The following is a 57,671-nucleotide window of genomic DNA, read 5'->3' as shown; positions in this document are numbered from 1 at the left end:
GATCGAGATAGGTGTTGCGCACGGCGATGAATACCAGGGTTTCCGGATGATGTTCGAGCAACTCCCCCTGCCCGGTCAGCCGCAATACCGCCACGCCGGCCTGGCGCAGCCGCTCGCGCAGCTGGCTGCCCAGCACCTGCAGATCGGCCTCCACCAGGCGCTGGTCATAGAGCCGCGCCAGTTCGGCTTCGGCCTTGGCCAGCACCATCTCCAGCATGTCGATGCGGGTCTGGAAGAACGGCCAGCCTTCGCGCATCTCGCGCAGCAACGGCGATTCGCCACGGCGTTCGGCCTCGTCCAGCGCCTTCTCCCAGCCGAGCCAGGCGGGCAGCATCAGCCGGGTCTGGGTCCAGGCGAAGATCCAGGGGATGGCCCTGAGGCTTTCCACGCCGCCTTCCCGGCGCTTGGCCGGTCGACTGCCCAGCGGCAGCCGGCCCAGCTCCTGCTCCGGAGTGGCCTGGCGGAAATAGCTGACGAAATGCGGATCCTCGCGTACCACGCCGCGATAGGCCTGCAGGCTGTCGCGGGCCAGGCGATCCATCTGCTCGCGCCAGGCCGGTTCCGGCGCCGGCGGCGGCAACAGGGTGGCCTCCAGCACGGCGCCCAGGTACAGCGCCAGATTCTGCTCGGCGATGGCCGGCTGGCCGAACTTGAAGCGGATCATCTCGCCCTGTTCGGTGGTACGGAAGCGCCCGGCCACCGAGCCAGGCGGTTGCGAGAGGATGGCCGCATGGGCTGGACCGCCGCCACGCCCCACGGTGCCACCGCGGCCATGGAACAGCAGCAACTCCACGCCACGGCTGGCGCAGATGTCCACCAGGGCTTCCTGGGCACGGTACTGGGCCCAGGCCGCCGTCAGGGTGCCGGCATCCTTGGCCGAATCGGAATAGCCGATCATGACCTCCTGGGGACCGGCCAGACGCGCCCGGTAGTCGGGCAAATCGAGCAGACTGGCGATGGCGCTACCAGCCTGATCCAAGTCGTCGAGGGTCTCGAACAGCGGCACCACGCGCATCGGCTGGCGCACCCCGCATTCGCGCAGCAGCAGCTGCACGGCGAGGACGTCGGATGCGGCACCGGCCATGGAGATGACATAGGAGCCCAGGGCATCGGCCGGCGAGGCGGCGATGACGCGGCAGGTGGCGAGCACCTCCTGGGTGTCGGCCTCCAGCTCGGCGTCCAGCGGCAGCAAGGGACGCCGGCTGCCGAGTTCGCCACGCAGAAATTCCAGACGCTGCGCCTCGCTCCAGGCGGCATAGTCGCCCAGGTCCAGGTAGCGGCAGATGTCGGCCAGGGCCGCGGCATGGCGGGCGGCGTCCTGGCGGATGTCCAGACGGACCAGATAGAGGCCGAAGGTACGGGCCCGGCGCAGGGTGTCGAGCAAGGAGCCGTCGGCGATGACGCCCAGACCGCAGTGCTGCAGGGAGTCGTAACACAGCTGCAGCGGGGCGATCAGCTCGGCGTTGTCGCTGAGAATATGCCGGGCGCCGGCGTGGGGATCGGTGATGGCATGGGCCGCCCAGCTGCGGGTGATCTGCAGCCGCTCGCGCAGCACCTTGAGCACCTTGCGATAGGGTTCGGGATGATCGCCGGCCTGCTCGCGCAGGGCCGGACTCGCCGCCTGCATGGACAGCTCCGCGGCCAGCCGGTCGACGTCGCGCAGGTAGAGATCGGCGGCCATCCAGCGGGCCAGCAGCAGCACCTCGCGGCTGATGGCGGCGGTGACATTGGGGTTGCCGTCGCGGTCGCCGCCCATCCAGGACGAGAAGCGTACCGGCGCCGCCGTCAGCGGCAAGCGCTGGCCGGTACGCTCCTGCAGGCCGGCATCCAGCTTGCGCAGCAGGCTGGGGATCGCCTGCCAGAGCGAATTCTCGATCACCGCGAAGCCCCACTTGGCTTCGTCCACCGGCGTCGGGCGCTGGCGGCGGATCTCCTCGGTATGCCAGGCCTCGGCGATCAGCCGGCGCAGCCGGGCCTCGATGGCAGCCACCTCGGCGGAAGTCAGGTCGCGATGATCGAGGGCCGCCAATTGCGCGCTGATCTCGTCGTATTTCTGGATCAGGGTGCGCCGCGAAACCTCGGTGGGGTGGGCGGTCAGCACCAGATCGATGTCCAGCGCCGCGACCCGCTCGGCCAGCTCCTGGCCGGAGTGACCGGCCGCGGCCAGGCGCTCCAGCAACTCCGGCAGCACCTGCTGCTCGAAGGGTGGCGGCTCGTCTTCGGTGCGCCGTCTGACCCGGTGATATTCCTCGGCGATATTGGCCAGGTTGAGGAAATGGCTGAAGGCTCGCGCCACCGGCAGCAGTTCGTCTTCGGCCAGGGTATCCAGGGTGTCGCCCAGCTGGCGGGCACCCTCCGCGGAGCCGCCACGGGCGGCCTTGGCGCCCTTGCGGATCCGCTCGATCTTGTCGAGAAAGGCCGCGCCATGCTGGTCGGCAATGGTCTGCCCCAGGAGCTCACCCAGCAACCGCACCTGCTCGCGCAGGCGAATATCGATTTCCACCATCTCGTGCTCCTCGAAAGTACCGATTCGGACCTCACGGCAACCGCTGCGGTCTAGCGCAGAGGACAGCACCCTAGTGACGCGGTTGCAAGCTCCGGTCGTTGCAGGGTGCCCAGCCGCGTCCGACCTGAATATCCGACCTTTGCCTAAGCCACGGGAGATACCCATGAAGATTCGCGAACTCGCTCACCAATGGGAGCAGCAGGCCACCACCTCCGGCACCACCCGCAGCTACCGCCTCGACTTGGAAGTCGAGACCGCGGCCCGTCTCGAGGCCCTTTGCGAACTCTATCCCCAGCGTACGCCCGAAGCCTTGCTCAGCGAGTTGCTGGCGGCCGCCTTCGAAGAACTGGAAGCCAGCTTTCCCTATGTGCAGGGCGAGGAAGTGGTGGCCACCGATGAACTCGGCGACCCCCTCTACGCCGATGCCGGCACGACGCCGCGCTTCCTGGAACTGGCGCGCAAGCACCTGCATCGACTGCAGTCCGACACGGCGGATTAGCCGCCGACCTGCAGCTTTACCTACGCCGCTACCGCTCTGCCAAGCACCTCCACGCCACGGCAAAATTCGATAGCCAGTGAACATTTTTGTCGGATGAGCGGTCACAGAGTCAGACCGCAGCGCTGGACGAGGGCTGGTTGTCAGCACCCGCCACGGACCTCTCGGGGTCGTGCCGGGCTTGTTTCCACATGCGGCTTTCCATGACCAGGCGCCCGCCCTGCCCGTGCCGGCGGCGCGCTTTTCGGATCAACAACGGAGCTTGAATCCATGAAGAGTGCCACTGCCCAAAAGTCCCTTTCCAAAGCCTGCACCCTGAAACTGGCAGCCCTTGCCCTGGGCAGCTCGCTGTTGCTGGCCGGTTGCGCCGGCAATCCGCCGACCGCGCAGATGGCCGTGACCCAGTCCGCCGTCAACGAGGCCGTGAGCTCCGGTGGCAACCAGTTCGCGCCCATCGAGACCAAGTCGGCCCAGGACAAGTGGACCCAGGCCCAGACCGCCCTCTCCAACGAGAAGTACGAAGAAGCCAAGCAACTGGCCGAGCAGGCCGAGTGGGATGCCCGTCTGGCCACCCGCAAGACCCAGGCCGCCAAGGCCGACGCCGCGCTCAAGGATGCCCAGAACAGCATCCAGCAGATCCGTGAGGAAGGTCAGATCAACCTGCAGCTCCAGCAGAACCTGCAGAAGAAGGTCCAGCAGTAAGCGACCGCCCCTTTCCTCCCTTCACGAACTCAAAGGACGACCATCATGCGTAAACACATTCTGATCCCTGCCGTGTCGCTGCTCAGCCTGGCCCTGGCCGCCTGCTCCACGCCGCCCAACCCGAATCTGGAACAGGCCAAATCCGACTATTCCGCACTGGAGTCCCAGCCCCAGGCTGCCCAGCTGGCCGCCCTGGAGACCAAGGATGCCGGTGCCTGGCTGCAGAAGGCCGAAAAGGCCTACAAGGACGGTGAAAACGAGAAGACCGTCGACCAGTTGGCCTACCTGACCAACCAGCGCATCCAGACGGCCATGCAGACCATCAAGCTGCGCATGACCGAAGCCCAGATGCAGAACGTCGACGCCGAGCGCACCCAGGCCCGCCTGGACGCCCGTACCGCCCAGCTCAAGCAACTGCAGGATGCTCTGCAGGCCAAGCAGACCGAGCGTGGCACCGTGGTGACCTTTGGCAACGTGCTGTTCGACTTCAACAAGGCCGAGCTCAAGCCCCAGGGCTATGCCAATGCCCAGAAGCTGGCCGATTACCTGAAGCAGAATCCCGAGCGCAAGGTGATCGTCGAGGGTTACACCGACAGCGTCGGCAGCGACTCCTACAACCAGCAGCTGTCCGAGCGTCGCGCCCAGGCCATCCAGACCGCCCTGGTCAGTGCCGGTGTCGAGCCGAGCCGCATCCAGACCCGTGGCTATGGCAAGGCCTTCCCGGTGGCCAGCAACAGCAATGCCTCCGATCGCGCGCTGAACCGTCGCGTGGAAGTGACCATCTCCAACGACGCCAATCCCGTCGCCCCGCGCATGTAATGGCGGCGTGAAAGCAAAAGACCCCGCCAGGCGGGGTCTTTTTTTGCCTGCGAATCGGCTAGCGGCGCTTGCCGCCCAGCAAGGAGCCGAGCAGCCCACGCACCAACTGCCGCCCGAGCTGATTGGCCGCCTGGCGCGCCGCGCTCCTGAGCGCGCTCCCCGCGAGCTCCCCCACCAGATCGCTGAGGGCACCGCCCTGCCCCGCCTTGGTCTTTTCCGCAGCCGGCGCCTCCGCCGGTCCCCGCTCGGCCTGACGCTCCCGCAGAATCTCGTAGGCCGACTCGCGATCGACCGCCCGCTCATAGCGACCCGCCTGGGGCGACTGACGGATCAGCGTCTGACGCTCGGCTTCGCTTAGGGGACCGACCCGGGATTGCGGCGGCGCGATGGCCACGCGCTGGACCATCGCCGGCGTGCCCCGGTCTTCCAGGCTGCCTACCAGGGCCTCGCCGATGCTCAGTTCGGTCAGCACCTCCAGGCTGTCGAACGCCGGATTGGGTCGGAAGCCGTCGGCCACCGCGCGCAAGGCCTTCTGCTCCCGCGCCGTGAAGGCGCGCAGGCCATGCTGGATGCGCAAGCCCAGCTGGGCGAGAACGGCATCCGGCAGGTCGCTGGGCGACTGGGTGACGAAATAGACGCCGACGCCCTTGGAGCGGATCAGCCGTACCACCTGCTCCAGGCGCTCGCGCAGGGCCTTGGGGGTATCGCCAAACAGCAGATGGGCCTCGTCGAAGAACAGCGCCAGCACCGGCTGGTCGGCATCGCCGCGCTCGGGCAGTTGCTCGAACAATTCGGCCAACAGCCAGATCAGGAAGGTGGCGTAGACCTTGGGCGCCTCGTGCACCAGGCGGCTGGCGTCGAGCAGGTGGATGCGGCCACGGCCATCGGGCTCGGGGCGCAGCACCTCTTCCAGCTGCAACGCCGGCTCGCCGAAGAAGGCCTCGGCGCCCTGCTGCTCCAGGGTCGCCAGCCGGCGCAGCAGCGCCTGGGCCGAGGCGCCGGTGAACAGGGCACGGTCTTCGCCAAGGATCTCGGGCTGTTCGCGCAGGTGATTGAGAACCGCCTTGAGGTCCTTGAGGTCGAGCAGCAGCAGGCCTTCGCGATCGGCTACGGTGAAGGCAGCGTGCAAGGCGGCCTGCTGGCTGTCGGTCAGCTCCAGCAGATTGCCCAGCAGCAGCGGCCCCATCTCGCTCAGGGTGGTGCGCAGCGGATGACCGCGCTGGCCGTCGACGTCCCAGAGGGTGACCGGATAGGCGCGGGATAGATGCGGCAGGCCCTGGGTGGCGATGCGCTCGGCCAGCTTGCCTTGGGGCGCGCCGGCCGCGCCGAGGCCGCAGAGATCGCCCTTGATGTCGGTGGCGAAGACGGCGACACCGGCGTCGCTGAAGGCCTCGGCGAGGCACTGCAGGGTCACGGTCTTGCCGGTGCCCGTGGCGCCGGCGATCAGGCCGTGGCGGTTGGCCAGCTTGAGGGGGTGGCCAAGGGGTTGGCCAGCGTTCTGGTCAGCTGAAACGGCGGTACCCAGGATCAGCAGGGGCGTCGAGGACATGGCGCAGCTCCGTAGCGGTTCTGCGCCAGCTTAACCCGAGCGTCCGCGCTCAGGTACGGTTGCGAATGCGCTCGACGATGGCGGTGGTGGAGCTGTTCTCCACCAGGCCGAGGATGCGCACCTCGCCGCCATAGCCCTGCACGATCTGGGCGCCGACCACCTCTTCCACGCTCTTGTAGTCGCCGCCCTTGACCAGCACATCCGGGCGCACCTGTTCCAGCAGGCGCTCCGGGGTGTTCTCGCTGAAGGGAATGACCCAGTCCACCGCGCCGAGTCCGGCCAGCACCGCCATGCGCCGGTCGACGCTGTTGATCGGTCGCCCCGGGCCCTTGAGGCGGGTCACCGAGGCATCGTCGTTGACCGCCACGATCAGCCGATCGCCCTGGGCCCGCGCCTGCTCCAGATAGGTCACATGGCCAGCGTGGAGGATGTCGAAGCAGCCGTTGGTGAAGACGATCTTCTCGCCGTGGGCGCGGGCGTCCTCGATGGCCAGTTGCAGCTGTTCCAGGGTCAGGACGCCGCGCTCCGAGCCTTCCGAGCGCTGCACCGCGCGCCGCAGCTCGGGGGCACTGATGGCGGCGGTGCCCAGCTTGCCGACCACGATGCCGGCGGCCAGATTGGCCAGGCCCACGGCCTGGGGCAGGTCCTCGCCAGCGGCCAGGGCGGCGGCCAGGGTGGAGATCACGGTGTCGCCCGCGCCAGTGACATCGAATACCTCGCGGGCCCTAGCCGGCAGGTGCAGGGCCGCCTGGCCGGGACGCAGCAGGGTCATGCCGTGCTCGCCGCGGGTCACCAGCAGAGCGCCCAGGTCCAGGCGCGCCATAAGTTCGCTGCCCTTGGCCACCAGTTCGGCATCGTCGGCGCAGACGCCGACGATGGCTTCGAATTCGGACAGATTCGGCGTGATCAGGCTGGCGCCGCGATAGATGGAGAAGTCCTTGCCCTTGGGATCGGCCAGCACCGGGATATTGCGCGCCTTGGCCAACTGGATGAGGGCCTGGTGGTTCTTCAGCGCGCCCTTGCCGTAGTCGGACAGCACCAGCACCTTGACCCCGGCCAGCATGGCGGCGGTGTCCGAGGCCAGCGCCTGGGCATCGGTGTCGAAGGGCTCTTCGAAGTCGACGCGAATCAGCTGCTGATGGCGACTCATGATGCGCAGCTTGACGATGGTCGGCTGCTGGGCGATGCGCTGGAAGCGCACCTGCACATGGGCGGCTCTCAGGCTGTCGGTGAGGGCATCGGCGGCTTCGTCCTGGCCGGTGACGCCGACCAGATAGGCCGGTGCGCCCAGGGCGGCGATATTGAGGGCGACGTTGGCCGCGCCACCGGGACGATCCTCGTGCTGGTCGACGCGCACCACGGGCACCGGCGCCTCGGGGGAAATCCGCGAGGTGGTGCCGTGCCAGTAGCGGTCGAGCATCACGTCGCCGACCACCAGGACCGGCGCGAGATCGAAGCGAGGCATGGTCAGCTTCATAGGGACAGGCTCCAAAGCGCGAAAATGGCGGCGATCATAGCATAGGGGCCAAGGCGCCCCGGAAGCGCCTGCCGGCGGGAGACGCCGGGGTCAGGGCTCGTCGCGGCGGCTTATCCAGAACAGCTCGTGACGGCGCACGGCCTTGCGGAAGAACTCGTCCTCGCCGGTGCGCGGCCAGCGGCGTCCAGCCAGCAGCCACTGGATGGTGCGGCGCAAGCGTTTCTTCGCCGGCAGCGGCACCAGCAGGTCGTGCTGCATACCCAGGGCCATGGCCTTGTCCAGCCGCCGCTCGGGGGTCAGCAGCGGACTCCAGGGCACCAGGGGCGCGGGCGTCTCGATAGCCGGCGGCAGGGCGATGCCGCCTTCGGCTGGGCCCATGGGCCAGCGGTCGTTGTCGTGCAGGTGGTTGGCGTAGAGCAGTTCGAGTTCGGGCTGCCACTGACTGAGCGTCAAGGCCTCGCGCAGGGCCTGGGTACTGGCCACGTGATCGGCATGGGGATCGATCTGCGGATGCGGCAGCACCACCACCTCGGGGCGAAAGTGCTCCAGCAGCGCCACCAGGTCGGCCACCAGATTACGCCAGGTGGGGGCGCCATCGACATCGCCGGGCAGTTGCAGGGGATTGTGGCGCCGGGCGCTGCGCACATCGCTCTCACCGGACTCGCGGGAGCCGAAGGCGTCTTCCGGTGCCTGGCGCATGGCCGGCAATTGCAGGCAGTAGTAGCCCAGCTGCACGCAGCGCTCCGGCGGTACCCCGCCCCACAGCGGCGTGACCAGACTGTCCCAGGTACGCAGCCGCCCCTTGAGCCGGGCCGCGGCCTGGCGGTCGAGGCCCAGGCGCTGGTAGTGCTCGGCCTCGATCTCGCCCTGGGTCAGGGTGACGATACTGGCTTCCCGCGCCTGGCTGTAGAGCCCGAAGGCGGCCAGCTCGGCATCGTCGGCATGGGGCGCGATGACCATTACCCTTTTTTCGCGTAGATCCGGCTGGGCGAAGACATGCAGGCGCAACTCGCCCTGCAGCCGACAGAAGCGCGTCCAGAGGTGCAGCTCGCCACGCCGCAGGGCCTCGGCATAGCCGCTGAGGTTGACATAGCGCCGCCCGGCCACGCCACGCTCGAAGTCCTGGCGATCGCTATCGTCGCCCGCCCGCAGCCGCACCTGGGGATCCAGCAGTCGGCCGAGCCAGCCGGCACGCAGGCGGCACTCCAGGAACAGCGTCAGCTCGCCCGGCGGTAATTCCACCGCGGCCAGGCGACCGTGCTGCAGATGCAGGCCCAACACCAGGGTGTCGGTGGGGAACTGGTAGCTGTAGTTGTCACGCGGCGAATAGAAGAGATGGTCGGCGAACCAGGCCTCGTGGCCGAGCCAGACCAGCAGCGCCAGCAGCGGCGCGCTCCACCAGGGCCCGAGCGCCAGGCAACCGAGCAGCACGACGGCGATGACCGCCAGGACCAGCCGCTTGTGACGGCGGTGACGCTTGAGCAGGGCTTGTTTGCGGGCGGTCATCTCAGCTCTCGAAGACGGTGACGCGATGGCACCAGCGGTCCTTGTAGTCGCGATCGGCGCGGCCGAAGGAATAGCGCAAGGCCTTGCCCAGGGCGCGGGCATCCTGCCAGGCGGCCTGGGTATTCAAATAGGTGAGGACGCTGCCGGGACTCAGGTCGCTGGAAGCAGGGTCGACACCGCCGTTGACGTATTCGACGCTGATCCATTCGGGCGCTTCCACCCGATAGAGCACCTGGATGGCCACCGGGCGCTCGCCGAGCATGAGCAGCGACCCGGTCATGAACTCCCGCAGCAGGGCGAACACCTCGGCCAGGCGCTCCTTACCCGGGACCTCGAAGCCCCAGCGCGCCTCGAACAGCTCGGCATAGATCCGCGCCTGCTCGGTGCTGTCCAGCTCGGCCATGGGTACAGCACGACCGCCAGCATCTTCGAAGAGCCGCTGCTCGCGACGCTGGTTGTAGCGGAATTTCTTCGACCAGGCTTCCGGCTCGCGGAGCATGGCCAGTTCTTCGCTCTGCCGACGCAGACCGGCGAAACGCTCGTCGCACAGTGGCGACAGATAGCGGGCGCGCTGCCGCAGGGGCGCCGCACTACCCGGCGCAGCGGGCAGGATGATCTCGGCATTGCCCAGGTCGAACAGGGCGCGCTGGCGGCGCTTCTTCAGCACGCTGCGCGAGAGCGCCAGTTCACGGCCCCAGCAGGGTACCGCGGCCTGCAGACCGTCCGCGCCGGGCCAGCCCAGGTAGCGCACCGGGATGCCGGCCAGTTCGGCCAGACGCGCGACGATCTCGGGGTGAGTCGCGACGCTGCCGCCATGGCGCTGCCAGGTGGCGGCATAGTCGGCCGCGGAAATCGTCGTCCAGCCGCGTTCGCGCCAGAAACGGAAGCTATTCAGCATGGGACGCGGGCGCCGCGGGAGCGACGTCCTCGAATTGCTTGGCGTGCAGGCGCGCATAGTAGCCGTTCAGCGCCAGCAGCTCGCCATGGCTGCCACGCTCGACGATGCGGCCATGGTCCATCACCAGGATCAGGTCGGCCTTCTCGATGGTGGAGAGGCGATGGGCGATCACCAGGGTGGTGCGCCCCTGCATGACCCGGTCCAGCGCCGCCTGGATGTGGCGCTCGGACTCGGTATCCAGCGCCGAGGTGGCCTCGTCGAGGATCAGCAGCGGCGCGTTCTTCAGCAGCGCCCGGGCGATGGCCAGGCGCTGGCGTTGACCGCCGGAGAGCAGCACGCCGTTCTCGCCGACCTGGGTGTCGTACTGCTGCGGCAGGCGCTGGATGAATTCGTCCGCATAGGCCGCTTCAGCCGCCGCCTTGACCTGCTCCATGGGCGCCCCGGCCAGATCGCCATAGGCGATGTTATTGGTGACGCTGTCGTTGAACAGGGTGACGTGCTGGGTCACCAGGGCGATGTGCCGGCGCAGGTTGTTCAGGCGATAGTCCTGGATCTCCAGGCCGTCGAGGAGGATCTTGCCCTGTTCGTGCTGGTAGAAGCGCGGAATGAGATTGGCCAGGGTCGACTTGCCACTGCCCGAGCGACCCACCAGGGCCACCATCTGGCCGGGCTCGGCGACGAAGTCGATGCCTTCCAGCACGGCTTTCTCGGTACCCGGATAGCGGAAGGTCAGGTTGCGCACCTCCAGCCGACCCTGGACGCGCTCGCGCTCCTCGCGGCCTTCGTCGCGCTCGGCGGGCTCGTCGAGCTGCTCGAAGATGCTTTCCGCACCGGCCACGCCGCGCTGGATGGTGGAGCTGACTTCGGAAAGCTGGCGGATCGGCTTGGGCAAGAGGCCGGCCATGGTGATGTAGGCCACCAGGTCGCCGGCGGAGGCCTCGCCACGCAGCCAGAGCACCAGGAACATCAGCACCGCCATGGCCGAATAGATGACCAGCTGCAGCATGGGCGTATAGACCGCGCCGGTCTTGGTCATGGTCAGCTGCTTGTCGGTGTTGGCGGTGCTGGAATCGAGGAAGCGCTGCTGCTCGTAGGTTTCGCCGCCAAAGCTGCGCACCACCCGATAGCCCTGGATGGCCTCGGAGGTGATGTGGGTGACGTCGCCCATGGCCGACTGGATCTTGCTGCTCTGCTTGCGGAACTTGCGACTGGCGCTGGTCACCATCAGGGCGATCAGCGGCAGGATGGCCACCATCACCAGGGTCAGCTTCCAGTTCATCCACAGCAGCGAGGCGAACAGGAAGATCACGGTCATGCCCTCGCGGATCACCACCTTGATCGCCTCGGTGGCGGCGCCGGTCACCATGGTGACGTTGAAGGTGATACGCGAGATCAGGTGGCCCGAATTGTTGGCGTCGAAATAGCGATTGGGCAGGCGCAGCATGTGGTTGAACAGCGCCACGCGCAGGTCGTGCACCAGGCCGAGGGAGACCCGCGCCAGGAAGTAGTTGCCGAGAAAGGAACCGACGCCCTGCCAGGCGGCGATGAGGATGATCATCAGCGGCACCGCCTGCACCAGGTGCAGACCACCGACGATGGGCCAGCCCGGGAACATGGAGGCGTTGGGATTGTTCAGGCCATCGACGAAGTACTTGAGGATGCCCGCCAGCATCGGCTGGGTGGAAGCGAAGATCAGGAAGCCGACGATACTCAGGGCGAACATGCCGATGTAGGGCCGCACGTAGCCGAGCAGGCGGAAATAGATCTTCAGACTGGAGGTCTGCGCAGGGGAGTCTTGGCTCATGGTCTCGTCGTGACGCAAAAGCGCCATGTTAACACGCACCCGCCGCTGACCCAGCCAGGGGATTTTCCGCTAGGCTGGCCCTCCCCCGCCACGGAACACCTAGCATGCCGCCGCTGATCGCCACCTTCGCCGAACTCAAGGATTACTGGCGCCTGGAGGTGCTGGACGCACCCGGCAAGCCCTTGCGACTCAAGCGTCTGCTCCGGCGCGTCACCGCGGGAGAGAGTCCGAGCTTTCTGTTCTGGTATCGCCTGGCGCAATTCCTCTACTGCCGCCCGCGTGGCCTGCTCAACTATCGCAAGCTGGCCGAGCGGATCAATCGCCGGCTGATCCGCCGGCACAACATCGAGATCCTGCTGGGCGCCCGTATCGGGCCCGGGCTGCGCCTGCCCCATCGCATGGGCATCTGCGTGTCGAATCTGGCGGTGATCGGGCGCAACGTGATGATCCGTCAGCACACCACCATCGGCATCAAGAGCGACGATCCGGCGCAACTCGTCGGCATCTTCATCGGCGACAACGTCAGCTTCGGCGCCCACGTCTGCATCGTCGGCGACCACCTGACCATCGGCGACAACGTGGTGATCGGGGCCGGCGCCCTGGTGATGCGCGACATCCCCGCCGACAGCCTCTACTACAGCCGCCACGAGGCGGTGATCCGGCCGCTGCCGGGCGCTACGCCCGGGGATGCCGCCCGCTGAGGATGGTCCGCAGCATCCGCGGCAGCACGCCATACAGATAGAGACGATTGCCTAGCAGCTGCCGCCCCAGGTAGCGCAGCACCTTGCCGCGGGAAGCGCCCTTGTAGTGCAGACGCAGCAGCAGGGCGACATAGAATTTCTCGATGTCGCGAAAGCGCCGCTGGGCCGGGGTTTCCGCTTCCAGTTCGGACAGCGAATGGTCGAGGATGCCCGCGCAGAGCAGCTCGACTGACTCTTCCCGGGCCAGCGCCTGGACGCGCAGGAAAAAGGAGACATCGACGCCATAGAGGGCGAAGCGCTCGTCGAAGACATCGCCGTGGCGGGCCGCGATACGCGCGGCCAGGCCCTGCGTCAGGCACAGGCCCGAACTGATGGTCACGGTGGCCTGGGGATCCAGAGGTCCTTCGGTGGTCACCACCGCCTTGTACTGGTGGGGATAGCGGATGGCGCCGGCCCCCAGCACCAGGGGGACCAGCAACTCGGCCTCCTGGCCGAGCGCCTGCAGATAGCGCCCGTCCACCACGGTGTCCTGGTCGAAGATCACCAGGCGCTCCGCGCCCTGCCGCAACGCCAGGTTGTAGACCCGACTCAGGGGTGGATTGCCGACGTCCTCCCGGATGAGCACCTCCGCCCAGCCCGGCGCGGCCAGCAGGCGCTGCCGCTCGGCGTCTTCCAGAGGCCGAGGACCGTTGTTCCAGACCAGCAGGGCACTGTCGGCCGGCAGGCTGGCCGGGGGCTGGGCCAGCAGACTGTCGAGGGTGGCCGACTCCCCGGGGCGCAAGCCATAGAGGACGACGAGAAAGAGCGTTCGCATGGGGTTTCCTGAAGAGGGCGGCCTAGCCGCGCACTCGCTTGCGCAGGTAGTCGAGGGCCGCGCTGGCTTCGTCGGCCAGGTGCGGACGCGGCAGGTCGTTGGGCCAGATGCCTTCGGCGAAGGCCTGGCGGTCGCCGCCGCCCAGACGTTCGCTCAGGGCCCGCTCCCACCAGACGTGGCGACAGGAGCGGGCGTAGCTGTCCTGGGTCGCCAGGCAGCCATAGAGCAGCTTGCGTCCCAGGCTCGCGCGCTGTTTGTCCAGTCCGGCCAGTTGCCACTTCACCCGCAGCCGCGTCCAGACATCGGGCAGCGGCTTGGTCAAGGGCACCTCTTGCCAGCTGCTCTGCAGCGTCGGGGAATAGTCTTCGCCATAGCGTTCGAAGAAGTGCGCCAGCATGAAGTGCAGAAAGCGCTTTTCCGCATAGTAGTGGCGAATGGATCCCCGGGCCTCGCTGATGGCCAGATCCGCCAGGCTGAACGACAGGGCGATCTGCTCCAGGGTATGGACCTCCTCGTCGTGGCCATGCCAGTCATCGATCAGGGCAATGGCCCGCTCGACTCGCGGCAGATGCGTCCGGGCCAGACCGCAGACCCCGCTGTTGTAGAGTCGGGTGTCCTCCGCTGGCTCTTGTCCGCGCGCGGCCAGGGCAGCGGCGAAACGGGCGAACTCCGGGCGGCTGCGGGCCTTGCGCCACGGCCACTCCTCGACATCCATGACTCCGCGCTGGTCATTGATTCCGTCGAACAGGGGAGCCAGGGGCGCCTGGACCACGGTGTCGCTGTCCAGAAAAAGGGTCTTGCCGGCCCGCGGCAGTGCCCAGGCGATGGCGCAGGCCTTGCTGCGGTGCAAATAGCCGTGCTGCCCCTGCCAGGCCTTGAGTGTCGTCCCCTCGATGGCCAGCACTTCCACCGGCCAGTCGCGATAGTCCTGTGGCCGGTCGGTCAGGATACGGATGGCGATGTCCTGCTGCTGCCGCCAATGCAGCACGCTCAGCAGGCTGAACTTCAGCTCCTGCCGATAGGCCTGAGCACCGCCATAGACGAAGTACAGGAGTTGACGTGTTGGGCGCATGTAAGAGTGCCGGCAAAAAGTCGATTCTAACAACAAGCGGCAGGATAGGGCGTAAGGGTCACTTCACAGCCTGCCACCTTCGGGTAACATGCTCGCCCTGACGTTGACGGGTCCTGCATGAAGCCTCTCGAACATTCGCGCTATCTCGAACTGCGCGACGCCGCCCAGGTAGTGGAAGCCGACCACCACGGCGACAAGGTCCTGCGCCTCACCGATGGCAGCTACCTCAAGCTGTTCCGCCGCAAACGGCTGCTGACCTCGGCCGCTCTGTTTCCCTATGCCCAGCGCTTCGCCGACAACGCCCGCCAGCTGGCCGAACGCGGCATTCCCTGTCCGCGGGTGCTGGAGGTCTATCGCGCCGCCTCGCTGCAGCGCGACCTGGTGCACTACAGCCCGCTGCCGGGTGACACCCTGCGGCAACTGCGCAACTCGCCCCAGGCCACGGCGCTGCGCCCTGCCCTAGGTGGCTTCATCGCTGAACTGCATGACAGCGGCGTCTACTTCCGGTCGCTGCATCTGGGCAACGTGGTGCTGACGCCCGACGGCGAGCTGGGCCTGATCGACATCGCCGATCTGCGCTGCCATGCGCGGCGCCTGCCGCTGCGCCTGCGGGTGCGCAACTTCCATCACCTGCTGCGCTACAGCGAGGACCGCGACTGGCTGTTCGAACCCGGTCGCGAACCCTTCCTCAGGGCCTATGCCGAAGCCTGCCGCCAGCCCCTGGACTGGCGCGAACTCGACCGGCAGCTGCAGGACTAGATCAGGGCTGGACCGGCACCGCCTGTCCCAGCGCCAGCTTGCGCCGGCGCTGCACCTCGGCCCCGACGATCATCGCCGCGGGCAACAGCACCAGCGGCCACAACTCGTCCGGATTGCCGATCAGCTTGGCGCCGTCGAAGTTGAGCATCAGCAGCGCCACGGCCAGATAGAGTCCCCAGGGATCGCGCTGGCGCAGAGCCGCGCCCAGGCTGGCCAGCATCAGCACGCCGAAGATCAGCAGCGACACCAGGCCGGTGTAGATGCCGAAGGAGACGAAGATGTTATGCGGGTGCTGGATGGCCTCGGTGCCATGCAGCAGGTCGTGACTCTGGTAACCCAGGCCGCAGCCCAGCCACCAGCCGCAGGACTCCCAGTCCTTGATCATGAAGTGGAACAGCTCGATGCGTCCGGAATCCGCCCGGCCCCAGAAGGCGACGAACCAGGCTTCGGTATGCACCACCTGGACCACTCCGGCGATGAGGGCACTGACCAGGGCGACCAGCGCCAGGGTGCGCAGCGGAAAGCGCGGAAAGGCGAAGAGCACGCCGAGGGCGGCCAGGAAGCCGATGCCCACCAGGCCGGTACGGGTCTGCAGAGCGAAGGAGATGACGACGATGCTGACCACCACCGCCGCCAGCAACTCGATCCAGCGCCGCTCGCGGATCCAGGTGGGCGCGGCCAGGCCGCCCAGGCAGACCATCCAGATGCTCACATAGATGGGATTGGAGATGCGTCCCGGCAAATGGATGACCCGCTGGCCGACCGCATAGTGGCCGGTGAGCCAGAACACCAGGCTGGAGCCCACGGCATAGGCGCAGACGACCCAGAACGCCAGGCGCACGAAGCCGGGCCGGCGGAAGAAATCGCCATCCACCAGGCAGGCCACGGTCAGCACGAACAGCAGCACATAGAGAATATGCTTGAAGAACTGTCCCTCTTCGGCCCGCACTCCCGGCACGATGAACCAGGCGAGAAACACCAGCCAGAGCAGCAGCAGCGGCGAGCGCCAGTCGATCAAGCGCGGCCGCAGGACGAAGAGGATCAGCGCCGGCAGGGCGATCGCCGCATAGTAGTAGCTGTTGATCAGCTTGGCCGTGGGGATGCACAGGTAGGCGGCCATGAACACCAACACCGCCAGGGTGAAATAGCGGCTCTGCTGCAGGCGATCGAGCAAGGGTGTCACCACAACAGGGCTCCCAGGAGTGCACCGACCAGGAAGGCCAGTGCCAGTTTGATGCGTTCCATCCGCCGACGCTTCTGCTTGTCGTTGCGGTCCTTGTCGCTGATCACGTGCTGGCCGAAGCCGGTGTGCAGCACGGCATCGTTTTCCAGGATCAGCGCATGGCGATGGGCGTCGGCATAGCGTCGGGACAGCTCCTTCTCGCCGCTCAGGTCGCCATAGGGGGCGTGTAACAGATAGTCGGCACGCCGGCGCAGACCGGGATTGAAGGAAAAGCCCTGCCATTCGGGCTTGTGCGAGCCGACTTCATGGAAGGCGATGCCGGCATGCACCTGCCGCGGCTTGAGATAGACGTAGGGGCTGTGGATCGCCAGGTCATGGGCATGGCTGCGCAGCCAGACCTGCAGCGCCTGGGGATCGGCCTCCAGCAACGCCTGGGAATCCTCGATGAAGCCGGGGCGATAGAAGGCCCAGTCGTCTTCGCAGTGGAAGATCCAATTGGTCTCGACCCGACCATAGGCGGCGTCGACACTGCGCATCTGGCCAAGCTTGGGATTGTTGACGATGAACTCGGTGTGTTCGCGCCAATGGGCGGGGATGCAGTCCCGTACCGCTTCGTCGCCGGAGTCCTCGGTGATGAAGACCCGGCGGATGGGCGCGGTGTTGAATTCGTCGAAGGTCGCCAGCGTCTGCCGGAGCAGGTCGAAGCGCCCGCAGCTGGTGACGACCACAGAGATGTCGCTGTCGGCGGAAAACTGCACGTTCTACCCTTTCTGCCAGTGGAGTCGAAAGCCGGACCTAGTGCGGCGCATCAGCGTCCCAGCCTGCCCAGCAGGCGGTGCAGGAACCCGGGAGCCACTGCCGGTCGCAGCGCTGGGGTTATAGCCGAAACGATGCGCTCACCCAAGTGGCCGAAAGCGAAAGAGTGACGCGCCAGGGCCTCTCCAGCTCTGGCGATGGCCGCAGCGTGCGCCGGGTCCCCGCGCAGCCGGGCGAGTTTCTCGCGCAATTCGTCCAGCGAGCGATAGAGCACCACGTTGACGCCATCCTCGAAACCCAGCGCCCGGTTCTCTTCTTCGCCCTGATCGAAGGTGAAGAGCACGCAGCCGCAGGCCATGGCCTCGAAGTTCTTGATCATGTATTCGCCCATGCCGACATCGGCGCCGACAAAGAAGCGGATGCGGTTGAGGGTCTGCAGGTATTCGTCGCCCGAGCGGGTCTTGGTGATCAGCAGCGGCTCGACCTTGGCCAGGTCTTCCAGCAGCTGCTTGCGGCCGCTGTAGGCCACGCTGCCCAGGCTGCCGACGAAGCCCAGTTCGATGTCGCGCTCGACACCCAGGTCGTGCAGGCGGCTGTCGTCATAGCCCTTGGGCACGAAGTGGGCGTCCACCCCCTCCTCCTGCAGCCGCCGCGCTACGCCGGCGCCGGAGACCAGCACCCGGACGTGGGGCATGGCCTGGTAGTAGCGACTGAACTTGCCGGTGTATTTGCAGGGAATGAAATTCTGGTAGGCGTCGTGTTCCAGCTCCACCAGATTGGGCAGGCTGCGGATGAACGAGACCTGTTTGAGCTGCTTCTTGAATCGCAGGAACAGCAGGATGCGGTCGTATTGCTCGGGCTGGGGCACGGCGCGGCGGAAATAGCCGCGCAGGTCGGCCTGTTCCTCGTCGCTCAGCCAGCGCAGGTCGCAGTCGCAGTGGACGGCGATGCTGGCATAGAAGTGGTCCAGCAGGATGCGTTGCTCCTTCTGGACCAGGAACAGGACTTTCACGGCGCCGGGGCCTTGAAGGCGGCGGCCATCGGCAGGCGCCAGAAGTCACGGCGCACGGCCGCGTCGGAGAAGCGTTCGGCCAGGCGCTCGCGCATGTGCTGCACGCAGGCGCGTCGCTGGCTCGGTGCCAGACGACCCAGGTGCTGCAGCCCCTGGCCGAGGGCTTCGGCATCGCCCAGGGGAAAGAGGAAGCCGACGCCTTCGACGATCTCCCGGGCGCCACCGCAGGAGGTGGCGATCAGCGGCACGCCGGCGGCCATGGCTTCCAGCAGGACCATGCCGAAGGGCTCGTGATCGGAACTCAGGGCGAAGACATCGAAGGCCTTGAAGTAGCGTCGGGCGCCTTCCACCTGGCCGAGAAACAGTACCCGGTCGGCGATGGCCAGCTCGCGGGCCAGGTCCTTGAGGTCGTCTTCCAGGCGGCCCTTGCCGAGAATCGCCAGCAGGGCATTGGCCGGTAGATTCGGCAAGGCGGCGGCGAAGCCGCGCAACAGAGTGGCCTGGTCCTTGTCCGGATGCAGGCGGCCGACGTTGCCGACGATCCAGGCCTCCTGGGGCAGCTTGAGCTCGGCGCGGGCCTGATCGGCCGGCAGCAGCTCGCGCTCCACCGCCTCGACATCCAGGCGGTTGTAGAGGGTCTCGATACGCTCGGCCGGCCAGTCCTTGAGGCGCTGGCGGATCTCGTCGCGCACCGCATCGGAGACTGCCAGGAGCGTCAGGCGCTTGCTCATCAGCTTGGCGAACAGCCGCCGGCCGAGCCGGTCATAGTCGCCAAAGGCATGGTGCACGCCGATCACCGGCAGATTGGTGGCCAGGCAGGCGATCCAGATCGGCTTGAATCTATGGGCGATGACGAAGCGGATGCCCCGCGAACGGACGATCTCGCGCAGCGCCTGAATGGCGCCGAGCTTGAGCCCGCGCACGTCGCGCGAGGAATACTCCAGGAACAGCACCTCGTCGCTGCCGCAGCCGGCCGCTACCTCGGCGTCGGCGGTGCCGGTGAGAAAGACCGTGGTGACGCGATAGCCGCTGCCCGCGAAGAGGCTGGCGGTCTGGCGGGCGCAGTCGAGGAAGGGACCGTCGTAGCCGTGACAGAACTGCAGCACCCGCGGTTCGGCGGAACGCGTCATACGCTAGCCCCCTCCTTGACCACCAGGATGTCTTCCATGATCAGGTACTGCAGATCCGAGCCGAAGAACATGTTCAGGGCATCGGTGGGCGAGCAGACCATGGGTTCGCCGCGGCGGTTGAGCGAGGTGTTGAGGGAGACGCCGTTGCCGGTGAGCTTCTCCAGCTCGACCATGAGGTCGTACCAGCGCGGATTGTGCCGGCGCTCCAGCACCTGGGCGCGGGAGGTACCGTCTTCGTGGACCACCTCGGGCACCCGGTTCTTCCACTCTTCGTTGACCTCGAAGGTAAAGGTCATGAAGGGCGAAGGATGATCGACCTTGAGCATCTGCGGCGCCACGGTATCGAGCATGGACGGGCAGAACGGCCGCCAGCGCTCGCGGAACTTGATCTGGGCGTTGATGCGGTCGGCCACGCCCGGCACGCTGGGGCAGCCGATGATGGAGCGACCGCCCAGGGCGCGCGGACCGAATTCCAGGCGACCCTGGAACCAGGCCACCGGATTGCCGGCCACCATGATCTCGGCGATGCGCTGGGGCATGTTGTCGATCCGCTCCCACTTGGGCGCATTGGGATGGCGGGCGCAGGCGGCGATGACGTCTTCGTTGCTGTAGCCGGGGCCGAGATAGACGTGCTCCATCTTCTCCACCGGCACGCCACGGGCGTGGGAGACGTAGGCGGCAGCGCCGACGGCGGTGCCGGCGTCGCCCGAGGCGGGCTGGACGAACAGCTCCTTGACCTCGGGACGGGCGATGATCTTCTGGTTGAGCTTGACGTTGAGCGCGCAGCCGCCGGCAAAGGCGAGCTTGCCGGTCTGGCGGATGATGTCGCCCAGATAGTAGTCCATCATCTCCAGCGCCAGGCGTTCGAACAGTGCCTGCATGCTGGCGGCGTAGTGGATGTAGGGATCGTCGGCGATGTCGCCTTCACGCTTGGGCCCCAGCCACTCGATCAGCTTGGGCGAGAAATAGTAGCCCTTGCCCTTTTCCTTGTAGCGACGGAAGCCGATGACGTTGGCGTAGTCGGTGTTGATGATCAGCTCGCCGTTCTCGAATTTCGCTAGGCGCGAGAAATCGTACTTGCTGGCATCGCCATAGGGCGCCATGCCCATGACCTTGAATTCGCCGTCGAGCATCTCGAAGCCGAGGAATTCGGTGAGGGCGCCATAGAGGCCACCCAGGGAGTCCGGGTCGTAGAACTCCTTGATCTTGTGGATCTTGCCGTTCTCGCCGTAGCCGAAGAAGGTGGTGGCGTACTCACCCTTGCCGTCGATGCCGAGGATCGCGGTCTTTTCGCTGAAACCCGAGCAGTGATAGGCACTGGAGGCATGGGCCAGGTGGTGCTCGACGGCTTCGAGCTTGACCTTCTTCAGGTCGAAGCCGAGCTGTACCAGGCACCACTCGATGCGCTTCTGGTAGCGGTGGTAGCGGCGATTGCCGAACAGGATGGCGTCCAGGGCGCGATCCGGGGCGTAGGCGTAGCGCTTGGCGTAGTGCCAGCGGGCTTCGCCGAAGAGACTGATGGGCGCATAGGGGATGGCCACCACGTCGACATCGGCGGGGGTGATCCCGGCCTGCTCCAGGCAGAACTTGGCCGACTCGTAGGGCATGCGATTCTTGGCATGCTTGTCGCGTACGAAGCGTTCTTCTTCCACCGCGGCGATCAGCTTGCCGTCGATATAGAGCGCGGCGGAGGGATCGTGGCTGAGGGCGCCGGACAGGCCAAGGACGGTCAGGGACACAGGTAAAGCCTCTGTACAGGGCGAAGCCAAGAGGAGTTCGCCGGGGTTTCGCGAGGCCGCTGCAGGCCCGCCTCGCCTTAAAAACGGCGAATTATAGCCGTTCAGGCAGGCCACGGGTAATGGCCGCACGCCGGAGCGGGGCCTAGCGCACGGCGATTCAGCCCCGGTACAGATGGTGGGTCGGCGATCAGGCCGGCGGCAGGCGCTCGTCGAGCAGGCGATGCAGGGCGCTGTCGGCCGGCCAGTTGCGCAGCAGCCGGGCGCGGTCGCGGGCATAGGCGCTGGCATAGGCGCGGTCGCTGGCATGGGCCTGGAAGACGTCGAGATCGATCACCAGCCAGCGGCCTTCATGCCAGATCAGGTTGGTGCCCTTGAAATCGCCATGGCCGAGGCGCTCGCGACGCAGGGCGTCGACCAGCGCCAGCAGGGCCTTCAGCTCGGCCGCCGGCGGCGCGGCATCCACATAGGGCGCGAAGCGCTCCAGCAGATTGGGCCCGTCGACGAAGGGCGTCACCAGATAGGCCCGCCCGCGCAGGCCGAGAAAGCGGCGCTCGCGCACGGCCAGGGGCTCGGGGGTGGGAATACCAAGGAAGCGCAGCCGGTGCCCTTCGCGCCAGCTGTGCCAGGCCCGGCTCGGCCGCCAGAAGCGCGTCAGCCAGTGGCCGAAGCCCTTGATGTTGTATCGCTTGAGCACCAGGTCCTGACCCTGCCACTGCAGCCGGGCCACGGTGGCGGCGCCGCCGTCCTTGAAGGTCGGCAGACCGGCCAGGGCCGCATCGGGATCGGCCAGCAGGCCTTCCAGGCGATTCAGCCAGGTGCGTCGCACGGCGATCAGGCCAAAGGCGCTGCGGGTGACGGCGAACAGGGTGCACTCCCGGCCGCTCTTCTTGAGGTAGTCGGCCAGGCGCCAGCGACGAATCTCGGCGGTGCGCGCCAGCAGGGCCTCCAGGCGCAGGGCGTGTTCGGCATTGACCAGCAGGTAGTGGATCAGCAGCTCTTCCAGCTGGGCATCCAGGGTGGCGGGCAGCTGGGCGAAGAACACCGCCAGATTCTCCTGCACCCGGGCCTGGGACAGCGGCTGGCCGACGGTCTCGGCCTGGATGTCCGCCGCGTCTATGACCAGGGCGGCGCCGTCCTTGACCAGCAGGTTGTCCAGGTGCAGATCGGCCTGCCAGAGGCCCTGGGCGTGCAACCGCGCCAGGGTGGCGAGGGCCGCGCCGAGCAGGTCGTTCTGCGCGGGAGACAGGGGCGGCTCGCCAGCGATCCGCTGCCAGAGGTGCTCGACGCTGGGCGCCGCCTCGATGAAGTCGAACAGCAACCAGGCGCCCTGCCCGCTCGCCTCGCCGCTGTCCAGCAGCGCGGGAGTCGCCGCCGCGGCTGCCGCCAGCAGGCGACAGCCCTCACGCTCGCGGGCGAATTGCCGACTCGCGCGCTCGCCGACCAGCAGCTTGGCCAGCACTCGCCGGCCCTGCCAGCGGGCCTCGCCGACATAGCGCTGACCGGGCAGCACCCTGAGCAGCGACAGCAGTTCCAACTCGCCACTGGGCAGTTCGATGCGCAACGGCAGGGTCAGCGCACGACCGGCCTTGGTCAGTTGCTCCAGGGTCATGCCTTGCGCTCCTTTTGGCGGCGACGCCCGGCCAGACGCCGACTCCAGTCGCGCACGGCGACGCTGTCCAGCGGCTGGTCCAGATAGCTCGCCAGCAGGCGGGCGATGTCCTGCTCGCTCCATTGCGGCGCGCGGCGCAGCAGGGGTTCGAGATCGCGCAGGCGATCGCGCCGGCCGAACAGCAGCGGCCGGGTCTTTTCCAGATCGATCAGCCGCGCGGTCAGGCCTTCGCCCTGACGCTGCAGGAACAGATGCTTGGGATAGAAGCAGCCGTGCACCTGGCCGGCGCCGTGCAGCTGGCGCGCCAGTTCGCCGACGGCGACCAGCACCGCCTGGCGCTCCTCGGGGGCCAGGTGCGTCCAGACACGCAGCCAGCTGTCCAGATCGCGCCAGTCATCCAGCGCCCGGGTCAGCAGGATGGCACGCCAGCCCTGGTCGTCGCGGCGCTCGCCGTAATAGGCCAGCTCCAGCGCCGGGATGCCGCGCTCGGCGTAGCGGCGGATATTGCGGCTCTCGCGGGCGAAGGTCGGCTCGCCCAGCGGGCGGGCCAGGGTGCGGGTCAGGTAGTCGCACTGGCGCTTGAGGTAGTAGCCATGACCGTTAACGTCAAGGCGAAACACCTGGCTGAAACCGCCGCGTCCCTGGTTGGGTTCGTCCACCGCGGTCAGCTCCAGCGCCCACAGCGCTGCGAAGCTGTCCAAGCCCTGGCCGGCCAGCACGGCCCGATCCTCGGCCGCCCATACCTCGTTCATTCCCGCCCCTTGAAATAGTCCAGCACCTCGCGGATGCGCCCCTTGTCGTTGTCGCTGAGGCGCGCGCGACCGCGGTATTGCAGATAGAACCGGAGGCGTTGGGTGCGTGACAGCTGGTACTTGGCCACCTTGTCCAGGCAGGCCAGGTCCTTGACGATGCGCCAGCGCAACCAGTGGCCGACCCAGAAGGCGCCGGCCGGGCAGTCGATGAGATAGAGCACGCCCTGGCCATCCACCAGCAGGTTGCGCCACTTGAGATCGTTGTGGACGAAATGGTGATCGTGCAGGGTACGGGTCGCCGCGGCCAGCTGACGACTGACCTTGTCCACCCAGACCCGGTCGCGCAGCCGCGGATCCTCGCGCCGGGCCAGTTCGGCGAGATCCAGGGTATCGGGAATCTCGCGGGTGATCATGGCGCCACGGGTGAACCCCCGGGGAGAGCGCTCCATCCCCCAGGCCACCACCGGCGCGGTAGCGATGCCCCACTTGGCGAAACGCTTGAGATTCTGCCATTCGGCCTTGACCCGCGGCCGCCCGACATAGCGCCGCAGCCCCTTGCCGGCGCCGTGGTAGCGCTTGACGTAGTAGCGGATGCCGTCGCGCTCGATGCGTACCACTTCCGACAGCGGATCGCTGGTCAGGCGTTCGCCGGCAAGGGCGAACACCGCGTCCAGCGTCGCAAATTCGGGCAGGTGGGCGACGCTGGAATCGATGCGCCAGTCAGCCATCAGAGGCGGTCCCCGTAGCGTTCCTTGCGCTCCAGCAAGGCGGCGGCCTTGCGTTCCAGCCGCGCCAGCAGCGGCGCCTCGTCGCGCAGGATCTCGCGCAGCGGCCGCTGGAAGTAGCCCTGCAGGAAGCGCAGGAAGTCACGTCGCGTCAAGCCGATGCCCAGGGCGGAGAAATACAGCCCGGCCAGGTCCTTGTCGCGCCAGCGCCGGGGCACCTGGGCGCGGCACTGGGCGCGGTGCAGGTCGATCAGCCAGAGTCGCAGATTGGCCACGGTGACCGGCTGGGCGGTGTCGAGCAGGAAATGGCAGATGTAGCAGTCGCGATGGTTGACACCGGCCCGGTGCATCGCACCGGTCATGCGCGCCACCTCGGCGATCAGCGCCCGCTTGAGCAGGGGCTCGGGCGGCTGGCGGACCCAGTCGAGGCTGAAGTCTTCGAGGCTGACGGTGGGGGCCAGCTCCTCGGTAATGATGAAGGAGTGCTGGGTCGCCGGATTGGCGCCGCGCTCGCCAAAGGCTACCGCGGTCATGGTCGGCACGCCGACCTGGTGCAGGCGCTCGATGGCCTGCCATTCCTGGCGCGCGCCCAACACCGGCTGCTTGGCCTGCAGCAGATTCTTGGCGATCTCGCCCCAGCCGATGCCGCGGTGGATCTTGACGAAGTAACCCCGCCCGGCCACCTCGGTGCGCAGGGTACGGCGCCCGTCCAGCTCGCGATAGACCTGACCCTGCAAGGCCTCCACGGCGACGAAGGGATCCTGGCCGGCCCAGAGGCTGGCGAAGGGCTCACGCAATTCCAGGGTCATGCCACCCCCAGGATGACATCGGCGGCGCGCTCGGGAAGCGAATAGAGATCGGCGCTGTCGGCGAAGGCCAGGCCGTTGCGACCCTGCACCGCGCGGCGCTCGGGATCGGCCAGCAGTTCGGCGAGCATCCGGTCCAGAGTCTCCTGGACGAAAGGCGACGGCACCACCGCGCCGGCGCGGGCCTCGTCGATGTAGTGGGCATAGCCGCAAACGTCGGTGACCAGCACCGGCAGCCCGGCGACCAGCGCCTCCAGCAGCACGGTGCCGGTGTTCTCGTTGTAGGCCGGATGGATCAGCAGATCGGCGCCGAGCAGGAAGCGCGGGATGTCGCTACGGCCCTTGAGGATCTGGACGCGATCGCTCACGCCCAGGGCCTTGGCCTGCAGCAGGAAGGGCTTGGGGTCGTCCTGGCCGATGGCGAACAGCCGGGTGCGCTTGCGCAACTCCTTGGGCAGGGATGCCAGGGCGCGCAGACTACGATCCAGGCCCTTGGTCTTGAAGCCGGAACCGATCTGTACCAGCAACAACTCGCCCTCCTCCAGGCCGAATTCGTGCCGGAAGTCGGCGCGGATCTCGGCGGCATTGGCCGGCGCACGGCGATCGGCGGCGATGCCCGGCGGCAAGAGGTGGAAGCGCGGTGCAGGCGTCCCATAGTGCTTGACGAACAACGGCTGCTGCACCTCGGAGATCATCAGGATCTCGGTCGACGACTCGGGGGCGAACACCGCGCGTTCGTATTCGGCGAAATGGCGATAGCGGCCCCACTGGCGATAGAGCGGATTGCGCAGGGTCTGGGCCTTGTCCTCGAAGCAGGGATCGGCGGCGTAATAGACGTCCAGCCCCGGCATCTTGTTGAAGCCGATCACCCGATCCACCGGATCGCGGGCGAGGTCGGCCTGCAGCCAGGCGTGGAATTTCTCGTTGCGCCGGTGATTGAACAGGGCGCTGACCCTAGCCACCCGCACGTCGAAGCCCTCAGGCACCGGGCCTTCCCAGATCAAGGTGTAGACGCGGATGGCATGGCCCCGGCGCTGGCACTCCTGGGCGATGCGCAGGAAGTCCCGCTGCAGGCCGCCAAAGGGAAAGTACTTGTAGAGCACGAAAGCCAGGGTCATGCGGGGAGGTCTTCCAACAGCAGGGTTTCCAGTTCCAGTTCGACCCGCTCCGGGGTCAGGGCGGCCAGACTCGCGGCGGGCTGATCGCGCGGCTCGTCGGTGCCATCCAGGCCCACGGCACTCAGGTGCACCTGGGCGCGGCCATAGGCACCGACCTTCTTCGGACTGGTCGGGCCATAGAGCGAGACGGTGGGCACGTCCAGGGCGGCGGCCAGATGACCGAGGCCGGTATCCACCGCCACGCACGCCCGGGCGCCGGCCAGCACCTTGGCCACCCCGGCGAGATTCAGGCGCGGCAGCACCTGGACGCCGTCGAGGCCGTCGGCGATGCGCTCGGCGCGGGCATGTTCCGCCTCGTTGCCCCACAGCAGTCGCACCGGCCAGTCCAGCTGGCTCATGCGTTCGGCCAGTTCGCGCCAGTGCGCTTCGGGCCAGTGCTTGCTGACCCAGGTGGTGCCGTGCAGGAATACCACATAGGGCGTCTCGTTGGGGCCGGCCAGGCGTTGCCGGTCCAAGCCGTAATCACCCACGCCCGCCGGCAGTGGATAGTCCAGCGCCTGGGCGAACAGCTGGCGGATCCGCTCCAGGGCGTGCTGCCCCTTGGCGACGTGATAGCGCTCGTCATAGAAGCGGCTGGCCAGGGGCTCGCGGGCGGAGTTGCGGTCGAGACCGGCGACCGGCGCCTCGGCGTAACGAGTCAGCCAGGCGCTCTTGAGCAGGCCCTGGGCGTCGATCACCCGGTCATAGCGCTGCTCGCGCACGCGACTCTTGAATTCGCCCCACTCGCCACTGGCCCAGGCGGAAAAGGGCTGCTTGCGCCAGCGACGCAGGGCCACCGGAATCACCTGGCTCACGGCCGGGTGCCAGGCGGGAATCTCGGCGAAGCCCTCCTCCACCACCCAGTCGAAGCAGATGCCGGGAATGGCCCGGGCCGCATCGGTCAGCGCCGGCAGGGTATGGATGACATCGCCGAGGGAGGAGGTCTTGATCAGCAGCACGCGCATCTAGTCCACCTCGATCGGATCGGCGACCAGGCGGCCGAGCGCCTCCTGCACCAGGCTCGGCTGCAGCAGGCGCAGGCAATCGTAATGGCCGAAGCGGCAGGTACGGTCGAAGCAGGGACTGCACTCCAGCCCCAGGCGCACCACCTCGACCTGGCTGGCCAGCGGCGGCGTGAAGCCCGGCGAGGTGGAGCCATAGACCGCCACCAGCGGGCGATCCAGGGCAGCGGCCACGTGCATCAGACCGGAATCGTTGCTGATGACCGCACCGGCACAGGAAAGCAGGTCGATGGCCTCGGCCAGGGAAGTACGCCCGGCCAGGTTGTAGACATCTTCCTCGAAACCGGGGGTGACCCACTCGCGAATCTCTTCGCCACCGGGGGCATCCTTCTGCGAGCCGAACAGCCAGACCTGCCAGCCCTGGCGCAGCCGCGCATCGGCCACGGCGGCATAGTGCTCGGCCGGCCAGCGCTTGGCCTCGCCGAACTCGGCGCCCGGGCAGAGCGCCAACACCGGCCGGTCCAGACTTAGGCCGAAGCGCTCCAGGGCGGCGTCGCGGCTGACCGGGTCGATGGCCAGCCGTGGCTTGGGATAGGGTTTGGGCAACTCCGCACCGGGCGCGTAAGCCAGCGCCATGAAGCGCTCGATCATCAGCGGATAGCGCGCCTTGTCGAGGGTGCGGATGTCGTTGAGCAGGCCGAATCTCATCTCGCCGCGCCAGCCGGTACGCTTGGGGATGCCGGCGAAATAGGGCACCAGCGCCGATTTTAGCGAGTTGGGCAACAGGATCGCGTGGTCATAGCGACCGCGCAGCTGCTGGCCGATGCGCCGGCGGGTGGCCAGTTCGAAGGCGCCGTGGCCGAGGGGAAAGCTCAGGGCTTCGCGCACCTCGGGCATGCGCTCGAGCAGCGGGCGACTCCACTCGGGGGCGAGGACGTCGATTTGGCAGTCGGGATGCTGGCGCTTTAGGCAGACGAAGAGGGTCTGCGCCATCACCATGTCGCCGACCCAACTGGGTCCGATGATCAGAATATTCATGCTGGAAGGCGATCGGCACCTAGCGGGTGGCCGACTCCCACTCCCTCAGGCCCGGCCTGATCGAAAGCTCGCGCACGGACATCGACATCTTGCCTCTCCTTACTGATGACGGCCTAAAAGGTGGCCGGATTGCCGGACGGCGTGTCCAGCCCCAGGCCGTGCCAGATACGGCGCACTTCGTCGCGCTCGGCGAGAAAGCCGTCGGCCGGCACCTTGCCCGGCTGCTTCTGCAGCACCAGGCGGTGCAGCGCGGCGCGGTAGACCTTGTAGGCTTCGCGCAGGGCAATGGCGTCCGTGGCCGGTACCAGACCAGCCGCTTCGAGGGATTCCAGGATGCGGATGTTGTCGGGAAAACGCAGCAATTCGGGATGCTGCCACGACCAGGCCAGAACGGCATATTGGACCATAAATTCGATATCGACGATACCGCCGGCATCCTGCTTGAGGTCGAAGCGCTGCTCCGGCCGGCGCGCGTTCGGCCCCAGTCCGCCGGCGGTCACCGCGGTGCCGAGGTTGTCGAGCATCTTGTCGCGCATGCCGGCCACGTCGGCCTGCAGGGTCGCCAGCTCCCGCTGCCGACCGAGGATGCGCGCCCGCACCGCGTCGAAGCGCTCGCCAAGCCGCGGGCAACCCGCCACCACCCGCGCGCGCACCAGCGCCTGGTGTTCCCAGGTCCAGGCCTCGCTCTGCTGGTAGCGCTCGAAGGCCTCCAGCGAGCTCACCAGCAGCCCCGCCGCGCCGGACGGCCGCAAGCGCATGTCCACCTCGTAGAGGGTGCCCACCGGGGTAGTGGTGGTGAGCAGATGGATGATGCGCTGGCCGAGGCGATTGAAGAACTGGGCGCCATCCATGGGCTTGGCGCCATCGGTCTCGGCCAGGGGATCGGCGTCGTGGATGAACACCAGGTCGAGGTCCGAGCCGTGGCCCAGCTCGATGCCGCCGACCTTGCCGTAGCCGACGACGATGAAGTCCGGCTGGCAGGGCGAGCCGTCGCGCCGCTGCGGCGTGCCATGGCGCTGCACCAGCTGGCGCCAAGCCAGGCCGAACACCTCTTCGAGGATCACCTCGGCCAGCCAGGTCAGGTAGTCGCTGACCTTCATCAGCGGCAGGCTGCCGGCGATCTCCGCCGCCGCCACCCGCAGGCTGTGGGCGCGCTTGAAGTGGCGCAGCACGTCCATCTGCTGCTCCAGGTCCTCTTCGGGCAGGCGCATCAGACGTTCGCGCAATTCGGCAGCCAACTCAGGCTTCTGCGGCGGATGGTAGAGCCGACCCTCGTTGAGCAATTCGTCGAGCAACGCTGGATAGCGGGCGATCTGCTCGGCCACCCAGGCACTGGCCCCGCAGAGTTCCAGCAGCCGCGCCAGGGCCGGCGGATTCTCGCTGAGCAGGACCAGGTAGGCGGAGCGTCGCGCCACCGCCTCCACCAGTGGCAGCACCCGCTCCAGGGCGCGATCGGGTTGCTCGTCGGCACTGACCGCATCCAGCAGCCGCGGCATGAAGGCATCCAGGCGTTCGCGACCGGCGCGCTGCATGGCGCGCACCTGGCCACTGGCACGCAGGCTGGCCAGCAGTTCCAGCGCCTGCTCCGGCGCCTGGAAGCCCGCCTCGCGCAGTCGCGCCAGGGACTCCTCGGGGTCGAGCAGGTCTTCCCACAGCGGCAGCCAGCTGTCTTCCAGCTCGGCGCTCTGGGTCTCCTCCTCGGGATCGGCGATGGTCTGCTGGAAATGCCAGTCGATGCGGCTGCGCCAGGCGTCGAGCGCCGCGCTGAATTCATCCCAGTCGGCATAGCCCATGAGGAAGGCCACCCGCGCCCGCCCCTGGGGATCCACCGGCAGGGTCTGGGTCTGCTGGTCGGCGATGGCCTGCAGCCCATGCTCGACATAGCGCAGGAAGCAGTAGCCCTCGCGGAGCTCGGCTTCGGCCGCGGCCGGCAGATAGTCGCGCTCGCGCAGACTGGTCAGTACCCTGAGCAGCGATCGCTGTTGCAGCGCCGGATCACGCCCGCCGTGGATCAGCTGGTAGGCCTGGGCGATGAACTCCACCTCACGGATACCGCCCGCACCCAGCTTGACGTTGTCGGTCATGCCGCGTCGGCGCACCTCCTGGCGAATCAGCTGCTTCATGCTGCGCAGGGCTTCGATGGCGGAAAAATCCAGATAGCGCCGATAGACGAAGGGTCGCAGCAGGGTCAGCAGCTCGGCGCCGCTGACCTGGTCGCCGCCGACCACCCGTGCCTTGATCATGGCGTAGCGTTCCCAGTCGCGGCCCTGGTCTTGGTAATAGAGTTCCATGGCGGCAAAGCTCAGCACCAGGGCGCCGGCGCTGCCATAGGGCCGCAAGCGCATGTCGACGCGGAAGACGAAGCCCTCCACCGTGGTGGCATCCAGCGCCTTGATCAGGCGCTGCCCGAGGCGGGTGAAGAATTCCTGGTTGTCCTGCTCGCGCCGTGCGCCGCGGGTCTCCCCGGCCTCGCCATAGGCGAAGATCAGGTCGATATCGGAGGACAGATTCAATTCCCCCGCGCCCAGCTTGCCCATGCCCAGCACCACCAGTTGCTGTGGCTGGCCGCTGTGGCGCCCGGTCGGCACGCCGAACTGGGCGCACTGCTGGGCGTAGAGCCAGGCGCAGGCCTGGTCGATGCAGGCATCGGCCAGCTCGCTGAGGTCGCGGCAGGTCTCCACCAGATCGGCCCGGCGAGTCAGGTCGCGCCAGACGATGCGCACCTGCTGCAACATGCGGAACCGCCGCAACCGGCGCCCCAGCTCGGCCTCGTCCGGGCAATCGACGAGCGCCTCGCGCAACCGCTGCGCCATCTCGCCCGGTGCCAGTGACAGCTCCAGATCGCCACTGTCGACCAATGCCAGGCAGGGCTCGGGCAGGCGGCAGAACTGCTCGACGACGAAGTCACTGAGAGCGGCCACCCGCCGCCACTCGGCGCGCAGCGGCGCGGACCAGTCTGCCTGGCGGGCGGCCGCCGCGGGCAGCGGGGCCAGGGCGTCGGCCAGACGCCGGTCGGCGAGCTCGGCACATGCGACGAGAGTCGGAGGCAGATCGGGACGAAGGAGGGGTATCATGGGCAGTCCTGCGCAGGGACGGTCGAACCCCACCACCCTGCCGCGAACCCCATGCCAGGGACATTCCGACGGACCACCTGGTCCGAGCGGGAACCGTTTTCACGTCCGCGGTTCGGAGTTCGCGAGCCCATGAGCAGCGCGTTCGACAAACGTCGAATTGTTTTTTATCGCATTACAGCTCGGAGCTGAAACGGATTTGAATTTGTAGTAAAACTACACGCCGATCGGAACCGTCCGGTCATAAATCCAAGAATTTTCGCTGCCCCCAAGAGGCCGGCGGCGACCCTGAGGCGACCGATTTTGGAAGCCTTTCCGCCCTGGAGCAAGCCATGCAAGATCTCGATCCCGTCGAAACCCAGGAATGGCTGGACGCCCTGGAGTCCGTCCTCGACCACGAAGGCGAGGAGCGCGTTCATTATCTGATGACCCGCATGGGCGAACTGGCTACCCGCAGTGGTACCCAGCTGCCCTACTCCATCAATACCCCCTATCGCAACACCATTCCAGTGACCCGGGAAGCCCACATGCCGGGCGACCTGTTCATGGAGCGGCGCATCCGCTCGCTGGTTCGCTGGAACGCCCTGGCGATGGTCATGCGCGCCAACCTCAAGGATCCGGATCTGGGTGGTCACATCTCCACCTTCGCCTCCAGCGCCACCCTCTATGACATCGGCTTCAACTATTTCTGGAAGGCGCCCAACGAAGAGCACGGCGGCGACCTGATCTACTACCAGGGCCATGCCTCGCCTGGCGTCTACGCCCGTGCCTTCCTGGAAGGCCGCCTCTCCGAAGACCAGATGAACAACTTCCGTCAGGAAGTGGACGGCAAGGGGCTGTCGAGCTACCCGCACCCGCACCTGATGCCCGACTTCTGGCAGTTCCCGACCGTCTCCATGGGTCTGGGTCCGATCACCGCCATCTACCAGGCCCGCTTCATGAAGTACCTGGAGAACCGCGGCTACATCCCCGCCGGCAAGCAGAAGGTCTGGTGCTTCATCGGCGACGGCGAGTGCGACGAGCCGGAAACCCTGGGTGCCATCTCCCTGGCCGGCCGCGAGAACCTCGACAACCTGATCTTCGTCATCAACTGCAACCTGCAGCGCCTCGACGGCCCGGTACGGGGCAACGGCAAGATCGTCCAGGAACTGGAAGGCATCTTCCGCGGCGCCGACTGGAACGTCACCAAGGTCCTCTGGGGCCGTATGTGGGATCCGCTGTTCGCCCGCGACACCGAAGGTCGCATGCAGCAACGCATGGACGCCGTGGTCGATGGTGAATACCAGAACTACAAGGCCAAGGACGGTGCCTATGTGCGCAAGCACTTCTTCGGCGCCAATCCCGAGCTGCTCAAGATGGTCGAGGACCTGTCCGACGACGAGATCTGGAAGCTCAACCGTGGCGGTCACGACCCCTACAAGGTCTATGCGGCCTACCACCAGGCGGTCAACCACAAGGGCCAGCCCACCGTCATCCTGGCCAAGACCATCAAGGGCTACGGCACCGGTGCGGGCGAAGCCAAGAACACCGCGCACAACACCAAGAAGGTCGATGTGGAGTCGCTGAAGAAATTCCGCGATCGCTTCGACATCCCGCTGAACGATTCCCAGCTCAGCGAACTGCCCTTCTATCGTCCGGCCGACGACAGTGCCGAGATGAAGTACCTGATGAGCCGTCGCGAGTCCCTGGGCGGTCACCTGCCCCAGCGTCGCGCGCGCAGCCTGAGCATCCCCACCCCGCCCCTGGAAACCCTGAAGGCGGTGCTGGACGGCTCCGGTGATCGCGAGATCTCCACCACCATGGCCTTCGGCCGCATCCTGTCGCAACTGGTCAAGGACAAGGACCTGGGCAAGCGCATCGTGCCCATCCTCGCCGACGAGGCCCGTACCTTCGGCATGGAAGGCATGTTCCGCCAGTTGGGCATCTACTCGCCCCACGGCCAGCTCTATGAGCCGGTCGATCGCGACCAGGTGATGTACTACCGCGAAGAGAAGGACGGCCAGATCCTCCAGGAAGGCCTCAACGAGGCAGGCGCCATGTCCTCCTTCATCGCCGCCGGTACCGCCTACAGCAATTACAACCAGCCCATGCTGCCGGTCTACATCTTCTATTCGATGTTCGGCTTCCAGCGTATCGGCGACCTGGCCTGGGCGGCAGGCGATGCCCAGACCCGCGGCTTCCTGCTGGGCGGCACCTCCGGGCGTACCACCCTCAACGGCGAAGGCCTGCAGCACGAGGACGGTCACAGCCACATCCTGGCCGGCACCATCCCCAACTGCCGCAGCTACGATCCCACCTACGCCTACGAGCTGGCGGTGATCATGCGCGAAGGCATCCATCAGATGATGGAACTGCAGCAGAGCGTCTTCTACTACATCACCGTGATGAACGAGAACTACCAGCAGCCGGCCATGCCCGCAGGTGTCGAAGACGGCATCATCAAGGGCATGTACCTGCTGGAAGAAGAGCAAGGCGACTTCAAGCACCGCGTCCAGCTGCTGGGCTCGGGCACCATCCTCAACGAGGTCCGCGCTGCCGCTGGCCTGCTGCGCGAGATGGGCGTCGGCGCCGACATCTGGAGCGTCACCAGCTTCAACGAACTGCGCCGTGAAGGCCTGGCCGTGGATCGCTGGAATCGCCTGCACCCGCTGGAAGAGCGCCGCCTGACCTATGTCGAGCAGTGCCTGGGCGAGCGCCAGGGTCCGGTCATCGCCTCCACCGACTACATGAAGCTGTTCGCCGACCAGATCCGCCAGTGGGTCCCCACCGAATTCCAGGTGCTGGGTACCGACGGCTTCGGTCGCAGCGACAGCCGCAAGAAGCTGCGTGATCACTTCGAGGTCGACCGCCGCTGGGTCGCCGTCGCCGCTCTGCAGGCGCTGGCCAACCAAGGCAAGCTGGAACGCAAGGTCGTGGCCGACGCCATCACCAAGTTCGGCATCGACACCGAGAAGCGCAATCCCCTGGATTGCTGATGCGGCACACGGATAAGAGGAAACAACTGTGAGCGAGACCATCCGCGTACCCGACATCGGCAGTGGCGACGGCGAAGTCATCGAGCTGCTGGTGAAGGTCGGCGATACCGTCGAGGCCGAACAGAGCCTGGTGGTGCTGGAGTCCGACAAGGCCAGCATGGAGATCCCGGCCCCCAAGGCCGGCAAGATCGCCGCCCTGCACATCAAGGTCGGCGACACCCTCAAGACCGGTGATCTGCTGATCGACCTGGAAGGCGAGGACGCCGCCACCGGCAGCGAACCCGCCGCCGAACCCAAGGCCGAGTCCAAGCAGACCCAGGTCGAGGAAAGCGAAACCCCGACGCCGGCCGGCGACGAGGACGCTTCGGCGTCCGCCGGCGAAGGCGAGTCCCAGGAAATTCACGTTCCGGACATCGGCTCCAGCGGCAAGGCCAGCATCATCGAGGTGGCGGTCAAGCCCGGCGACACCATCGCCGCCGAGCAGACGCTGATCACCCTGGAATCCGACAAGGCCAGCATGGAAATCCCCTCCCCCGCCGCGGGCGTGGTGGAGAGCGTTTCCGTCAAGGTCGGCGACGAAGTCGGCACCGGCGATCTGATCCTGGTGCTCAAGGGCGCCGCCAATGCCAAGCCGAGCAAGAGCGTCGAATCCAAGGCCGGCGACAAGCCCGCCAAGGAAGCCGCCGAGCCCGAGCTGCACGAGGAAGCTGCCGCCGAGCCGGCCGGTGAGTCGGTCGAGGAGATCAAGGTCCCCGACATCGGCTCCACCGGTAGTGCCAACGTCATCGAGGTGCTGGTCAAGGCCGGTGACCAGGTCAAGGCCGAGCAGTCGCTGATCGTGCTGGAGTCCGACAAGGCCAGCATGGAAATCCCGGCGCCCAAGGCGGGCGTGGTGGAAAGCGTCGCCATCAAGGTCAATGACCAGGCCAAGACCGGTGATCTGATCCTGACCCTGAAGGTGGCCGGTGCCGCGCCCAAGCAGGCGGCCAAGCCGGCTGTCGGCAACACCGTCGCCAGCGCACCGTCTGCCGAGAAGAAAGCCGAGGCTCCGGCCAAGGCTGCCGCCCCGGCCAGCGCACCCGCCGCCGGCAAGGGCAAGAAGGTCCATGCCGGCCCGGCCGTGCGCATGGTCGCCCGTGAGTTCGGCGTCGATCTGGGCGAGGTCACCCCGACCGGTCCCAAGGGCCGCATCCTCAAGGAAGACGTCCAGGCCTACGTCAAGGATCAGCTGCAGAAGAGCAAGGCGGCTCCGGCCGCGGCTGCAGGTGCCACCGGTGGTGCCGGCATCCCGCCGATCCCCACCGTGGACTTCAGCAAGTTCGGCGAGATCGAAGAGGTGCCGATGACGCGCCTCATGCAGGTCGGTGCCAACAACCTGCATCGCAGCTGGCTGAACGTGCCCCACGTGACCCAGTTCGACCAGTCCGACGTGACCGATCTGGAAGCCTTCCGGGTCGGCCAGAAAGCCGTCGCGGAAAAGGCCGGCGTCAAGCTGACCATCCTGCCGTTCCTGCTCAAGGCCTGTGCCCATGTGCTCAAGGAACTGCCGGACTTCAACGCCTCCCTGGCCCCCAGCGGCAAGGCGGTGATCCGCAAGAAGTACGTGCATATCGGCTTCGCCGTGGACACCCCAGACGGCCTGCTGGTCCCGGTCATCCGCAACGTCGACCAGAAGAGCCTCCTGCAACTCGCCGCCGAAGCCGCCCAACTGGCGGAAAAGGCGCGGACCAAGAAGCTCAGCGGTGACGACATGCAGGGCGCCTGCTTCACCATTTCCAGCCTGGGTCACATCGGCGGTACCGGCTTCACGCCGATCGTCAATGCCCCGGAAGTGGCGATCCTCGGCGTGTCCAAGGCCAGCATGCAGCCGGTCTGGGACGGCAAGACCTTCCAGCCGCGCCTGATGCTGCCGCTGTCGCTGTCCTACGATCACCGCGTGATCAACGGGGCAGCTGCCGCGCGCTTCACCAAGCGCCTGGGCGATCTGCTGGCGGAAATCCGCAGCCTGCTGCTGTAAACGCCACAGGACGGTAATGGCTTCCCGCTACCGTCTTCTGGTGTAGCAAGAACCCCGCTCATGCGGGGTTTTTGCTGCCAGATCAACCGAAAGATCCAGGAAAAAGGTAGGATGAGCGCCCTGAGCGTCGCCCCTTGCATGCCTTGGGCCCTATCGGGCAACCTTGACAGCTATCCCAGAGCGCTGGCGAGACGGAGAGGAAGAAGGATTAATGATTTGTCTATCCTTTCCGATAACCCTAGGACCTTTTTCCGTCTTCACAAGGACGCGGACCCTCGCATGAGTATTCACTCCGATGCTGCCGATGCCGCGGTAGCCGATCAGGCGGGCGCGCTCAGCGCTCCTGCCCGATTGGGCTTGCTGCGCTTCGAGCGTCTGAATGAAGCCTCCTGGGCGATGCTCTATCTCGACTCCCGCTGTGAGGCCAGCCTCGGCCTGCCCGCCCAGGCGCTGTGTTCGCTCATCGATGCCCCCTATGCCAGCCTGATGGAGCCCAGCGTCCGTCATCGCCTGCACGAGGACATCCAGCTGCAACTCGCCGAGCATGGCAGCTATCAGGTGCGTTACCTGTTCCATTCCACCACGGCCCCCTGCCAGGTCGTCGAGGTGGGCGAGAGCCTGCAGCGTCATGGTCGCCCCCTGCTACGCGGCTATCTGCTGCGGGTGATGAACGACGATGCCCTGGCCGGCGAATGGGAAGCCCACAACCTGGCCCTGCGGTCGACCCTGGCGCTCCTGCAGGAAAGCCAGGACCACAGCCAGCAACGGCTGGGGATGGCCCAGGCGCGGCAGACCCTACTGCTCGAATTGTCCCGGCTGGCCCTGAGACAGACGCCGGTCGACGACGAACTGGTGCAGCTGCTGCGTGCCCAGGGCCCGGCCGCCTTTGCCGTGGATGAGCTCAGCCTGTGGCGCTACGAAGGCAATGGCCTCGTCACCCTGTGCAAGGAAGAGCGCCTGCCCACGCTGTGCAGCGACCACCGCCGCCGGTTGCGTGAGCAGGGCGTGATCGAAGACGCCAGCCAGGTGCTGCACCCTTCCCATACCGGAGGCGGAACGGCCCTGGACGTGGCGCTGCTGCACGAGAATCAGCTGATCGGCCTGCTCTGCCTGAGACGGGACCGGCCAGCTACCTGGGAGGTCGAGGACGTCGCCTTCGCCCGCAGCCTGGCGGAATGTCTGGCTGCCCTGCTCCAGCAGCCGGAGCGCTTGCCGAAGGTCGCCCACCCCCTCACCCGGGTGATGGAAGCCAGCAACGATGCCTTCCTACTGCTGGATGCCGGCGGTCGCCTGGAGCACGCCACCGACAGCTTCGCCCGCATCACCGGCTATCCCATCGCCAAGCTGCAGGGCCTGCACGTCGAATCCCTGCCGGCCCTGGAGAACTGGAGCGAGCTGCTCTACGAAGCCTGGCAGCACCTGGCGCACCAGGACAGCTGGCAGGGCGAATTGCGGTGCTATCGCCGCGACGGCGAGACCTACTGGGGCCAGCTGTCGCTGTCCAAGATCCAGCAGCCCAACGGCGACCTGCAGGGCTATCTGGGTATCTTCCAGGACACCAGCAAGACCCGCTTCGCCCAGCAGCACAACGACGAGATGGTGTTTCGCGACAGCCTTACCGGGCTGGCCAACCGCAGCCACTTCATTGCCCGCCTGGAAGAGCGCCTGGAGCAGTCCAATCCAAGCAGCGAGCACTCGCTGCTGCTGGTGGACGTCGACAACTTCAAGAGAGTCAACGACAGCCTGGGTCATCGCATCGGCGACCAGCTGCTGGTGGGCCTGGCCCGGCGCCTGCGCAGCGCTCTGGGCAAGGGCGCGCTGATCGCGCGCATCGCCAGCAACGAATTCGCCGTGCTGCTCGACGGCATGGATGCGGTGTCCGCCACCAGCCTGGCTCGCGACACCCTGGTAGCCCTGGATCCGCCGCTCTATGTGGAAGGCTACCCGACCCTGATCAGTTGCTCTATCGGTCTGACCACCGCCAGGCCGCACGAAACCGATCCGCAGACCCTGATCAAGCACGCCGGTCTCGCCCTGCACAGGGCCAAGGCCACCGGCGGCCATCAGGTCCAGGTGTTCACCGAGGCGCTGATCGCCGAGGCCAGCAACAAGCTGTTCGTGCAGAACAACCTGCGCCGCGCCCTGGAGCAGAACGAATTGCTGGTGCATTACCAGCCCAAGGTTTGCCTGAAGCGCGCCAAGCTGCTTGGCCTGGAAGCCCTGATCCGCTGGCAGCATCCGGAAAAGGGCATGATCCGCCCGGACCAGTTCATCAGCATCGCCGAGGAAACCGGGCTCATCGTGCCCATCGGCAAGTGGATCATCCGCGAGGTCTGTCGCCAGCTGCACCGTCTCGACGCCGCCGGCTTCGACGACCTGCAGATCGCCATCAACCTGTCACCCAAGCAGTTCACCGATCCCGACCTGGTGCAGTCCTTCGTCACCATCCTCAACGAGGAAGACATCGCGCCCAAGCGGCTGGAGCTGGAGCTGACCGAAAGCCTGCTGCTGGATGCCACCGACGCTACCCGCAACACCCTCGAAGCCCTCAAGCGGCTGGGCATGAGCCTGGCGATGGACGACTTCGGCACCGGTTATTCGTCGCTCAGCTACTTGAAAAAATTCCCCATCGACATCATCAAGATCGACAGGAGTTTCATCAAGGACATCCCGGACAACCAGGACGACATGGAAATCACCTCCGCGGTGATCGCCATGGCCCACAACCTGCGGCTGCAGGTGGTTGCCGAGGGCATCGAGACGACCGAACAGCTGGCTTTCCTGCGCCATCATTGTTGCGATATCGGCCAGGGCTATCTGTTCGACAAGCCCATCCCGGCCGACCAGCTCGACGCCGCCCTGGCGCGTTACCTGCCGACGCGCTGACCCGCCGAGCGGACTCGACCCCGCTGCAGCGATTTTGCGTACACTGAGCTTTTCGCCTGGCCCTTTCCCACGAGGTATCCCATGGTCCTGCGTTCCGAAATCCTGACCAAGAAGACCCACCTGCCCGCCGCCGAGCAGGCGCTGCCCGGCCGCGAGACGGCCATGGCCGTACCCGCCGCCCACTACGTCAACGGCAATCCGTTGCAAGGCCCCTTCCCCGCCGGGCTGCAGAGTCTGGTGCTGGGCATGGGCTGCTTCTGGGGCGTCGAGCGGCGTTTCTGGCAACAACCGGGGGTCTGGACCACCGCCGCCGGTTACGCGGGCGGCCATACCCCTAACCCGACCTACGAAGAGGTGTGCTCCGGCCTGACCGGTCATACCGAGGTGGTGCTGGTGGTGTTCGATCCGGCCCAGACCTCGCTGAAGGCGCTGCTGAAGATCTTCTGGGAAGCCCACGACCCGACCCAGGGCATGCGCCAGGGCAATGATGTCGGTACCCAGTATCGCTCGGCGCTGTATTACAGCGACGACAGCCAGCGCGAGGCCTTCGAAGCCAGCCAGGCCGCCTTCCAGGCTCAATTGGCCGAGGCCGGTTATGGCGAGATCACCACCGAGATCGCTCCTTTGCCGCCCTTCTACTACGCCGAGGCCTATCACCAGCAGTACCTGGCGAAGAATCCCAACGGCTATTGCGGTCTGGCCGGTACCGGCGTGTGCTTGCCGCCCAGTCTGGCGGTCTGATCGCACTTCGCTCGGCTTACCTGGGGATCGTTGGGCTTCGGCGATAGAACTGCCTCAGCCCAACCTACGCCAAGCTGTTCGTAGGTTGGGTTGAGCGCAGCGAAGCCCAACGTTGCCCCTCCCTTATTCCGCGATCAGCCACTCCAGCCGCCAGCTGCCTTCGCCCTGGGCCAGGTGCTCGGCCAGCCAGGGGAGCAACTCGCGCAGCTCTTCCTCCAATCCCCAGGGCGGATTGACGATGGCCAGTCCCGAGCCATTGAGCCGGGTGGGGTCGTCCGCCGCGCGGATCAGCAATTCGACGTTGAGCAGCTTGGGCGCGCCGCTGGCCTGCAGACCCGCATGGAAACGCCTGAGCTGGCGGCGATCCTTGATCGGATACCAGAGGGCGATCACCGTCTGGCGCATCCGGCCGATGGCCTCGGTGACCGCCTTGACGCAACGCTCCAGCTCATCGGCCTTCTCAAAGGGCGGATCGATCAGCAGCAGTGCCCGGCGCTCGGGCACCGGCAGCAGCGCCCGCGGCAGCAGCCAGCCGTCCTTCTGGTGCACCGCTACCCGGCGATCACCGGCCATATTTTCCTTGAGCAGGCGACCATCCTCGGGGTGCAGTTCGTTCAGCAGCAGCCGATCCTGGGGCCTCAAGGCCTGGCGCATCAACTCGGGCGAGCCGGGATAGTAGCGCAGCGCGCCATCGGGGTTGAGCGCCGCCACCGCTTCGCGATAGCCGACGAAGGCGGCCGGTGCGGCGTCCAGCGCCCACAGCCGACCGATCCCTTCGCGCCATTCGTCGGTACGACTGGCCTGGTCGCCGGCCAGGTCATAGCGACCCACGCCGGAATGGCTGTCCAGATAGGCGAAGGGTGCCTCCTTGCGCGCCAGCAGCGCGGCCAGGCGCAACAGGGTGGCGTGCTTGAAGACATCGGCGTGATTGCCGGCATGGAAGGCGTGTCGGTAATTCATGGGATACTCCAGCGTCAGCCCTACAGTGTACCGCCTTCCTCGGGCGCCAGCGGCGTCGCGCTTTGACACCCTGGCCGTGCAGCGGGTTAAATCCCTAGGTTCTTCATTTCTTTGCCCCAGGAGTCACGCTTGGACGCCGTCACCATCAACAGCTTGTTCTTGATCGGTGCGGTGCTGATCGGCCTGTCGATTCTGGTCAGTTCGATTTCCTCGCGGGTCGGCATCCCGATCCTGGTGATCTTCCTGGTGGTCGGCATGTTCGCCGGCGTCGACGGCCCCGGTCACATCGCCTTCGACAACTATCCGATGGCCTACCTGGTGGGCAATCTGGCGCTGGCGGTGATCCTGCTCGACGGCGGCATGCGCACCCGGGTATCGAGCTTCCGCGTGGCGCTCTGGCCGGCGCTGTCGCTGGCGACGGTGGGGGTGATGATCACCACTGGCCTGACCGGCTTGGCTGCGGCCTGGCTGTTCGATCTCAGCCTGCTGCAGGGCCTGCTGATCGGCGCCATCGTCGGCTCCACCGATGCCGCGGCGGTGTTTTCCCTGCTCGGAGGGCGTGGCCTCAACGAACGGGTCACCGCCAGCCTGGAGATCGAATCCGGCAGCAACGACCCCATGGCGGTGTTTCTCACCGTGACCCTGATCGAGATGCTCGCCAGCGGCGAGAGCGGCTTCAGCTGGAGCCTGCTCGGTCATTTCGTCAGCGAATTCGCCATCGGCGGGGTGATCGGCCTGGGCGGTGGCTGGCTGCTGCTGCAGCTGATCAACCGCATCCACCTCGCCGACGGCCTCTATCCGCTGCTGGCCATCAGCGGTGGTCTGCTGATCTTCGCCCTGACCAACGCCGCCCATGGCAGTGGCATCCTCGCGGTCTACCTCGCCGGTCTGCTGATGGGCAATCTGCCGATCCGCAGCCGCCATGGCATGCTGCACATGCTCGACGGCATGGCCTGGCTGGCGCAGATCGGCATGTTCCTGGTGCTGGGCCTGCTGGTGGAGCCGCACAACCTGCTGCCCATCGCCCTGCCCGCCCTGGGCCTGGCGCTGTGGATGATCCTGGTCGCCCGCCCGCTGTCGGTGGCCATCGGCCTCTTGCCCTTCCGCGCCTTCCATGACCGGGAAAAGGCCTTTATCGCCTGGGTCGGGCTGCGTGGCGCGGTCCCCATCATCCTCGCGGTGTTCCCGATGATGGCCGGACTGCCCCAGGCCCAGCTGTTCTTCAACGTGGCCTTCTTCATCGTGCTGGTGTCGCTGCTGGTGCAGGGCTCCAGCCTGCCGCTGGCGGCCAAGCTGCTCAAGGTGACGGTGCCACCGGAGCCGGCGCCCTTCTCCCGCGCCGGCCTGCAGGTCCATCCGACCAGCGAGTGGGAGTTGTTCATCTATCGCCTGGGCGCCGAAAAATGGTGCATCGGCGCCGCCCTGCGCGAGCTGAAGATGCCCGAGGGCACCCGCATCGCCGCGCTGTTCCGCGGCGAGACCCTGCTGCACCCCTCCGGCAGTACCACCCTGGAAGCCGGTGACATCCTCTGCGTGGTCGGCCATGAGCACGATCTACCCGCCCTGGGCCGCCTGTTCAGCCAGGCGCCGCAGCAGACCCAGAGATTCTTCGGCGACTTCGTCCTGGAAGCCGATGCCGAACTCAGCGCGGTGGCCGCGCTGTACGGCCTGCAACTGGGCGAAGTGGACGGCAACCAGCGCCTCGGCAGCTTCATCACCCACCAGATCGGCGGCGAACCCATCGTCGGCGACCTGGTAGAGTGGAACGGCCTGGTCTGGATCGTTGCGGCCATCGAGAACAAGCGCGTGCGCAAGGTCGGCGTGAAGTTTCCCGAAGGCAGCAGCAGCGGACCCGCGCTCTTTCTTTAACGGTGGATGAACGGGGTTCGCGGCTTGAGGGCCGCCGCCTTGCACCCCAGGCAGCCTGGCTTTAACCTCGCGCCTTTCCACTGCCCGACGCCTGCCGCATGCACCGCCTGTCCGCTCTGCTTCGCGCCGCCGCCCTCTGCGGCTGCCTGTTCACCCTTCCCGCCGTGGCTCAGGATTCCGGGCCGCCCGACGCGCAGCAGGTCCAGCAGAATCTGAGCGCTCTGGCCGATCGCAAGCTGCCCGCCGCCGAGCAGAGCGCCGCCCAGGAGAGCCTGCAGCTGACCCTCAAGCTGCTCGACCAGCGCGACCAGTACGTCAAGCAGCTGGCCGATCTGCGCCAGCAGCTGGCCCAGGCCCCGCAGCAGACCAAGGACGCCCAGCGACAACTGGCCCGCCTGCGCGCCGAGCCGATCAAGCCGGCCGAACAGCGCTATGCCGGCGCGACTCCTCAGGCCCTGGAGCAGCGGCTGAGCGAGACCAGTCTGGCGCTCAACAGCGTGCAGGACGATCTGAACGCCGCCAACAGCCTGGTGATCAATGCCCAGACCCGCCCCGAGCGCGCCCAGGTGGACATCGCCAATTTGCAGACGCGCCTGCAGCAGATCGCCGATCTGCTCAAGAGTGGACGCGAGAACGCCAAGGCGTTGACCGCCGAGCGGCGCGGGCAACTGCTGGCGGAGCAGGCGGCGGCGGGCGCGCAGATCCAGCTGTTGCGCCAGGAGCTGGCGGGCAACAGCGTGCTGCAGGATCTCGGCGCCATTCGCAGGGAGCTGTTCACCGAGCAGGTGAAGCGTTACGAGCAGGAGACCCTGGACCTGCAGACGCTGATCAGCGGCAAGCGGCGCCAGCAGTCGGAAAAGACCCTGGCCGAAGCCTCGCGGGAGTCCGAAAAGACTGCCGGGGACGATGTGCTGTCCCAGGAGACCGGGCTCAATCTGCAACTGTCCGACTACCTGCTGCGCGCCACCGATCGACTCAACGATCTCAATCGCCGCAATCTGGAGTCCCGCCAGCAGCTGGATCAGCTCAAGCAGACCAGCGAGAACATGGAACAGCAGATCGGCGTGCTCAAGGGCAGCGTGCTGCTGTCCAAGCTGCTCTACCAGCAGCGTGCCGCGCTACCCTCGGTCAAGGTCAACAAGGATCTCACTGACGACATCGCCGATCTGCGCCTCTATCAGTTCGAGCTCAACCAGCAGCGCGCCCAGATCGCCAATCCGGATGCCTACGTCAGCAATCTGCTGGCCCAGCAGCCGCCGGAAAAGACCACGCCGCAGCTACGCCAGCAGTTGCTCGACCTGCTCAAGACCCGCAGCGAATTGCAGGAGCGTCTCAACACCGAGCTCAATGCCCTGCTCAGCGAGTCCATCGACCTGCAACTCAACCAGCGTCAGTTGCAGACCACCATCAGCAGCCTGCGCGGCACCCTCGACGAGCAGATGTTCTGGATTCCCAGCAACAAGCCGCTGGACTGGAACTGGGTCAAGACCGCGCCCCGCAAGCTGATGCAGCAACTGCGCGACGTGCCCTGGGGCTCCAGCCTGCATGAACTCTATGTCGGCCTGGCCGAGCGCCCGCTGCTGCTGCTGCCGCTGGTCCTGGCCTTCGCCACCCTGATCTGGCAGCGACCCCGCATCCATGCCCAGGTCAGCAAGCTCAACCAGGATATCGGTCACTACCAGCGCGACAGTCAACTGCACACGCCGCAGGCCGTACTGCTCACCATTCTCCTCGGCCTGCCGGCGAGTCTGGTGCTCTGGCTGGGCGGCGTGGCCCTCGAAGGGGACGAACGCGGCGTCAACGCCGCCATTGGTGCGGCGCTGCTGGAAATGGCCGCCGGTTGGCTGGTGTTCTACACGGTGTATCGCCTGCTGGCCTCCGGCGGCGTCGCCGAGACCCACTTCCGCTGGGCCCGGCCCCAGGCGCAGTCCCTGCGCCGGCTGGTCAGACGCGTGGGCCTGCTGGCCCTGGCACTGATGGCGGTGGTGGCCATCGCCGAACGTCAGCTGGCCGGTCTGGCCGACGATGTCCTGGGCATTCTCATCGTCCTGATCGCCTATGCCAGCCTGGCCTGGATGCTGGGTCGCTCCCTGCTCAATGCCACCGCCCGCGAGCGCCTGCCGTTCTTCCGCCTGTTGCTCGGCCTGATGATCACCGCCATTCCAGCCGTGCTGTTCTTCGCCGTGCTCTTTGGCTATTACTACACCGCGCTCAAGCTCACCGATCGCCTGGTGGATACCCTCTATGTGCTGATGGCCTGGATCATCCTCGAAGCCACCCTGGCCCGTGGCCTGAGCGTGGCCGCGCGGCGCCTGGCCTACCAGCGCGCCATCCAGAAGCGCCAGGCGCAGCAGGAAGACGCCGAGGGCGTGGAGGTGGTGCAGGAGCCGACCCTGGACATGGAGCAGGTCAACCAGCAGTCCTCGCGGCTGTTGCGCCTGACCCTGCTGCTGGCCTTCCTCGGTGTGCTCTATCTGGTCTGGGCCGACGTGGTAGCGGTGTTCTCCTACCTGGACAACGTCACCCTCTACCAATACACCAGCGGCACCGGCGCCGCCGCCACCCAGGTGCCCCTGACGCTGCGGGTGTTCATCATCGCCCTGGTGATCGCCGGTCTCACCGTCGCCCTGGCGCGCAACCTGCCCGGCCTGCTGGAAGTCCTGGTGCTGTCGCGCCTGAATCTGGCCCAGGGCAGCGCCTACGCCACCACCACCCTGCTGTCCTATGTCATCGTCGGCTTCGGCACCGTGACCACCCTGGCGACCCTGGGGGTGAGCTGGGACAAGCTGCAGTGGCTGGCCACCGCCCTCTCGGTCGGTCTGGGTTTCGGTCTGCAGGAGATCTTCGGTAACTTCATCTCCGGTCTGATCATCCTCTTCGAGCGCCCGGTGCGCGTCGGCGATCTCATCACCATCGGCAACGTGACCGGCACGGTAAACAAGATCCGCATCCGCGCCACCCATATCACCGACGCCGACCGCAAGTCGGTGGTGGTGCCGAACAAGACCTTCGTCACCAGCCAGCTGATCAACTGGACGCTGACCGACACCGTCACCCGTATCGTGCTGACCTTCGGCATCAATCGCGGCAGCGATCTGGCCGAGGCCCAGCGGTTGATGATGCAGGCGGTCAAGGAAAATCCGCGGGTGCTGCATGACCCCGAGCCCTCGCTGCACATCACCCACTATGGCGCCAGCACCCTGGACCACGAATTGCGCATCTATGTGCGCGAACTGGGCGATCGCAGCGCCGCCACCGATGAGCTGATCCGCCGGGTCGACCAGTTGCTGCGCGATGCCGGTATCAACCTGCTGTCCACGCCGCAGATGGAGATCACCTTGAAGAATCGCCACGGTGCGGAGAAACAACTGGGCAAAAAGCCTCTCCTACCTGAAGGGGATGCCCAGCAGGAAGCCGAGGATCCCAAGCCATCCAAGGCCTGACGGCCCCCTGCGCGGATATCTCGGGACACTCATGAAACAGCTGCTCGATCTGACGTTCGACAACAGATTCGCCCGCCTGGGCGATGACTTCTCCACCCGCATCGACCCCCGGCCGCTGGACGATCCACGGCTGGTGGTCGCCTCGCCCGCCGCCCTGGCGCTGTTGGACCTGGATCCGGCGGTGGCCGAGACCCCCGAATTCACCCAGGTGTTCGCCGGGGCCCAGCTCTGGGATAGCGCCGAGCCCAGGGCCATGATCTATTCCGGCCACCAGTTCGGCTCCTACAACCCGCGCCTGGGCGATGGCCGCGGCCTGCTGTTGGGCGAGGTGGTCAACGACCGCGGTGAGCATTGGGATCTGCACCTCAAGGGCGCCGGTCTCACGCCCTTCTCGCGCATGGGCGACGGCCGCGCCGTGCTGCGCTCCTCCATCCGTGAATTCCTCGCCTCCGAGGCCTTGCACACCCTGGGTATCCCGACCACCCGGGCGCTGTGCGTGATCGGCTCCGCCACCCAGGTGGTGCGCGAGCGGTTGGAAACCGGCGCCACCCTGCTGCGCATGGCCCCCAGCCATGTGCGCTTCGGTCACTTCGAGTACTTCTACTACACCCGCCAGCATCAGTTGCTGGAGCAACTGGGCGAGCATGTGCTGGCTGCGCACTTCCCCGAACTGCTAGCCACCCCCGAGCCCTGGGCGGCGCTGTTCCGCGAGGTAGTGGAACGCAACGCCCGGCTGATCGCCCATTGGCAGGCCTATGGCTTCTGCCACGGGGTGATGAACACCGACAACTTCTCGATCCTGGGCCTCACCTTCGACTTCGGCCCCTTCGCCTTCCTCGACGACTTCGACGCCCAGTTCATCTGCAACCATTCCGATCACACCGGGCGCTACTCCTACAGCAACCAGGTGCCCATCGCCCACTGGAACCTGGCGGCTCTGGCCCAGGCCCTGACGCCCAAGGTGGCGGTCGAGACGCTGCAGGAGAGCATCGCCCTCTTCCTGCCGCTGTATCAGGCGCACTACCTCGACCTGATGCGCCGGCGCCTGGGCCTGCAGGAGGCGCGAGACGAAGATCAGGAGCTGGTCGAGCGCCTGCTGGCCCTGATGCAGCAGGGCGGTGTGGACTATCATCTGTTCTTCCGCCACCTGGGCGAAGACCACCCTGCCGCCGCCCTCGCCCGGGTGCGCGAAGACTTCATCGACCTGCGTGGCTTCGACGACTGGAGTCAGGCCTATCGCGCCCGCCTGGACGTCGAAGGCGGTGCGGCAGCCGACCGTACCGCGCGCATGAACGCGGTCAATCCGCTGTATGTGCTGCGCAATTACCTGGCCCAGCAGGCCATCGAACAGGCCGAAGCAGGCGACTACCAAGAGGTGCGCCTGCTGCACGAGGTACTGTCACGCCCCTTCGAGGCCCAACCGGGACGCGAACGCTTCGCCCAGCGGCCACCGGACTGGGGCAAGCACCTGGAGATCAGCTGCTCGTCTTGAAGTCCGGCTCCGACCAGGCGCCGGACTTCAGGCGCCGTTGACCTGGAAGACGTGCCTTAGATAGTGCAGGAAGTCCGGCTCACCGCCCTGGGCCTTGCCCGGGGCGTCGGAGATCTTGGCCACCGGCTGGCCATTGCAGCGACTCATCTTGAGCACCATGTTCATCGGCTGCACGCCGGGGATGTCACAGGTGAAATGGGTGCCGATGCCAAAGCTTACGTTGATCCGCTCGCGCAGGGCGCGAAACAGCGCGAGGGCCTTTTCCAGATTGAGCGAATCGGAAAACACCAGGGTCTTGGTCAGGGGGTCGATGCCCAGCTGCTGGTAGTGGGCGATGGCCTTTTCCGCCCACTGCAGGGGATCGCCGCTGTCATGGCGCAGGCCGTCGAACAGCTTGGCGAAGTAGAGATCGAAATCGCGCAGAAAGGCGTCCATGGTGATGGTATCAGTCAGGGCGATACCGAGCTGACCGCGATACTCGCGCACCCAGCAGTCGAGGGCGGCGATCTGGCTGTCGATCAACCGTGGCCCCAGTTGCTGGTGCGCCATCAACCACTCGTGGGCCATGGTGCCCAGGGGCGCCACACCCAGCTTCCACGCCAGGTGGACATTGCTGGTACCGACGAAGCGACCGGGAAAGTCGTCCCTCAGGCTGCGCACAACCATCTCCTGCACACCATAGGAAAAACGCCGCCGGGTACCGAAGTCGGCCATCTTGAATTCGGCCAACTCGTCGGTGCCCGCTTCCCGCGCCAGCCAGTCGAACTTGCGATAGAGCTGATCACGTGCCAGCTGCAGGGGTAGGTCGGCATGGCGCTGGCGATTGCGCACCTCGCTGATCAGCGCCAGGATCGGTACCTCGAACAGGATCAGGTGCAGCCAGGGACCCTTGAGGGTCAGGGTGAAGCGCCCCTCCTCCTCGCCGAGGAACACATAGGAGGGATTGAAACGAAACAGCCGCAGGAAGCGGATAAAGTCGGGGGTGATGAAGGGAATGCGTTCGAGAAATTCCAGCTGGCGATCACTGATGGCGACATCGGCCAGAGCATCGATCTCGGCCTGGATGGCCGCGTGATAGGGCCGCAGGTCTTCGTCGTTGCGGCAGCGAAAGGCCCACTCGACTTCCGCATTGGGATAGTTGTGCAGGACGGCCTGCATCATGGTGAGCTTGTAGAAGTCGGTGTCCAGCAGGCTCTGCACGGCCTGCTCGGAAAAACTATCGGCCATCATCGGCGGGGGCTCGGCAGCTAGAAGTCAGACGACAGAATGCCGAACTTGCCGGGGAAGCGAAAGGCGCTTGACCGTCCGGGGCCTAACGATTGTGGGTCTGGGTCATGCCGAAGAGGAACAGCAGCAGGTCCTGGCTACCCGTGCTGGAGGTGTTCAGGGTGCGCGCCACGGGGGTCTGGCAGTAGTCCAGGCCTTCGCTACCGACGACCACGGCTGCCGGTCTTAGCCAGCTCGCATAGGCCAGCGTGGTGACCCCGCAAAAAGCCGCGATCAGCAAACCTCGAGTAATTTGTGAAGTCATGGCTCCAACCCTCTGATCTTCCGTCCCAACGCCTGTTGGTAAACGTAGAGCAGAGTTCGCCATTGCGCAGCGTTCCACGACGAATGGCGGCGTAATTGCAGCATATCCCGACGGGCGGCCGTGTCTATAGCCATTCGTTGGCGACACTTCTCCAGATCGAGCAAGGCGATGGAGAATTCCTTGCCCTCCGGCCCAATGCGCTCGGCGACGAAGATATGTTTGGGGTAGAGGCAGCCATGCTGCCAGCGGTGACGGTGCATGCGCGCCAGCACCTCGCCCAGGGTGGTCAGGAAGCGCTCGTGCTCGGCTTCGCTGAGCGCCTGGCCACCGCCTTCGGCGTACCAGTGATCGAGATCCTGATAGCCTTCCAGGGCGGCGCTCACCAGCAACGCGCGCCAGCCACCCTGGGCTTGCTGGGCATCGCAAAAGAGCAACTCGGGAACCTGGATACCCAGGTCGCGAAAGGCGATCAGCGCATCCCGCTCGCGCAAGGCGGTGGGCCGTCCCAGGGGATGACGCAAACTACGATAGAGATGACCGACCTGGCGCTTGACGTAGGCTAGGGTCCCGTCGGGAAGCTGCAGGCGCTGGACACCGCTCTCGCCGCCCCGGCGGACATTGGGCGCTTCCACCCAGTCGCCTGCGGTGTTCCACCAGCGATCGAAACGCTCTTCGCCCTGCGTCACGGCTCCCATCGGCTGCCTCTCTTATTCTAGATAGCTTCAATTGGCCTTGCGCAGGACATAGACCCGCCACATGGCATAGCCCGGCAGAAAATCCAGGGCTCGGTCGACCACGAAGCCGGCCTGGGCGACTTCCGCTTCGAACTGGCTGCGCTCGACGATGAATCGGTTCTGGTAACCGCCGCGGTCGCGGCCTTCGGCCTGGCGCCGACGTTCCAGTGCCTGGCGACGCCAGGCCTTGAAGTTGCCATCCACCCACAGCGACAGGATGACGCTGTCACGGGTCACCCGATGGAACTCCTGCAGCAGCGCCAGACGGTCCGCTGATTCGCCCACATGGTGAAACAAACGCATACAGAAAATGCAATCTACAGAATTGTCGGACAAGTCGATAGCGAAAGCCGACGTTTGCAGCGTTTTTACCCGGGCCACGACCTCGGCGGGCTGCTGCGCACGGGCAGTGGCCAGCATGTTTTCCGAATAATCGGCACCGATGATCAGACGATTGCGCTTCTCCGCCAGCAGCGGCCAGAAACGACCGGCACCACTGGGCAGATCCAGCACCAGATTGGGCTGGCCGGCGATACTCAGGGCCTGCCGCGCCAGTTGCTGGTCGCGCCAGTTGGACAGGCGCCGGGCCAGACCGTCCTGATGCTTCAGGTAATACTGGCGGGCGTGGTCGGCGTCGTACTTTTGCGAAAAGGGCAGGTCGATGGGCGCTTTCACGGAGGCGGCTCCTGAGGGAGTGGAGAAGTGTCGCTACCCTATCCAGGCCGCTGTCAAACCCCGGTCAAGCCGTTGTGAAAATTCTGTAACGCTAGTCGGCTACCCTCTCGCTGCCAAGAGCGATATCGAAGCGGCACCCCCCTGCCGCGCTGTCGCCCAGGGTCACGCTCCAGCCCTGCAGCTGACAGATCCGCCGGACCAGCGACAGGCCCAGCCCCAGTCCCTCGCCACGGCCCTCAGCGCCACGGACAAAGGGCTGGAACATCGCCTCACGCTGCTCTTCGGGAATGCCAACGCCACTGTCTTCCACCACGAAACCCGCAGCGCCGACCTGCAGGCTGATGTAGCCGCGTTCGGTGTAGTGCAGCGCATTGCGCAACAGATTGCTCATCACCGAACGCAAAAAGGGCTCGTGCCAGAGCAAGCGCTCGGCCTCCGGCGCCACGCTCAGGCGCCATTGCAGCCCCTTGGCCTCCACCGCCGCCTGCCATTCCTGCGTCTGGCGCCGCGCCACCTCGGCCAGGGTGGCACGGGGTGCCTGGGTATCGCTGTCGCCCTGGTTGCGCGCCAGGGCCAGAAAGGTCTGCACCAGTTCCTGCATCTCCCGCGCCGCGCGCGTCATGCGCTCCAGCGGGCCCTTCGCCCGAGGTGGCAGATCCGGCGTGGCCTCCAGCAATTCGCAGGACGAATTGATCACCATCAGCGGCGTGCGCAATTCATGACTGACGTCGCTGGTGAACAGCCGCTCGCGCGCCAGGGCGGCACGCAGGCGATTCAGGGCATCGTCGAAGGCACCGGCCAGTTCGCCGACCTCGTCCTTGGCATAGTCCGGCGCCAGGGGCGGGGTCACATCAAGGATCTGGTCACGCCGCCGCACCTGGCGCGCCAGCCGCACCACCGGCGCGATCACCCGCCGTGCCAGGGCCCATCCCAGCAGCCAGGCCAGGGCCACGCTGATCAGGAACCCGATCAGCACCACCTTGTAGAGCAACCGCTCGCGCGCCTCGAAATCGCTCTGGTTCTGCAACAGGACGAAATGGTTGCCCTCCAGCTCGGCGACGTAGGCATAGAAGTACTGCTGGTCCTCCTCCACCTCGCTGAAGCCCGCCGGCAGATCGCGCAGGTGCGCGGGCAACTGCGCCACCTCGGCGAGGGGCACGAAATACAGACGCATTTCGGGATCCAGCACCGGCTGGCCACCGCGTCTCATGTCGCGCTGCACCATGCGCTCCAGTTCATTGTGCAGATCGGTGGAGATCAGGCGTTCCTCGACCGTATGCACCGCGGCAACGATCCCCAGGGCAAAGACGCCACCCACCAGAAAGGTCATCAGCACGAAGGCGATGACGATCCGCCGCGACAGGCTCAGGTGATATTCCATGGCTAATCCTGCTCGACCAACTTGTAGCCCACCCCATGGATGGTGCGCAGCAGCGGCTGCGCGAAGGGCTTGTCGATCACCTGGCGCAACTGGTGGACGTGGCTGCGCAGGCTGTCGCTGTCGGGGTAGTCCTCGCCCCACACCGCCTCCTCCAGTACCTCGCGACGCACCACATGGGGTGACTTCTGCATCAGCAGGGCAAGGATCTTGAGACCGATGGGATTGAGCTTGAGCGACTTACCGGCACGACTCACCTCCAGGGTGTCCAGGTCGTAGCTGAGATCGGCGACCTGCAGCTGGCGACGTCCGCCCCCCTTGGTCCGGCGCATCACCGCCTCGACGCGCGCGGCCAATTCCGACAGGGCGAAGGGTTTGACCAGGTAGTCGTCGGCGCCGGAGCGGAAGCCTTCCAGACGGTCATCAAGCTGATCGCGAGCGGTGAGCATGATCACCGGGGTGTCGCGGCGGGCATCCTGGCGCAGCCGCTGGCAGAGGGTGTAGCCGTCGATGCCGGGCAGCATGATGTCGAGGATGAGCAGATCGTAGTGCTCGGTCGCGGCGAGGTGCAGCCCCGACAGGCCATCCTGGGCGCAATCCACGCTGTAGCCCTTGAGACTGAGGTAGTCCAGCAGGTTGCTGAGGATGTCTTTGTTGTCTTCCACCACCAGGATACGCATGTCGCTGACCTCGTTGGCGAGCCACCCAAGGCCCGCACGCTAGCTGTTCGGCACAGAGACTAACCGCGTCCGCCGGGCGCGACCAGCGCCAGGCGGGCCGGAGACCGGCCATAAAAAACCCCGGTGTCCGCGAGGAGCACCGGGGTTGGGCTCGGCCCGGGGGCCGGAGCGGTTCTTACATCATGCCGCCCATGCCACCCATGCCGCCCATGTCGGGCATGGCCGGGGCTGCGTCGTCTTTCGGCAGCTCAGCCACGATGGCTTCGGTGGTGATCAGCAGACCGGCGATGGAGGAAGCGGCCTGCAGCGCGCTGCGGGTCACCTTGGCCGGGTCGATGATGCCGAACTCCAGCATGTCGCCGTATTCGCCAGTGGCGGCGTTGTAGCCGTAGTTGCCGCTGCCCTGCTTGACCTTGTCCAGCACGACGGAGGCTTCGTCACCGGCGTTGGTCACGATCTGGCGCAGGGGAGCTTCAACAGCGCGACGCAGAATGTTGATACCGGCATTCTGCTCTTCGTTGATGCCTTTCAGATCCTTCAGCGCGTCCAGGGCACGGACCAGAGCGACACCGCCGCCAGGCACCACGCCTTCTTCCACGGCAGCGCGGGTAGCGTGCAGGGCGTCTTCGACGCGAGCTTTCTTCTCTTTCATCTCGACTTCGGTGGCAGCGCCAACCTTGATCACGGCAACACCGCCAGCCAGCTTGGCCAGACGCTCTTGCAGCTTCTCTTTGTCGTAGTCGGAAGAGGTTTCTTCGACCTGGGCACGGATCTGCTTGATACGCGCCTGGATGTCGACTTCCACGCCCGCGCCGTCGATGACGGTGGTGTTTTCCTTGTTCAGGACCACACGCTTGGCTTGACCCAGGTGCTCCAGGGTGGTGCTTTCCAGGCTCAGGCCGACTTCTTCGGAGATGACGGTACCGCCGGTCAGGATGGCGATGTCCTGCAGCATGGCCTTGCGACGATCACCGAAGCCCGGCGCCTTGACGGCTGCGACCTTGACGATGCCGCGCATGTTATTGACCACCAGGGTGGCCAGGGCTTCGCCTTCGACGTCTTCGGCGACGATCAGCAGCGGACGACCGGCCTTGGCAACGGATTCCAGCACCGGCAGCAGTTCGCGGATGTTGGAGATCTTCTTGTCGACCAGCAGCAGCAGCGGGCTGTCCAGCTCGGCCGACATGGTGTCGGGCTTGTTGATGAAGTAGGGCGACAGGTAGCCACGGTCGAACTGCATGCCTTCGACGACGGACAGTTCGTTTTCCAGGCCCGAGCCTTCTTCGACGGTGATGACGCCTTCTTTACCAACCTTCTCCATGGCTTCGGCGATGATGTTGCCGATGCTGTCGTCGGAGTTGGCGGAGATGGTGCCTACCTGGGCGATGGCCTTGCTGTCGGCGCAGGGCTTGGACAGGTTCTTCAGCTCGGCGACGACGGCGGCGGTGGCCTTGTCGATGCCGCGCTTCAGGTCCATCGGGTTCAGGCCGGCGGCCACGGACTTGAGGCCTTCGGTGACGATGGCCTGAGCCAGCACGGTGGCGGTGGTGGTGCCGTCACCGGCCGCATCGTTGGCCTTGGAGGCCACGTCTTTCACCAGCTGGGCGCCGATGTTCTCGATGCGATCCTTGAGCTCGATCTCCTTGGCGACGGACACGCCGTCCTTGGTGATCAAGGGAGCACCGAAGCTGCGCTCCAGCACCACGTTACGGCCTTTCGGGCCCAGGGTGGCCTTGACCGCGTCGGCCAGGGTGTTGACACCGGTCAGCAGCTTCTTGCGCGCGGAGTCACCGAATTTGACGTCTTTTGCAGCCATGTTCTGTTTCCTCTAAGAAATTCGAAAAGTGAGCGGGGATCAGCCTTCGATGACGGCCAGGATTTCGGACTCAGCCATCACCAGCAGTTCTTCGCCATCGACCTTGATGGCGTTGCTGCCGGAATAGGGACCGAAAACCACCTTGTCACCCACTTTCACCGCCGGAGCACGGACGTCGCCGTTGTCCAGTACGCGTCCAGTGCCTACGGCAACCACTTCACCGCGGTTCGGCTTTTCGGCAGCCGAGCCCGGCAGCACGATGCCGCCAGCGGATTTGGTCTCTTCTTCGCTGCGACGAATCACAACGCGATCATGCAGAGGACGAAGCGCCATTGTCGTATCTCCCAAAGTTCTAAGTGTTTCCAGCGCCGATGACTGCATCGGCAGTTTGTTTTTACCGGCTGCGCCGGGTGCGCCCCGTGCATGACAGGACGCGAAACCTGCTCGCCTTGCGGCGACAACCTTGCGGTGTCCGCTACATGAGGTTGTCGCCAGGCATTTCAAGGGCGACGGGCAAAATTTTTAGCGCTTTTGCTCGTCGCGGTGCACCACTTCACCTTCGATCACCTCGGGACGATGAGGTGCGCCCTGCCCAGGGCCCGGTTGGTAGCCCTGGGCACCGGGATTGCGCCGGGTCACCCGACCGATCACCGCGCCCAGCAGGGCCTTGCGGGTCACCGGCAAGAGGCAGATGAGCGCCAGGCCGTCACTGATGAAGCCCGGAAAGATCAGCAGGGCGCCGGCGATCGCCAGGGTCAGCCCCTGGATGACTTCCTGCTCGGGCATCTGCCCCTGAGCCAGGCGCATGCGGATGCGCCAGAGGGTGGTGAAGCCGGCGACGCGCAGCAGGGCGACGCCGACCAGAAAGCTCAGCAGCAGCAGGGCGAAGGTGGCGAGCACGCCGATTTCGCTGCCGATCTTGATGAGCACGGCCAGTTCCACAAAGGGGAACAGCAAGAAGAGTAAGGCGGTCACGCGCATCTCAAGTCCTTCACGGTGGAAACCGATTGAAAGACAGGAGATGGAGGCGGCCGAGCCGATTTCAAGGTGGCTGCCCGGCCCCGGCTGGAAACGCGAAGGCCGCGAAAATCGCGGCCTTGACGGGTTGGCGGGCGCCTAGGGAAACATCGGGTTACCAGGAAACGCCGACACCAGCGGTGTATTCGGTCTGGTTGACGTTGCCCTCGGCTCCGCTGGTCAGCTCCTTGGACGCCTTGAGGTTCAGCGACGCCCAGTTGGTCACCTTGTATCTCAGGCCGACATCGCTATCGAAGGTGAGATTGGCGGTGTTGTCCAGCGGCCGGCCCAGTTCACCCGTGGTGAAGAACTGGATGGTCTGTCCATACAGATAGCGGTTGTAGTCCCACTTCATGCTCGCCGAGAGGAACTGGTCGGAGCCGCCGTCCGCGTACTGGTAGCGGTTGTGGTTGAGCAGGCCGGTAAGGGAGAAAGAGCCCAGCTCGTTGTCCCAGAACTGGTAACCGGGACCGGTACCCAGGGTGCGCTGCTTGGCCAGGTCCTGGATCCAGTCGCGCTTGTATTCGGCGCGGCCCTGCCAGAAGAATTTCTCGTCGAAGAAGCGATCCAGGGCGTACTGCAGGCCGTACTTGCTGGTCGAGACCACGTCGTCGGTCTTGTAGCGGTCGTAGCTGCCGTTGGCGTTGTGCCGCCACATGCCGTGCCGGGCCTGGGTCTTGAAATCGATATCGTATTTTTCGCTGTCCTGGGACGAGCTGATGTAGTCCAGGCCGGCATCGATGTTGCCTTTCCAGGCGAAGTCCCGCAGGAAGGGCCGCGGCGGCACGATCTGGGTGATGCTCGCCAGGGGCACGGTCTGCTGGCCGTCGGTGGTGCTGACCACTACCTGGCCATCCTCGGCCGGCTTGAGGCTTTCCACCGGGAAATCGGGTTCGTACTTGCCGCGCTGGACGATCACGGGCTTGTCACGCTGCAAGGTCTTGATCTTGTCCCACGACAGGGGAATGTTGCCGCCGTATTCGGTCTGCAGGAGCAGCTTCTTGCTGTCGAGCAGCTTGATGGTTCCGGTCAGACGATCGCCGTTCTTGAGCCAGACGGTGTCGGCATGGGCGAAGGAGGCGAGTGACAACAGCGCGAGCGAGGAGAGGAATCGAAAACGCATGGGCACCAGGACACCTTTGGGTGGACTTGGGTGGAAAGGTAACGAAACGAGAGGGCGCGATTATCCGGGTGCCAGAGGCCCGCGCAACCATTCCTGGGTAAAACTTAGGCAAGTTTCCGGAAATACTGCCCAAAGGTCGGACATCTTGGGAGAATGTGACAGCTCGACACGTTTCAGCACCACCGTAACCAAACTTTTCGGCACACTGGCACTCTCTCCCCGAGCAGCAGGGCGTCATGAGCGCATCCCCTCCCCCCGAACCCCGTTGCCAGGCCGTGTTTCTGGCGCTGGCCGCCATTCCCGCGGGGCGGGTGGTCAGCTATGGCCAGTTGGCGGAACTCGCCGGCCTGGGCCGCGGGGCGCGCTGGGTGGGCTGGGTACTGGGGCGCTTGCCGGAGGGCAGCGCCCTGCCCTGGCATCGGGTGATCGCCGCGGATGGTCGGCCGAGCCTGCCATCCGACAGCCCCTCTGGCCGGGAGCAACGCGAACGATTGCGGGCCGAGGGTGTGCCGCTGCACGAGGACCGGGTGGACATGCGTCGGTACCGGTGGAATCCAGCTGAGAGTGTCGAGTAGAGTGCGCGTTTTTTCCGAGCCCAAGGGCATGTTTGCACGTTTCTGGCGAGAAGCCGTCACCACCTACAAATCCAAGGCCTGCCTGGCCCTGCTGCTGCTGGGTTTCGCCGCGGGGCTGCCGGCCATGCTGGTGTTTTCCACCCTGTCGGTGTGGCTGCGCGAAGCGGGCGTGAGTCGCGAGACCATTGGCTACGCCAGCTGGATCGGCCTGGCCTATGCCTTCAAGTGGGTCTGGTCGCCCATGCTCGACCTCTGGAAGCTGCCCCTGATCGGCAAGCTCGGCCGCCGACGCTCCTGGCTGGTGCTGTCGCAGATCCTGGTGGGCCTGGGCCTGATCGGCATGGCGTTGTGCAATCCGCAGCAGCACCTGGAGCAGTTGATCGCCCTGGCGGTGCTGGTGGCCTTCGCCTCGGCCACCCAGGACATCGCCGTGGACGCCTATCGCCTGGAGATCGCCGACGATGATCGCCAGGCCGCCCTCGCCGCCTGCTACATGACCGGCTATCGCATCGCCGCCCTGCTGGCCAGCGCTGGCGCGCTGTTTCTCGCCGAGGAGCTGGGCTCGTCCAAGCTCGACTACAGCCAGAGCGCCTGGGCCACCACCTACATGCTGTTCGCTCTGCTGGTGCTGCCCGGCCTACTCACCAGCGTGCTGATCCGCGAACCCGAGCCGGTGGCGCCCATGGCCATGGCGGAATCGCGCTTCGGCTTCAATC

The 57,671-nt window shown here is 66.2% G+C and carries 46 protein-coding genes (2 of these 46 running past the window's edge); 14 read left to right on the top strand and 32 right to left on the bottom strand.

The window, feature by feature from the left end:
* A protein-coding gene (ppc, locus tag LRS53_RS19925; protein ID WP_231357072.1) for a phosphoenolpyruvate carboxylase crosses the window boundary here: on the bottom strand, positions 1-2,506 show its 5' portion. Its footprint begins 131 nt before the window's first position; 2,506 of the gene's 2,637 nt are visible here — the first part of the coding sequence; the start codon lies at positions 2,504-2,506; its stop codon lies beyond the left edge, outside the window.
* Between the two features lie 163 nt (positions 2,507-2,669).
* Between ppc and LRS53_RS19920 the strand changes: the two genes are divergently transcribed.
* From LRS53_RS19920 to LRS53_RS19910, 3 genes are all read left to right on the top strand, one after another.
* Positions 2,670-3,005 carry a hypothetical protein gene (locus LRS53_RS19920; protein WP_017640126.1) on the top strand — a complete coding sequence of 112 codons (336 nt, stop codon included), beginning with the start codon at positions 2,670-2,672 and terminating at the stop codon, positions 3,003-3,005.
* 267 nt (positions 3,006-3,272) lie between these two features.
* Complete coding sequence (locus LRS53_RS19915; protein WP_017640125.1) at positions 3,273-3,704, top strand: DUF4398 domain-containing protein; 432 nt, start codon at positions 3,273-3,275, stop codon at positions 3,702-3,704.
* Between the two features lie 45 nt (positions 3,705-3,749).
* Positions 3,750-4,523, top strand: a complete 774-nt coding sequence (locus LRS53_RS19910) for an OmpA family protein (RefSeq protein ID WP_017640124.1) — start codon at positions 3,750-3,752, stop codon at positions 4,521-4,523.
* 58 nt (positions 4,524-4,581) lie between these two features.
* On the opposite strand, the gene LRS53_RS19905 is transcribed toward LRS53_RS19910, so the two are convergent.
* The 5 genes from LRS53_RS19905 to msbA form a co-directional block, all read right to left on the bottom strand.
* On the bottom strand, positions 4,582-6,072 hold the full coding sequence (locus LRS53_RS19905) for a helicase HerA-like domain-containing protein (RefSeq protein ID WP_231357071.1): 1,491 nt from the start codon (positions 6,070-6,072) through the stop codon (positions 4,582-4,584).
* A gap of 49 nt (positions 6,073-6,121) precedes the next feature.
* Positions 6,122-7,549: a bifunctional D-glycero-beta-D-manno-heptose-7-phosphate kinase/D-glycero-beta-D-manno-heptose 1-phosphate adenylyltransferase HldE gene (hldE, locus tag LRS53_RS19900; protein ID WP_231357070.1), complete on the bottom strand. Its 1,428-nt coding sequence runs from the start codon at positions 7,547-7,549 to the stop codon at positions 6,122-6,124.
* A 90-nt stretch (positions 7,550-7,639) separates the two neighbouring features.
* A complete protein-coding gene (locus LRS53_RS19895) occupies positions 7,640-9,055 on the bottom strand; it encodes a PIG-L deacetylase family protein (RefSeq protein WP_231357069.1) in 1,416 nt (471 codons plus the stop codon).
* 1 nt (position 9,056) lies between these two features.
* The gene (locus LRS53_RS19890; RefSeq protein ID WP_064307355.1) at positions 9,057-9,953 is read right to left on the bottom strand and encodes a GNAT family N-acetyltransferase; all 897 of its coding nucleotides are present in this window, start codon (positions 9,951-9,953) and stop codon (positions 9,057-9,059) included.
* The gene (gene msbA / locus LRS53_RS19885) at positions 9,943-11,757 is read right to left on the bottom strand and encodes a lipid A export permease/ATP-binding protein MsbA (protein ID WP_231357068.1); all 1,815 of its coding nucleotides are present in this window, start codon (positions 11,755-11,757) and stop codon (positions 9,943-9,945) included. Before msbA ends, LRS53_RS19890 begins: the two co-directional genes overlap by 11 nt.
* A gap of 104 nt (positions 11,758-11,861) precedes the next feature.
* On the opposite strand from msbA, the gene LRS53_RS19880 reads away from it, so the two are divergent.
* The gene (locus LRS53_RS19880; RefSeq protein ID WP_017640118.1) at positions 11,862-12,458 is read left to right on the top strand and encodes a serine acetyltransferase; all 597 of its coding nucleotides are present in this window, start codon (positions 11,862-11,864) and stop codon (positions 12,456-12,458) included.
* Here LRS53_RS19880 and LRS53_RS19875 read toward each other — a convergent pair.
* Together LRS53_RS19875 and LRS53_RS19870 are read right to left on the bottom strand one after the other, a co-directional pair.
* On the bottom strand, positions 12,433-13,272 hold the full coding sequence (locus LRS53_RS19875) for a hypothetical protein (protein WP_231357067.1): 840 nt from the start codon (positions 13,270-13,272) through the stop codon (positions 12,433-12,435). The genes LRS53_RS19880 and LRS53_RS19875 overlap by 26 nt on opposite strands.
* Before the next feature lie 22 nt (positions 13,273-13,294).
* Positions 13,295-14,344 carry a hypothetical protein gene (locus LRS53_RS19870; protein WP_231357066.1) on the bottom strand — a complete coding sequence of 350 codons (1,050 nt, stop codon included), beginning with the start codon at positions 14,342-14,344 and terminating at the stop codon, positions 13,295-13,297.
* Between the two features lie 117 nt (positions 14,345-14,461).
* On the opposite strand from LRS53_RS19870, the gene LRS53_RS19865 reads away from it, so the two are divergent.
* Positions 14,462-15,103: a lipopolysaccharide kinase InaA family protein gene (locus LRS53_RS19865; protein ID WP_231357065.1), complete on the top strand. Its 642-nt coding sequence runs from the start codon at positions 14,462-14,464 to the stop codon at positions 15,101-15,103.
* Position 15,104: 1 nt separating this feature from the next.
* Here LRS53_RS19865 and LRS53_RS19860 read toward each other — a convergent pair whose 3' ends face one another.
* The 13 genes from LRS53_RS19860 to glnE all read right to left on the bottom strand — a co-directional run bounded on the left by LRS53_RS19860 (position 15,105) and on the right by glnE (position 31,046).
* The gene (locus LRS53_RS19860) at positions 15,105-16,277 is read right to left on the bottom strand and encodes an O-antigen ligase family protein (RefSeq protein ID WP_231357064.1); all 1,173 of its coding nucleotides are present in this window, start codon (positions 16,275-16,277) and stop codon (positions 15,105-15,107) included.
* 5 nt (positions 16,278-16,282) lie between these two features.
* Positions 16,283-17,044: a glycosyltransferase family 2 protein gene (locus LRS53_RS19855; RefSeq protein WP_231357063.1), complete on the bottom strand. Its 762-nt coding sequence runs from the start codon at positions 17,042-17,044 to the stop codon at positions 16,283-16,285.
* A 50-nt stretch (positions 17,045-17,094) separates the two neighbouring features.
* The gene (locus LRS53_RS19850) at positions 17,095-18,054 is read right to left on the bottom strand and encodes a glycosyltransferase family protein (RefSeq protein WP_231357062.1); all 960 of its coding nucleotides are present in this window, start codon (positions 18,052-18,054) and stop codon (positions 17,095-17,097) included.
* Positions 18,051-19,184 (bottom strand): glycosyltransferase, encoded by a 1,134-nt coding sequence (locus LRS53_RS19845; protein WP_231357061.1) that lies wholly within the window; start codon positions 19,182-19,184, stop codon positions 18,051-18,053. Before LRS53_RS19845 ends, LRS53_RS19850 begins: the two co-directional genes overlap by 4 nt.
* The gene (locus tag LRS53_RS19840) at positions 19,181-20,923 is read right to left on the bottom strand and encodes a carbamoyltransferase family protein (protein ID WP_231357060.1); all 1,743 of its coding nucleotides are present in this window, start codon (positions 20,921-20,923) and stop codon (positions 19,181-19,183) included. The genes LRS53_RS19845 and LRS53_RS19840 overlap by 4 nt, the downstream gene beginning before the upstream one ends.
* Before the next feature lie 187 nt (positions 20,924-21,110).
* A complete protein-coding gene (locus LRS53_RS19835) occupies positions 21,111-22,532 on the bottom strand; it encodes a lipopolysaccharide kinase InaA family protein (protein WP_231357059.1) in 1,422 nt (473 codons plus the stop codon).
* Positions 22,529-23,284, bottom strand: coding sequence for a lipopolysaccharide kinase InaA family protein (locus tag LRS53_RS19830; protein WP_231357058.1), 756 nt, complete (start codon positions 23,282-23,284; stop codon positions 22,529-22,531). Before LRS53_RS19830 ends, LRS53_RS19835 begins: the two co-directional genes overlap by 4 nt.
* Positions 23,281-24,012 carry a lipopolysaccharide kinase InaA family protein gene (locus LRS53_RS19825; protein WP_231357057.1) on the bottom strand — a complete coding sequence of 244 codons (732 nt, stop codon included), beginning with the start codon at positions 24,010-24,012 and terminating at the stop codon, positions 23,281-23,283. The genes LRS53_RS19830 and LRS53_RS19825 overlap by 4 nt, the downstream gene beginning before the upstream one ends.
* Entirely contained in the window at positions 24,012-24,818 is an 807-nt protein-coding gene (gene rfaP, locus LRS53_RS19820) for a lipopolysaccharide core heptose(I) kinase RfaP (RefSeq protein WP_231357056.1), read from the bottom strand. The genes LRS53_RS19825 and rfaP overlap by 1 nt, the downstream gene beginning before the upstream one ends.
* Positions 24,815-25,933 carry a glycosyltransferase family 4 protein gene (locus LRS53_RS19815; protein WP_231357055.1) on the bottom strand — a complete coding sequence of 373 codons (1,119 nt, stop codon included), beginning with the start codon at positions 25,931-25,933 and terminating at the stop codon, positions 24,815-24,817. Before LRS53_RS19815 ends, rfaP begins: the two co-directional genes overlap by 4 nt.
* Positions 25,930-26,937, bottom strand: coding sequence for a lipopolysaccharide heptosyltransferase I (gene waaC, locus LRS53_RS19810; RefSeq protein WP_017640104.1), 1,008 nt, complete (start codon positions 26,935-26,937; stop codon positions 25,930-25,932). Before waaC ends, LRS53_RS19815 begins: the two co-directional genes overlap by 4 nt.
* Positions 26,938-27,972, bottom strand: coding sequence for a lipopolysaccharide heptosyltransferase II (gene waaF / locus LRS53_RS19805; RefSeq protein WP_231357054.1), 1,035 nt, complete (start codon positions 27,970-27,972; stop codon positions 26,938-26,940). It lies immediately after the preceding gene.
* A gap of 113 nt (positions 27,973-28,085) precedes the next feature.
* Complete coding sequence (gene glnE, locus LRS53_RS19800) at positions 28,086-31,046, bottom strand: bifunctional [glutamate--ammonia ligase]-adenylyl-L-tyrosine phosphorylase/[glutamate--ammonia-ligase] adenylyltransferase (protein ID WP_231357053.1); 2,961 nt, start codon at positions 31,044-31,046, stop codon at positions 28,086-28,088.
* A 329-nt stretch (positions 31,047-31,375) separates the two neighbouring features.
* On the opposite strand from glnE, the gene aceE reads away from it, so the two are divergent.
* The 4 genes from aceE to msrA all read left to right on the top strand — a co-directional run bounded on the left by aceE (position 31,376) and on the right by msrA (position 39,662).
* On the top strand, positions 31,376-34,018 hold the full coding sequence (gene aceE, locus LRS53_RS19795; RefSeq protein ID WP_231357052.1) for a pyruvate dehydrogenase (acetyl-transferring), homodimeric type: 2,643 nt from the start codon (positions 31,376-31,378) through the stop codon (positions 34,016-34,018).
* A gap of 28 nt (positions 34,019-34,046) precedes the next feature.
* On the top strand, positions 34,047-36,035 hold the full coding sequence (gene aceF, locus LRS53_RS19790; RefSeq protein WP_231357051.1) for a dihydrolipoyllysine-residue acetyltransferase: 1,989 nt from the start codon (positions 34,047-34,049) through the stop codon (positions 36,033-36,035).
* A 279-nt stretch (positions 36,036-36,314) separates the two neighbouring features.
* Positions 36,315-38,921: a putative bifunctional diguanylate cyclase/phosphodiesterase gene (locus tag LRS53_RS19785; RefSeq protein ID WP_231357050.1), complete on the top strand. Its 2,607-nt coding sequence runs from the start codon at positions 36,315-36,317 to the stop codon at positions 38,919-38,921.
* 81 nt (positions 38,922-39,002) lie between these two features.
* Positions 39,003-39,662 carry a peptide-methionine (S)-S-oxide reductase MsrA gene (gene msrA, locus LRS53_RS19780; protein WP_231357049.1) on the top strand — a complete coding sequence of 220 codons (660 nt, stop codon included), beginning with the start codon at positions 39,003-39,005 and terminating at the stop codon, positions 39,660-39,662.
* A gap of 123 nt (positions 39,663-39,785) precedes the next feature.
* Here msrA and LRS53_RS19775 read toward each other — a convergent pair whose 3' ends face one another.
* Positions 39,786-40,622 (bottom strand): 23S rRNA (adenine(2030)-N(6))-methyltransferase RlmJ, encoded by an 837-nt coding sequence (locus tag LRS53_RS19775; RefSeq protein ID WP_231357048.1) that lies wholly within the window; start codon positions 40,620-40,622, stop codon positions 39,786-39,788.
* Positions 40,623-40,751: 129 nt separating this feature from the next.
* Between LRS53_RS19775 and LRS53_RS19770 the strand changes: the two genes are divergently transcribed.
* The 3 genes from LRS53_RS19770 to selO all read left to right on the top strand — a co-directional run bounded on the left by LRS53_RS19770 (position 40,752) and on the right by selO (position 47,426).
* The gene (locus LRS53_RS19770) at positions 40,752-42,491 is read left to right on the top strand and encodes a potassium/proton antiporter (protein WP_017640096.1); all 1,740 of its coding nucleotides are present in this window, start codon (positions 40,752-40,754) and stop codon (positions 42,489-42,491) included.
* Between the two features lie 98 nt (positions 42,492-42,589).
* Positions 42,590-45,934: a mechanosensitive channel MscK gene (gene mscK / locus LRS53_RS19765; RefSeq protein ID WP_231357047.1), complete on the top strand. Its 3,345-nt coding sequence runs from the start codon at positions 42,590-42,592 to the stop codon at positions 45,932-45,934.
* Positions 45,935-45,965: 31 nt separating this feature from the next.
* Entirely contained in the window at positions 45,966-47,426 is a 1,461-nt protein-coding gene (gene selO / locus LRS53_RS19760) for a protein adenylyltransferase SelO (RefSeq protein WP_231357046.1), read from the top strand.
* Positions 47,427-47,453: 27 nt separating this feature from the next.
* On the opposite strand, the gene pncB is transcribed toward selO, so the two are convergent.
* The 10 genes from pncB to LRS53_RS19710 all read right to left on the bottom strand — a co-directional run bounded on the left by pncB (position 47,454) and on the right by LRS53_RS19710 (position 56,380).
* Positions 47,454-48,656, bottom strand: a complete 1,203-nt coding sequence (gene pncB, locus LRS53_RS19755) for a nicotinate phosphoribosyltransferase (protein WP_231357045.1) — start codon at positions 48,654-48,656, stop codon at positions 47,454-47,456.
* 82 nt (positions 48,657-48,738) lie between these two features.
* The gene (locus tag LRS53_RS19750) at positions 48,739-48,957 is read right to left on the bottom strand and encodes a hypothetical protein (RefSeq protein WP_173150096.1); all 219 of its coding nucleotides are present in this window, start codon (positions 48,955-48,957) and stop codon (positions 48,739-48,741) included.
* Positions 48,954-49,652: a lipopolysaccharide kinase InaA family protein gene (locus LRS53_RS19745; protein ID WP_231357044.1), complete on the bottom strand. Its 699-nt coding sequence runs from the start codon at positions 49,650-49,652 to the stop codon at positions 48,954-48,956. The genes LRS53_RS19750 and LRS53_RS19745 overlap by 4 nt, the downstream gene beginning before the upstream one ends.
* 27 nt (positions 49,653-49,679) lie before the next feature.
* Positions 49,680-50,366, bottom strand: coding sequence for a class I SAM-dependent methyltransferase (locus tag LRS53_RS19740; RefSeq protein WP_173150094.1), 687 nt, complete (start codon positions 50,364-50,366; stop codon positions 49,680-49,682).
* A 91-nt stretch (positions 50,367-50,457) separates the two neighbouring features.
* Positions 50,458-51,747 (bottom strand): sensor histidine kinase, encoded by a 1,290-nt coding sequence (locus LRS53_RS19735; protein WP_231357043.1) that lies wholly within the window; start codon positions 51,745-51,747, stop codon positions 50,458-50,460.
* Positions 51,748-51,749: 2 nt separating this feature from the next.
* Positions 51,750-52,424, bottom strand: coding sequence for a response regulator transcription factor (locus LRS53_RS19730; protein WP_017640088.1), 675 nt, complete (start codon positions 52,422-52,424; stop codon positions 51,750-51,752).
* Between the two features lie 175 nt (positions 52,425-52,599).
* On the bottom strand, positions 52,600-54,240 hold the full coding sequence (groL, locus tag LRS53_RS19725) for a chaperonin GroEL (RefSeq protein WP_017640087.1): 1,641 nt from the start codon (positions 54,238-54,240) through the stop codon (positions 52,600-52,602).
* A gap of 39 nt (positions 54,241-54,279) precedes the next feature.
* Positions 54,280-54,573 (bottom strand): co-chaperone GroES, encoded by a 294-nt coding sequence (locus tag LRS53_RS19720; protein WP_007161933.1) that lies wholly within the window; start codon positions 54,571-54,573, stop codon positions 54,280-54,282.
* 189 nt (positions 54,574-54,762) lie between these two features.
* Positions 54,763-55,221, bottom strand: coding sequence for an FxsA family protein (locus LRS53_RS19715; protein WP_017640085.1), 459 nt, complete (start codon positions 55,219-55,221; stop codon positions 54,763-54,765).
* A gap of 151 nt (positions 55,222-55,372) precedes the next feature.
* Positions 55,373-56,380, bottom strand: coding sequence for a DUF481 domain-containing protein (locus LRS53_RS19710; protein ID WP_231357042.1), 1,008 nt, complete (start codon positions 56,378-56,380; stop codon positions 55,373-55,375).
* Positions 56,381-56,616: 236 nt separating this feature from the next.
* Between LRS53_RS19710 and LRS53_RS19705 the strand changes: the two genes are divergently transcribed.
* Together LRS53_RS19705 and LRS53_RS19700 are read left to right on the top strand one after the other, a co-directional pair.
* Entirely contained in the window at positions 56,617-56,955 is a 339-nt protein-coding gene (locus tag LRS53_RS19705; protein WP_231357041.1) for an MGMT family protein, read from the top strand.
* A gap of 28 nt (positions 56,956-56,983) precedes the next feature.
* On the top strand, positions 56,984-57,671 hold the start of the coding sequence (locus LRS53_RS19700; protein WP_231357040.1) for an AmpG family muropeptide MFS transporter. 1,034 nt of this gene lie beyond the right edge of the window; 688 of the gene's 1,722 nt are visible here — the first part of the coding sequence; it begins with the start codon at positions 56,984-56,986; its stop codon lies beyond the right edge, outside the window.

This window comes from Pseudomonas sp. PLB05 (assembly GCF_021106615.1).
GTDB classification, from domain to species: domain Bacteria; phylum Pseudomonadota; class Gammaproteobacteria; order Pseudomonadales; family Pseudomonadaceae; genus Chryseomonas; species Chryseomonas benzopyrenica.
The sequence above is the reverse complement of the archived record's forward strand: the minus strand, read 5'-3'. Positions and strand labels throughout refer to the sequence as shown.

Coding starts and splice junctions, on each gene's coding strand:
- LRS53_RS19735 (WP_231357043.1), bottom strand. CDS start 51,747: ATGGAATATCACCTGAGCCTGTCGCGGCGGATCGTCATCGCCTTCGTG.
- LRS53_RS19835 (WP_231357059.1), bottom strand. CDS start 22,532: ATGACCCTGGAGCAACTGACCAAGGCCGGTCGTGCGCTGACCCTGCCG.
- LRS53_RS19785 (WP_231357050.1), top strand. CDS start 36,315: ATGAGTATTCACTCCGATGCTGCCGATGCCGCGGTAGCCGATCAGGCG.
- LRS53_RS19710 (WP_231357042.1), bottom strand. CDS start 56,380: ATGCGTTTTCGATTCCTCTCCTCGCTCGCGCTGTTGTCACTCGCCTCC.
- msbA (WP_231357068.1), bottom strand. CDS start 11,757: ATGAGCCAAGACTCCCCTGCGCAGACCTCCAGTCTGAAGATCTATTTC.
- LRS53_RS19910 (WP_017640124.1), top strand. CDS start 3,750: ATGCGTAAACACATTCTGATCCCTGCCGTGTCGCTGCTCAGCCTGGCC.
- LRS53_RS19745 (WP_231357044.1), bottom strand. CDS start 49,652: ATGGGAGCCGTGACGCAGGGCGAAGAGCGTTTCGATCGCTGGTGGAAC.
- LRS53_RS19715 (WP_017640085.1), bottom strand. CDS start 55,221: ATGCGCGTGACCGCCTTACTCTTCTTGCTGTTCCCCTTTGTGGAACTG.
- waaC (WP_017640104.1), bottom strand. CDS start 26,937: ATGCGCGTGCTGCTGATCAAGACCTCCTCCCTCGGCGATGTCATCCAT.
- aceE (WP_231357052.1), top strand. CDS start 31,376: ATGCAAGATCTCGATCCCGTCGAAACCCAGGAATGGCTGGACGCCCTG.
- mscK (WP_231357047.1), top strand. CDS start 42,590: ATGCACCGCCTGTCCGCTCTGCTTCGCGCCGCCGCCCTCTGCGGCTGC.
- msrA (WP_231357049.1), top strand. CDS start 39,003: ATGGTCCTGCGTTCCGAAATCCTGACCAAGAAGACCCACCTGCCCGCC.
- LRS53_RS19865 (WP_231357065.1), top strand. CDS start 14,462: ATGAAGCCTCTCGAACATTCGCGCTATCTCGAACTGCGCGACGCCGCC.
- waaF (WP_231357054.1), bottom strand. CDS start 27,972: ATGAATATTCTGATCATCGGACCCAGTTGGGTCGGCGACATGGTGATG.
- LRS53_RS19915 (WP_017640125.1), top strand. CDS start 3,273: ATGAAGAGTGCCACTGCCCAAAAGTCCCTTTCCAAAGCCTGCACCCTG.
- LRS53_RS19875 (WP_231357067.1), bottom strand. CDS start 13,272: ATGCGAACGCTCTTTCTCGTCGTCCTCTATGGCTTGCGCCCCGGGGAG.
- hldE (WP_231357070.1), bottom strand. CDS start 7,549: ATGAAGCTGACCATGCCTCGCTTCGATCTCGCGCCGGTCCTGGTGGTC.
- LRS53_RS19730 (WP_017640088.1), bottom strand. CDS start 52,424: ATGCGTATCCTGGTGGTGGAAGACAACAAAGACATCCTCAGCAACCTG.
- LRS53_RS19750 (WP_173150096.1), bottom strand. CDS start 48,957: ATGACTTCACAAATTACTCGAGGTTTGCTGATCGCGGCTTTTTGCGGG.
- LRS53_RS19705 (WP_231357041.1), top strand. CDS start 56,617: ATGAGCGCATCCCCTCCCCCCGAACCCCGTTGCCAGGCCGTGTTTCTG.
- selO (WP_231357046.1), top strand. CDS start 45,966: ATGAAACAGCTGCTCGATCTGACGTTCGACAACAGATTCGCCCGCCTG.
- LRS53_RS19775 (WP_231357048.1), bottom strand. CDS start 40,622: ATGAATTACCGACACGCCTTCCATGCCGGCAATCACGCCGATGTCTTC.
- LRS53_RS19880 (WP_017640118.1), top strand. CDS start 11,862: ATGCCGCCGCTGATCGCCACCTTCGCCGAACTCAAGGATTACTGGCGC.
- glnE (WP_231357053.1), bottom strand. CDS start 31,046: ATGATACCCCTCCTTCGTCCCGATCTGCCTCCGACTCTCGTCGCATGT.
- groL (WP_017640087.1), bottom strand. CDS start 54,240: ATGGCTGCAAAAGACGTCAAATTCGGTGACTCCGCGCGCAAGAAGCTG.
- LRS53_RS19720 (WP_007161933.1), bottom strand. CDS start 54,573: ATGGCGCTTCGTCCTCTGCATGATCGCGTTGTGATTCGTCGCAGCGAA.
- LRS53_RS19830 (WP_231357058.1), bottom strand. CDS start 23,284: ATGAACGAGGTATGGGCGGCCGAGGATCGGGCCGTGCTGGCCGGCCAG.
- LRS53_RS19825 (WP_231357057.1), bottom strand. CDS start 24,012: ATGGCTGACTGGCGCATCGATTCCAGCGTCGCCCACCTGCCCGAATTT.
- rfaP (WP_231357056.1), bottom strand. CDS start 24,818: ATGACCCTGGAATTGCGTGAGCCCTTCGCCAGCCTCTGGGCCGGCCAG.
- pncB (WP_231357045.1), bottom strand. CDS start 48,656: ATGATGGCCGATAGTTTTTCCGAGCAGGCCGTGCAGAGCCTGCTGGAC.
- LRS53_RS19870 (WP_231357066.1), bottom strand. CDS start 14,344: ATGCGCCCAACACGTCAACTCCTGTACTTCGTCTATGGCGGTGCTCAG.
- LRS53_RS19815 (WP_231357055.1), bottom strand. CDS start 25,933: ATGACCCTGGCTTTCGTGCTCTACAAGTACTTTCCCTTTGGCGGCCTG.
- LRS53_RS19890 (WP_064307355.1), bottom strand. CDS start 9,953: ATGCTGAATAGCTTCCGTTTCTGGCGCGAACGCGGCTGGACGACGATT.
- LRS53_RS19845 (WP_231357061.1), bottom strand. CDS start 19,184: ATGACGCGTTCCGCCGAACCGCGGGTGCTGCAGTTCTGTCACGGCTAC.
- LRS53_RS19905 (WP_231357071.1), bottom strand. CDS start 6,072: ATGTCCTCGACGCCCCTGCTGATCCTGGGTACCGCCGTTTCAGCTGAC.
- LRS53_RS19920 (WP_017640126.1), top strand. CDS start 2,670: ATGAAGATTCGCGAACTCGCTCACCAATGGGAGCAGCAGGCCACCACC.
- LRS53_RS19895 (WP_231357069.1), bottom strand. CDS start 9,055: ATGACCGCCCGCAAACAAGCCCTGCTCAAGCGTCACCGCCGTCACAAG.